This window comes from Chloroflexota bacterium (assembly GCA_013152435.1).
Classification (GTDB): Bacteria; Chloroflexota; Anaerolineae; order DUEN01; family DUEN01; genus DUEN01.
Genome location: JAADGJ010000046.1, coordinates 1 through 53,355 on the forward strand (window position 1 = coordinate 1; position 53,355 = coordinate 53,355).

A 53,355-nucleotide genomic window follows, 5' to 3' on the forward strand; every position below is an offset into this window, starting at 1 on the left:
GGATGAGGGCCGTTTTCCCTCGGTCGATGATCAGGGGAATGTCTTGCGTCGGGCGACACGTGGGGTGTTCCTACCACCCCGATTTCCATCATTGACTTTGAAAAAGCCCTGGCTCCTACGAACAGCCGATCTTTCCGATCTTCCTCGTCGCGGGCACGGCTTGGCACAGCGCGACAGGGCTGATTCGCATCTGATGATGCGGCGTGACCTATAATGGGCGAGTTTGGATCGTAATGTGATTTTTAGAGTCCCGGTTTGCTTGTGTTCTTGATTTATGGTATGCTTAACTGACTTCACCAGGGTCAATGCCGACCGGTACTGGTTCGAATGTCCTCTCTCCTGCCATGGCGAATGGGCCTTTTGTGGCCATGAGACCATTGTCCATCCCAAGAGATTTGTGTGTTGCCCGTTTGATGTTCTTTCATGATTGGCCTGATGCTCCATTGTCAGCGATGCCGGAGCCACGCCATGGCGATCTCTGCTGAAATCCTCGATATTCAGGGATGACGAAGGCCATCTACAACAGGGATATATCCGATCGGACTTAGGTGCATAGCGGGTATTTGCCCCTTTCGGTCCGTCACCGCGTGCACCTGAGAGCGTGTCTGAGAGATGTCATCGCTTCCGCCATGGGGAGGCCCGGAGGGGCCTGCCCCTCCGGAAAAAGCCCTTCCCCCGCCTTTCGCCTGCCGACCTTGGTCCAAACCCCTACGGAGAGGGCCGAGAAGGGCAGGTGCTGGGCAGATTTTCAGACACGCTCGGAACGATGAGCATGGGCACGGTTTCATCCTCCGACGGGTGTGGTCGAGAGGAGATCATTGAGCTGGCTTGACGGTTTTCTGGAGACCTATCAGGAGGAAAAGGAGGTGGCCCGCTTCAAGATCCGATGAATGCTCGACCCATAGCAGCGTCAAGTTGTCCGGTAAAGTGGGGTGCGGCTGACCACCCCGGCCCTTGCGGAGGTGGCTCGGCGGCACCGAGGCGTTCGTCACCCAGCGTTCACACTTTGGAGGGGACGTATGATGACCAAGCGAACTTGGACCATGCTCATCGGAATGATGGTGGCCTTCGGGCTGTTGGTAACCGCCTGTGCCCCCCAGGCTGCACCCGCCCCACCCGCAGAACAGCCAGCTCCTGAAGAGAAAGCACCCGCGGAGGAACCCGCAGCAGCCCCGGAAGCGGCGGAAGAAGATGCCTACATGACGATCTACGGTGAGCGGCTTCCCGAGGATGCTGCGACGTACGATATGCAGATCTACAAGGTGCCCTGCGATATCAAGGGCAACCACATCACCTTCGACTTTCAGGTGGCCGTCTACCAGCGGTTCTGCCTGAGCGACCTGTTCCAGGATCAGCTGGTGAACCTGGACAAGGACTTCAACGTGATCCCCGCGTCGGCTGAGAGCTGGGAGGTCTCCGAGGATGGCTTGACCTGGACCTTCCACATCAAGCCGGGGCTGCAGTGGTCGGATGGTACCCCGCTGACCGCCTATGACTGGGAAGCCACCTACCAGATGATCGCCAACCCCGAGCATGCCTGGGACTTCGCCTGGTTCTACTCCGGCGTGCTCAAGAACTGGGACGAGATCATTGCGGGTGAGCTCCCCCCCAGCGAGCTGGGCGTGAAGGCCGTGGACGATCTGACGCTGCAGATCACCACCGAGACCCCGTGGCCTCCTCTGCCGGCGATGATGCAGTTCTCCTTCGTCATGCAGAAGAAGGCGTTGGAGGAGCATGGCCCGCTGTACAACAGCAACGTGGAGACCTCCGTCTCCGCTGGCCCCTTCATCCTGGACGTGCTGGAGCCGGGCAAGCGGATCGAGCTGGTGGCCAATCCCATGTACAAGGGATATCGCCAGCCTCGCCTCCAGCGGCTGATCGCCGAATACCGGGATATGAGCACCGCCTTCGTGGCCTTCCAGAACTATGAGATCGATCAGGTGGGCTACGAGTGGCTCTCCCCGGCCGACTTCGAGATCATCCTCTCGGATCCGGTGCTGAAGGAGAACTACCTGCGTCACTACGGCGACTTCCGCACGGACTATCTCCTCTTCGACACCTACAACCCGCCCTTCAACGACATCAACGTGCGTAAGGCCTTCGCCCATGCCGTGGACCGGGAGGCCATCGTCAAGAACGTCTACGGCGAGATCAAGGCCATGCCTGCCTACTCCATGCTGATGCCGGGATACCCCGCGTCGGACACGGAGGGCAAGCTGAAGGAGTACCAGAAGTACGACTGTGACCTGGCCAAGGAGTACCTGGCCAAGGCCGGTTATCCCAATGGCGAGGGGTTCCCCAAGCTGGAGATGTGGCTGCGCAATGAGGGCCCGGCCATGCAGGCCGTGTTCCAGGCGGTGGCCGCCTCGATCTCCGAATGTCTGAACATCCAGATCGAGGTGTCCAACAAGGACTTCAAGGTCTACATGGATGCGCTCAACGCGAAGCCGACTCAGCTCCAGTTCGGCGCCGTGTCCTACGGCATGGACTTCCTGGATCCCGCCAATCTGCTGGGTATCTGGCTCTCCACCGGGCGCCACTCCTGGAAGAACGACGAGTTCGACCGGATAGTGCGCGAGGCCAGCAGCCTGGTCGGCGATCCGGAGAAGCGCAAGGCGATGTTCCAGGAGGCGGAGCGGATCCTGGTGGACGACGTGGGTGGCGTCTTCATCGCTCACCGCTGGCAGGGCGACCTGTTCCAGCCGTTCATCCAGGGCGATTGTATCCGCGAGCCGGACTCCCAGGGAATCGCCGCCTGGCACTGGGGGAACGACTGGTGCTGGGGCAATATCTACATCTCCAAGGACGTCTACAACTACGACACGTATCGGGGGAAGTAGCGTCCTTTAGCCTGAGGCAGGAGTCGGGAGCCACTCCCGGCTCCTGCCGCTCTGCTGTGGAGTGATGGATGACTCGCTATATTCTCGGCCGGCTGATATCCTTGATCTTCGTCCTCTGGGTCGTTTCTATCATCACCTTCACGCTCATGCATTCGGTGCCGGGAGGGCCGTTCGATGAGGGGAAGCAGCGGCTCCCTCCGGCGGCGAAGGAGAACCTCCTTCGCAAATACGGGCTGGATCAACCGATCTGGAAGCAGTACCTGAAGTACATGTGGAATGCCCTTCATTTCGACTTCGGTGTCCCCTATCAGGTTCCCACTACCACCGTAACCGCCTTGATCGCCAAAACCTGGATCATCACGGCCCAGGTGGGGGCGATGACCATCGCGCTGGCGTACGGATTCGGCTTGCTGGCGGGCTTGCTGGCGGCTTACTATCAGAATTCCTGGATCGACAACGTCGTCACGTTCACGGCCATGTTGGGGATCACGGTGCCCAACTTCGTCGTCGCTCTGTGGCTCATCCTGATCTTCTCCGTGCGGCTCAAGGTGCTGCCATCCGGCGGATGGAGCGAGCCGGATCACTGGCTGATCCCGGGGGTGTTTTCGAAGGACTGGATCATGCCCGTCGTGGCCTATGCGCTGGCTCCATTCTCTTTGGTGGCCCGGTACACGCGCTCCAGCGTGGTCGATACCATCCGGTCCGACTACGTGCGCACAGCCCGGGCGAAAGGATTGAAGGAGCGCACCATCCTGATCCGCCACGTCCTCAAGAACGCCCTGATCCCCATGGTGACGGCGTTGGGGCCGGAGATTCCCAACCTGTTGACCGGCTCGATCTTCATCGAGGCCACCTTCCGGATTCCCGGGCTGGGTAAGTACTTTGTAACCAGCACTTTTAATCGTGATTATCCGATGATCATGGCGTTGGTCTTGCTCATCGCGACGTTGTGGGGGATCACGTATTTGCTGACGGACATCGTCTATACGTGGATCGATCCACGGGTACGGCTGGGCGGAAGCGAGGGGAGTGTATGATGGCACATAGCACGACCCAACCCGTGGAGATCTCCCTGTCGCTGCAAGAGGCCGCTTTGCAGCATCGCAGCCTGTGGCGCGATGCGGTCCGGCGGTTTTTCAGAAATCGCCTGGCGGTTTTGGGCCTGGTGATCGTCCTGTTCTTCCTGTTCCTGGCGATTTTTGCGGACCTCCTGGCCCCTCATCCCTATGACAAAGTGTATTTCGACAAGGTGTTGCTGTTCCCCTTTGTGGACCCGGCCTTCCCCTTGGGCACCGATGATGTGGGGCGGGACTATCTGAGCCGGCTGATCTACGGAGCTCGGACCTCCATGACGGTGGGGTTGACCGTCCAGCTGATCGCCCTGAGCATTGGGGTGCCCTTGGGGGCCTTGGCCGGCTTCCGGGGCGGCAAGACGGACTTCCTGATCTCCCGTCTGATCGACGTGATGACCGCCTTCCCCGGCCTGCTCTTCGCTATCTTCCTGATCACCGTCTTCGGCGGGGGGCTGTCGAAGGTGATCCTGGTGCTGGGCTTTACGAGCTGGGTGGGGATCGCCCGCCTAGTCCGTGGTCAGCTGCTCTCCTTGCGGGAGAAGGAGTACGTGGAGGCGGCGCGTTGTATTGGCGCCTCGGAATGGCATATCATCTTTCGTCATTTGCTGCCCAACTCCCTGACGCCGTTGTTGGTCGCCGTTAGCTTCGGCATTCCGGCGGCTATCTTTGGCGAGGCGGGGTTGAGCTTCCTGGGGATCGGCATCAACGATCCTCTTCCCAGCTGGGGCAAGATGGTGGGGATTAGCAGCGCTTACGTGCGGGTGTACTGGCACCTCGCGCTCTTCCCCACGTTGCTGATCGCGCTCACCATGTTGGGGTTCACCTTCGTGGGCGATGGTCTGCGCGACGCGCTAGACCCCCGGCTGCTGGAGTAGGAGAATGCGATCGGAGTCCCCCAGGCTCAGATCATCGTGAGAGAGGCGGGATATGAGAGAAAGATATCGCAGGCGGTGGATGCTTGTTCTTGTCTTGATTGCTGCAGGCTTGGTCCTGCTGGCTTGTGGCGCGCGTGAGCGGGCGACCGAGCAAGCAGGGGAGAAGGCTGCCCAGCTGGCGGGCGTCACGCCGTTGCCGACCCATGTATTCGAGCAGCCTACGACGATCATCACGGTGGCTGCCACGCCTACCGAAGAGATAGACCTGGAGCGGGGCAAGCGGCTCTACGAGAATCGGGGCTGTGCGGATTGCCATGGCGCTCAGGGCGAGGGCGTGGAGGGCAAGGCGAAGGGCCTGGCCGGGACCCAGCTGACGGAGGAGGAGTTTACGGATATCCTCCGCACCGGTGGAGACGGTGAGCTCGGGAACGAGCATCTTTATGGCCTCTACGGTCCGCAGGCCATCAGCATTTCTGGGATGAAGGCGCTCTATGCCTACGTCAAGTCGTTCCCGACGCAATAAGCGCCGCAGGAGGACCACGCGATCGCCCTGGATCGGCCGTGGGCTGATCCTGATGCTGGCTGTGGGGCTGATCGTCATCTTGTGGATGAGCCTGTACGTGCCCGGGCGGTCGCTCTTCACGATGCCCACGCCCGGCACACCCCTGGCGGGGGGGACGCCATACCCCGGCGTGGCGGCCACCGTAACCGCAGTGCGCCGGCTGCCCACGCTATCCGCCGAACAGGCGCGCCCTTATAATGAGATCAGCGCGCTGGTCCGCCAATGCGGCGAATTCCACCCCAATCGGCAGCGTGCGATCCTCCAGCACATGGCCTGGCTCACCCATCCCTCTGATGTGCCGGTGGAGCTCATCTCGATCTATGGTGATCAGTGGCCTACCCGACTGGTGTTCGGCGCCGCGTATCTGACGGCGGTCGAGTGGAAGGAGTCGGGGAGGAAGCAGGAGTCCTGTTTGATCCCGGTGGGAACCCGGCTGAATGCGTTGCTGGTCGAGATGGGCGAAGAGCCGCTCAGCGACTTTCAGGAGTTTTGATCGCCCCTACGGACGAGTGACGGATCTCCCTCTTCGGCAGGAAGGCTCTGCGAGCGTGATATCCCCTCGCAGAGCCTTTTTCTTTGCATGACCTGCCGGTGGCGTGCCTTTTTTCGGTGGAAGTCGGGGGAGGTGTGGTGGGGGCCTCTCCTCCACGGAAATCTCTCTGCTACCGGGCCGGTAGGCAGGAAGGCGTATTGATGGTATAATGTATGTAGAGACGATCACATACTTGTCGTGTATTTGTTGGGTCTATCACACACGGCCTTCTTGCGCTTCCCTGCTGTCCGCATCACCGGCGCCCGTCATGCTTTCCACCCAATTCTCCGCATCTCATAGCGCTTCATCGCCTGTGGCGTCAGTTTGAAGGGCGTGCTGGGTGGGGGAGGAAAAGGTGGCGGGCATGCAGATGGGCTCCCTTTGCCTGATCTGTGGCTTCGCCCTGTTCATCACTGGGTTGGCGACCTTCGTGATGGGACAGGCGATCCTCCTTTCCTTGCCTCGTAGTCACCGTCTCCCATTGGCCCGACAGCTTCGTTACCTAGGGGCCTTCGCCCTGGTGCAGAGCCTGGCGACCTGGGTAAGCGTGGCGTTGCTTTGGGGACTGGTGAGTGGGGCGGCGGTTTGCTATATCCAGATCGGCCTCTCTGCGATCGCCGCCACGCTGCTGGCGCGGTTCGGCTGCGAGATCCTCTCGCGGCGCACCCGTCGCTATACTCTGTGCGTGCGGAGCATACCGTTCGCGCTGGGCGTGATCTGCCTGGTCATTGTGCTGGCAGAGGCGCTTGTGTGGACTCGGGACGGGATCGCTCAACTTCTGACGATGGGAGGGCTGTACCTGCCCGGCGTGGCGTTGGCCGCGTTGGCTTTCTCCACCCTGCGGGCGGAGCTGCGGGCGATGGGCCTGGATAGCTCCGATCGAGATGCCCGATTCGTCTCTGCCTCGTTCGTTTTGCACGCCGTGGTCGTCGGGTCGATGGTCCTGCCGGCCGATTCACTGGTCGCGTGGCGAGGCTTTTCATCTCACCACTATATGGCGACGCTGGCGAATGTGATGTTGCCGCTGACTGTCTTGCTCCTGTCCGTCGGTGTTTTGCGCTTCCTGCGCTTCTTTGATCTGGAGACGCAGCGATATATCGAATCGCTGGAACAGGAGCGTCTGGATGCGCTCAGGAGGGCTGAGGAGACGCAGGCACGGCTGATGCAGGAGATCGCCTACCTGGGGACGCAGTTGGAGTCGGTAGCCCGGCGACGCGCTCGACGAGCGCTGTCGGATGATCAGGACCTTGCCCGATGGCGGGAGGGCCTCCAGGCTGTGGCCATCGCCCAGGAGCGCGAGCGCATTAGCCAGGAATTGCATGATGGGATCGCCCAACTGGTGGGCTATATCGATCTTCGGATCCAGTTGGCCCGTCGCTCCCTGCTGGCGGGGAGGATGTCGGAGGTGGCTGTCGCCCTGCAGGAGGTGGAGATCATGACTCAAAGGATGCAGGGTGAGATCCGTGAGGCCATTTTGGGGTTGCGTTGCGGGGGAGCGTCAAGTGACATGGTGGTGTGTCTCAGCGAGTACCTGAAGGACTTTCAGGAGCGTTGGGGGATCGTGGTGGAGCTGTCGATTGAGGATGCGGATGCGTTGGTGTTGTCGTCTTTGGCGGAGCTTCAGCTCCTGCGCGTGATCCAGGAGGCGTTGAGGAATGTGCGCCAGCACGCCGCGGCGCGACATGTCTGGATCACGTTTCGGGTGGATGGCGGCATGGTAGTGGTGGCGATCGAGGATGATGGGAAGGGATTCAGACCTGATGAGGTACAGAGTGGGCACTTTGGCCTGCGGTTGATGCAGGAGCGGTGTGAAAGTGTCGGGGGAACGCTGCGCGTGGAGAGCGTCCTTGGTAGGGGGACCAGGGTGGAGGCGCGATTGCCTTTGCACACGTGTGGCGAGGAGGAGGGACTCCATGAAACCGATCTCTGTCCTGATCGTGGACGATCACGCCCTCTTTCGTCAGGGATTGATCAACCTGCTGGCTGGATTCGATGAGGTTCGTGTGGTGGGCGAGGCGTCCTCGGCGTTAGAGGCGCTTGTTGCGGTTCGGCGGCTGCATCCCGACGTGATACTGATGGATATCCGTATGCCTGGGGCATCCGCTTTTCCGGTGATCCGGCGGATCAAGCAAGAACTGCCCGAGGTGCGGGTGGTCATCCTGACGATGTCAGAGGCCGCCGAGGACCTCTTCGAGTCGATCCGGGCCGGTGCCGAGGGGTACATCCTGAAGGACACTCGGGTGGAGGATCTCGTGCGCATGCTCATGGGACTCTTCCGGGGCGAGACTCCGATCTCGGGCGTCATGGCGACCAAGATGTTGAAAAAACTCGCCTGCCAGGCCGAGCGGGAGGGCCGATCTTCAGGCTCTGATGAGTTGACCGAGCGTGAGCGGGAGGTGCTGGCCCTGGTAGCGAGGGGGGCGTCGAACCCGGAGATCGCTTGTCAGTTGCATATCAGCGAGAACACCGTCAAGAAGCACTTGCGGAACATCCTGAGCAAGCTCCATCTCCGGAATCGGGTGGAGGCTGCGATCTACGCGTTGAGAGAGGATCTGATCACCGGGACGCATTTGGAGTGAGGCGTGCGAGGGGTGGACAGGCAGAGGGGGCCCTGCTGGGATGCCTTGCGTAAACTTGGCGGCTGACGAATACGCCTTTTTGAGCCACCCTGTGGTATACTTTTGGGTACCTGATCTGGTTGCGAAGGGGAATAGCCATATCAGGGGAGAGGGGCTAAAATGGGGTGGGGCAATCATGAGCTCTTTCGGCCCGGCAGGGTCTATCCTTTGCATCTGAAAAGTCCAATGCATCGAGGAAGGAGGATATCATGAAATTGGTCCGGGATATCTTACAAACGAAGGGGTATGATGTCTGGTCTGTCTCGCCGGACGCCATGGTCTATGAAGCCCTTCAGGTGATGGCGGATAAGAATATCGGCGCCGTCCTCGTACTGGAAGATGGGGAGGTGGTCGGGATCTTTTCGGAGCGGGACTACGCCCGGAAGGTGATCCTGGAAGGCCGGTCTTCGTTGAACACACCGGTGCGGGAGATCATGACGTCCAAGGTGTACTATGTGCATCCTGGGCAATCCCTGGAGGAGTGCATGGCGCTGATGACGGAGAAGCACATCCGGCATCTTCCCGTGCTCGAGAATGGTCGGCTGATCGGCATTATCTCCATCGGTGATGTGGTCAAGGCGATTATCTCGGATCAGAAGGTCACCATTCAGCAGCTTGAAAATTATATTTTGGGGCGCGGGTATGGACAGTAACGGGAGTCGTGTGATCCCAAACCCGTGGGGCCTCCCCTGAGGCGATGGCGATGGATCCTTCATTTGCGTCGCCATTTCGCATATACGAGTATCCTTTTGGGCCATCGCAAGATGGCCTTTTTTGATACCCCGGAATGGTCATCATGGGGCTGGCGGCAGGGCCGGTTGAGTCATAAATTAGGATGAGAGGATGAGCTTGGCGCTGGATCGCTCGTTATGATGGCCAGATCGCTTATGGGAAAGGAGTGGGCCAATGGTGTCGCCAGAGATCTTCCGCAAGTCCCTTTTCTTCGCCCCGATGAGCGAGGAGCAACTCGCTCGGCTGGCTGGGATCTCTGAAGAAGAGGAGTATCCACAAGGAGACATCATTTTCAAGGAGGGTGATCCCGCCGACAAGCTCTACCTGATCTTGAGTGGTGCCATTGAGCTGCAGATGTGCATTGATGTGCTGGAGCGCGTGATCCCCGTGGATGTTTTGGGGCCGGGGGAGGTCGTGGGGTGGTCCACTTTAGTGGCGCCCTATCAGTATACGGCCAGCGGGGAGGCGCGCACGACAACCCGGGTGGTGGCCATCGATAGCACGGCATTGCGACGATTGGCCGAGGAAGATCCCTCGTTGGGGTATCACCTGTATCGCCAGGTGGCCAGCGTGATTGCTCAGCGTCTGCGTGACACGCGACTTCGGTTGGCCAGCTTGTTGCCTGCGCCCGATTAGGAAGGATGTCGGGCTGGTTGCTTCTCTGATCTGTGGATAGTCACCCGCGCGGGGCTTCTCCCAAGAAGCCCTTTTTCCCTGCCTCGAACTGGCTATCCCGGTTTCGCGCAGGGATTTGCTCCCCGCTTTTCTCCCTTCTCGAGGCCGGGAGGGGGCCTCGCCCTCCGGAGAAAGCCTTTCCCTTATCCGCGAATTTGCTATTGCGCTGTGAGCCAAAATCGTGTATGATTATGATAGTGTGTTCATGTCAGTTCGTCTTCTCATCGGGAGATTTGGGGCTCTCGTCTTTATTGTGACTATCCTCGCTTCAGGTTGCGCTTCCTTTGTCGTGATCGGTTATTCTTCATTCATCTAGCTGGCTGTGCGGATGCTGATGTATCCGGAAGAAGTCCTTACAACTCTATAAAAGAAAGGAGGGGATCTGAGGTTATCTTGCATCTGACAACCGAATAGCATCCAAGGGAGGTAGTTCCGGGATGAGCGCAAGGCTCTTCGTTCGAATCATCGGACTTATCGTTTTTGGCCTCATCGGCTGGCAGATCGGCGTCGTCATCACGGGGTCTTCTTCTTGGACGGCGGAATCTGCTCGCTGGTTTATCCCTCTGACGACGATTGGGGCTCTGATCGGGGCGCTCATCGCTCCCTGGCTGACGCTTGAGCCAGCGGCTTTCATGAAGCGTACGATCCGTCAGCTCCCCCCGCAGCAGATCCTGGCCAGCACCATCGGCCTGGCTGTGGGGTTGATCATCGCGGCTCTGCTGGCGTGGCCCCTATCCCTGCTCCCTTCTCCATTTGGCAAGACTTTGCCCATGATTGGGGCGATTGTCTTTGGCTATCTGGGCATCACGGTGATGACTTTGCGCCAGAAGGAGATCTTCGCTTTGCTGGGTGGAGGCCGCTGGAGTGGGTTGAAGGAGGAGGAGGGCGTAGCGTCGGGTGAATCGCCGGTATTGTTGGATACCAGCGTGATCATCGATGGACGTATCGCGGACATCAGCCACACCGGCTTTATTCCGGGGCCGATGATCGTGCCTCGTTTCGTGCTGAACGAGTTGCAATACATTGCGGATTCTCCCGATCCGCTGCGCCGCAATCGAGGACGCCGTGGTCTGGACATGCTCAATCGCATGCAGAGGGAGTCGGTTGTGCCGATCCGCATCGTGGATATGGACGTGGAGGATGCCCATCAGGTAGATGAAAAGCTGATCCGGCTGGCGCAGAAATTGCATTGCCCGATCGTCACCAACGACTTCAACCTGAATCGGGTAGCTGGCCTGCAAGGGGTCTCCGTCCTCAACGTCAACGAGCTGGCGAACGCTGTCAAAGTGGTCGTTTTGCCCGGGGAGACGATGCGGGTGCACATCATCCAGGAGGGGAAAGAGGCCGGGCAGGGCGTCGGCTATCTGGACGATGGGACCATGGTGGTCGTGGAGAACGGCCGCCAGTTCATGAACCAGGAGATTGAGGTGTTGGTCACCAAGGTGCTACAGACCAACGCCGGTCGGATGATCTTCGCCCAGCCGAATGGGCGAGGTTCGTGATAGTGACGCGTTTGTGGAGTGCCTGTCGTGTCGATGGAGTGCACGACAGGCACTCCGTGTGTGGTGTCATGTGCGAGTGCGGATAGTGATATGACGGTTATTACGCTTTCTCGCCAGCTGGGAAGCGGCGGCGACGAGATCGCCAGCCGGGTTGCAGGGGCGTTGGGGTTGGATCTGGTCGATCACGTCCGGCTGCGCCGGGCGGCTGTGGCCGCAGGCGTCTCCGAATTGGCCTGGGAGGAGCTGGAGTTGATCGGGCGGGGTGATTTCGTGGAGCAGCTCACCAAGGCGCTGCGCAGCGTCCCGCCCACGTCCACCAGCGAGCGCGAGCTATATCCCGTGCTGACGACCCGGGCGGGGCCGTTGGACGGCATCTTCGCTCCGCCTCTGCCCCCCGCCTCCATCGCCCTGGCCGAGTCCGTGCGTATTCTCGAGCAGGTGGTGAGGCGCCTGGCGGAGATCGACAATGTACTGATCATCGGAGGGGGCGGCCAGGCGATTCTGGCCGACTCCCCAGGCGTGTTGCATGTGTCCATCATCGCCCCGTTTGAGCAGCGGGTGGCCACCGTGCAACAACGGGAGGGGATCACCCGCTCGCAGGCGCGGCGCAAGGTTCGGGCCAGTGACCGCAATCGGGCGGAGTTCCTGCGTCGCTTCTATCACGTGCGGTGGGACGACCCGATGTTGTACCATCTTGTGCTGAATACCGGTCGTCTGAAGCGCTCGGAGGCCGTCATGACCATTGTGGCGGCTGCTCGTGCCATGAGGACGGCGGGATAGGCTGGTGATTTTCCAAGCGGATATGAGATGTGCTAGAATGAATGCCGTTTCGGTATGGGATGGGCCGCACTCGCGGCCCATCGATCTCTGTGGAGGAGCTGAGGGACGATGACGTTGAAGATCTATAACACGCTTACCCGTCGGAAAGAGGAGTTCAAGCCGCTGGAGGATAAAGTCGTCCGCATGTACGTGTGCGGACCTACCGTGTACGACAAGGCCCACGTGGGACATGCCATGTCGGCCATCGTCTTCGATGTGATCCGCCGGTACCTCGAATACAAGGGGTATCGTGTGATCCATGTCATGAACTTCACCGACGTGGATGACAAGATCATCGATCGGGCTCGGGAGCTGGGGGAGGACCCCATCCGCCTGGCCGAGCGTTACATCCAGGAGTTCATGGATCACATCCAGGCGTTGAATCTCCTCCCGGCCACGATATATCCCCGCGCCACCCATGAGATCCCTTATATCATTCAAGTGATCCAGGGGCTGATTGAGAAGGGATATGCCTATCAGGCCAATGGTGACGTGTACTTCCGGGTGCGGAAGGACGAAGACTACGGCAAGCTGTCCCACCGCAAGATTGATGAGCTCCGCAGCGGCGCCCGTGTGGCCCCAGGGGAGCACAAGGAGGATCCCCTGGACTTCGCCTTGTGGAAGGCGGCGAAGCCCGGAGAGCCGGCCTGGGATAGTCCGTGGGGGCCGGGGCGTCCCGGCTGGCATATCGAGTGCTCGGCCATGAACCTGCATCATCTTGGGCCTCAGATCGATATCCACGGCGGTGGCAATGACCTGATCTTTCCGCATCACGAGAACGAGATCGCTCAAAGCGAGAGCTATACCGATCGCCCCTTCGCCCGCTACTGGGTGCATAATGGGATGCTCCAATTCGGCGGGGAGAAGATGTCCAAGTCCCTGGGGAATCTGGTCACCATCGAGGATTTCCTGGCCGAGCATGATGCGGATGTGTTGCGCCTGATCGTGCTGGGATCGCATTATCGCAGCCCGCTGACCTTCAACGAGGAAGTGATCCAGCAGGGCGAGCGGGCCCTGTCCCGGTTGCGATCGGCGCTGCGTCCCAGCGTGGGGCAGATCACGGAGGGAGAGCAGGCGGATGCGCTGAGGGCACAGGCTGCGCGCGCCCGGGAGCGCTTCGAGGCGGCCATGGACGACGATTTCAATACCGCCGGCGCCCTGGCCGCCCTGTTCGATCTGGTGCGGGCCATCAACGCCGCCCGGGATGCGGGCATCGGCGGAGAGCCTTTCGCTGAGGCGCAGCGGACGCTGCGGGAGTTGGCAGGCGTGTTGGGGTTGCGCCTGACGGAGTCGGCGGGGAAGGCGGCTGCGAAGGAGGTCACCCCCTTCATCGATCTCCTGGTAGATGTGCGGACCCGCCTACGGCAGGCTAAGCAGTGGGAATTGGCTGATCTGATTCGGGATCGCCTGGGCGAACTTGGCGTGATCCTGGAGGACACCCCACAGGGGACTCATTGGCGGTTCAAGTGACCGAGATGTTGTATGGCCGTCAGGCCGTGTTAGAGGCTTTGCGCGCCGGGCGTCGACGTGCCCGGCGCGTGTTCTTGGCCGATGGCGTGCGCGAGCAGGGCATCATCGCCGAGATCATCGAAGCGGCTCGCCGGCGGGGGGTGCCCGTGCAGCGGGTGCGCCGATCCGAGTTAGATCGGCTGGGCCTGACACACCATCAGGGTGTGGCGTTGGAGGCGGCTCCGTACCCCTTCGCCGCCCTGGAGGATGTGTTGGCCCAGGCCGGGCGGCGGGGCGAGCCTCCCTTCCTGTTGCTCCTGGACCATCTGCAAGATCCTCAGAACCTCGGCTCGCTGTTTCGCACGGCCGAGGCAGTTGGGGTGCACGGCGTGATCATCCCAAAGCGCCGGGCGGCCGGGGTCACCCCAGCCGTGAGCCATACCTCTGCGGGCGCAGTGGAGCACCTTGCCGTGGTGCAGGTGGCCAATCTCCCACAGACGATCTCGAAGTTGCAGCAGGAGGGTGTGTGGGTGGTCGGGTTGGAACGGACGCCGGAGGCCCGCCCTCTGGATGAGGCCGACCTGACCGGGCCGCTGGCGCTGGTCGTGGGGAGCGAGGGGAAAGGGCTCAGCCGGCTGGTGCGTGAGCGATGTGACTGGCTGGTGATGCTGCCCATGCGAGGCCGGGTGACCTCGCTGAACGCTGCTGTGGCGGGGTCGATCGTGCTATACACCGCCTGGCGGGCCCGGGAGCGGGGCGCGTAGCGTTTGCCTGGTCGGATGGTGGTGTAAGACAACCCGAATCCCGGGGTTTTCAATGCCCCGGGATTCTCTATGAAGCTCGTATGTCTACCTTGGTCAGGAGGTAGTCAACGAGAGCGGCTCCAGGTCGTACCAGTTGGGACCGACCTCCACGTCGACCTTCAGCGGCGCGTCCAGTTCGAAGGCGCCCTCCATCTTCTCCTTCACCAGGGCGGCCGCATCTGCGACCTCATCCCGTGGACACTCCAGCACCAGCTCATCGTGCACCTGCAGGATCATGCGGCTGCGCATTCCGGCCGCTTTCAGCGCCTGGTGCAGGCGGATCATCGCGATCTTGATGATGTCGGCGGCCGTCCCCTGGATGGGGGCGTTGATGGCGGCTCGCTCGGCCGCCATCCGCACGTTATGGGAGACGTGCGGCCGCTGTAGCTCCGGGAAGTAGCGCCTGCGCCCCAGGAGCGTCTCCACGTATCCACGCTCCGCCGCCTCCCGCCGCGTGCGGTCCAGGTATTCCTTCACCTTGGGGTACGTCTTGAAGTACGCCTCGATAAACCGGGCGGCCTGGTCCTGATCCATGCCGGTTTGTTGCGCCAGTCCGTATGCGCTCTGGCCGTACATCAGCCCGAAGTTCACCGCCTTGGCCACACGGCGTTGTTCTGACGTGACCTCCTCGATGGGGATGCCGTATACCTTCGCGGCCGTGCTGGCGTGGATGTCCTCCCCCCGCCGGAACGCCTCCAGCATGGTGGGATCCTGCGAGACGTGGGCCAGGATACGCAGCTCCACCTGTGAGTAGTCGGCAGCCAGGAGGAGCCATCCGGGCTCCGCGATGAACGCCTTGCGAATGCGACGGCCCTCCTCGGTGCGGATGGGGATGTTCTGCAGGTTGGGGTTGGAGCTGCTGATCCGGCCGGTCTCCGTACCGGTCTGGTTATAGTCGGTGTGCAGACGCCCGGTCTCCGGATTGACCATCTGCGGCAGGGCGTCGACGTAGGTGGATCGGAGCTTCTCCAGCGCCCGGTGCTCCAGGATCAGCTCGATGACGGGATGTTGCCCGCGGAGGGACTCCAGAACGCCCGCGGCGGTCGAGTAATGTCCGCTGGACGTCTTCCGCAGCCCGGCCGTGGGCAGCGCCAGCTTGCCGAAGAGCGCCTCGGAGAGCTGCTGAGTGGAGTTCAGGTTGAAGGAGTAGCCGACCCACTCAAAGATCTGCTCCCGCAGGGCGGATAGGCGTTGCCCGAGCTCCCGAGACATCTCACGCAGCAGATCGACGTCCAGTGCCACGCCCGTCATCTCCATGTCGACCAGGACGGGCACCAGGGGCATCTCCACCTCTCGGAACAGCCGGATAAGCCCCTTCTCCTCCAGTTCGGGCGCCTGCAGATCGACCAGCCGGAGCGTGACATCCACATCGGCGGCTGCGTAGGGCGCTACTTGCGCCACCGGCACCGCATCCATCGTGATCTGCGACTTGCCCTTGCCGATCAGCTCCGTGATCTCCGTCATGGTGACCCCCAGCCGGGTGAAGGCCAGGGCCTTGAGCCCGAGGTTCCGGCTGCCAGGGTTGAGCAGCCACTCGGCGATCATCGTGTCCCAATCCACGCCCTCGATAGACAAGCCGTGCCTTCGCAGGACGGTGATGTCGTAGTTGGCGTTGTGGGCCACCTTCGTCCGGTTTGCATCGGCGAAAATGGCGCTCAGGGCGCCTCGGACCTTCTCCCAAGGCAGCTGGCCTTCCGGCCCTGCCTGATCTGGGAGGTGGCCGATGGGGATGTACGCAGCCTCTCCTTTGGCCCAGGCGATAGCCAGCCCGACCAGGTTGGCCCTCATGGCGTCAGTGGATGTGGTCTCCACATCGAAGGCGATCATGGGGGCGTCCTGCAGTTCTCGGACGATCGCTTGCAGGGATGCTTCCGTCGTAATGACCCTGCCGGATTCCTCCGGGGAGGGCGGGCGATCCGGCGTGCTGGCGCCGAATAGCGGGAGTTGCATCCCCTTGGTGGGAGGCTGGGGGCGGGTGCTGTGCGGGAGCCGGTTGACCAGGCTGTGGAACTCCAGCTCCTGGAAAAGGGCCAGGACCTGATCCCGGTCGAAGTCGCTGGTGCGGCACCGCTCCAGGTCGAGCTCTACCGGCAGGTCGGTGATGATGGTGGCCAGTTGCTTACTGAGGAAAGCCTGGTCCCGATATTGGAGGAGCGCCTCCCGAACCCGCTTGCGGCTGATCTCGTCCAGGTGCTCGTAGATCCCTTCCAGCGATCCGTATTGTTGCAACAGGGTCGTCGCCGTCTTCTGCCCGATGCCCGGGATGCCCGGGATGTTATCCGATTTATCTCCCGTCAGGGCCTTGAGATCGACCAGTTGAGGTGGGTCCAGATGATAGCGCTTGCGGACCGCTTCGATATCGTAGATGACGGTCTTGGGGCGTGGCCCTCCGGGCGTGTACCGGACGACGATATGCTCATCGATCACCTGGAACAGATCTCGATCGCCGGAGCAGATGGTGGCATCCGTCTCCTTCCGCTCAGCCTGACGGGCCAGCGTCCCCAACAGATCGTCCGCCTCGTAGCCCTCGATCTCGAAGATGGGGATATTGAACGCCTCGATGATCTGTCGAATGCGAGGGATCTGCGCGTGTAGGTCATCCGGCATGCGCGCCCGGGTCCCCTTGTACTCCGGCGCGATCTCCTGCCGGAATGAGGGGCCTACGTCGAAGGCCACCGCGATGTAATCGGGGTTCTCCTCCTGCAGGATGCTGAGCAGCATGGAGGTGAACCCGTATACGGCGTTGGTCACCTCTCCCTTAGAGGTGGCCATATCCGCCGGGAGCGCATGATAGGCTCGAAACGCCAGGCTATGGCCGTCGAGCAGAACCAGTTTCGGCATGAAAGGATCCCTTCCGCTGTTGATGTAATCCGCTAGCGCCCGTTTCTCATCGGCTTCCATGTGAGCTTGCCCGCCTCGACCAGGTCCTTGACCGCGGGCAGCTCCAGGATCTTCGCGCTCACCATCCGGCTTCGACCGACCTCCAGGCGCATGCGGCCGGTGGGCAGCTTGAGCGCCAGGTTCTCGTCAGACGCGTTGGTGAGGATGATGACGTCCTTCGGATTCGGCTTCCATGTGGGACCGATGGGCTTGCGATCGGGCATCTTCCTGCTCCTTCGGACAGACGAGATGGGTGTTCCACTCTCATTCTACTCTTGGGCTCGCGGATGGTCAAGGGACGCTTCGGATGTGCATGCTAAGAGAAAGGGGTAGCTGGCGGTATGGACCTCAGCTACCCCTTTGCCCCTGTGGAGATAGGGTGGGCTCACGGCCAGAGCAGCGATTTCTCCGTTTGGGGATCGAATAGCTGGAGCTTCTCCATATCGAATCGCAGGGTGACCTGATCGCCGATATCGCCCTCAAAGGAGGATGGGGCCAACACTTGCAGCCTGGAGCCTCCCACCCGGCAGTCCAGGAGATCGTCTCGCCCCAGTGGCTCGATCATGTAGATCTCCGCCTGCACGCCGCCTTGGGGGTCCAGATACACGTCCTCCGGTCGGATCCCCAGGAGCACTTGCTGGGGCGCGTTGCGCTCTCGCAATAGGGCCGCGGTGGCATCCGGCAGGCGCAAGGAGAACCCATCTCCGGCAACGATGAGTCCGTCGCCGTCGGACTGAAGGGTGGCGTTCAGGAAATTCATGGGCGGATTGCCGATGAACTCGGCCACGAACAGGTTGGGGGGATGGTTATAGATGTCGTCGGGCGTCATGAAGGCCTGCAGGTGTCCCTGCTTCATCACGGCGATGCGGTCGGCCATCGTCATGGCTTCCACCTGGTCGTGGGTGACGTAGATGGCCGTGATGCCCAGGTCCTTTTGGAGGCGCTTGATCTCCCCCCGCATGCTGACTCGTAACTTCGCGTCCAGGTTGGAGAGGGGCTCATCGAACAGCAGGATGTCGGGCTCCTTGGCCAGGGCCCGGCATAGGGCCACGCGTTGTTGCTGCCCGCCGGACAGTTGGGCCGGCTTTCGGTCCATCAGGTCGCTGATCTGCATCATCTCCGCCACCTTGCGAGCCCGCTCCATCCGCTCGTTTCGAGGGAGCTTTTTCAGCTCGAGTGGGAAGGTGATGTTCTGCAACACGGTCATGTGCGGGTATAGCGCGTAGCTCTGGAACACCATGCCGATGTTGCGGTCCTTGGGAGGCAGATCGTTCACAATTCGGTCGCCGAAGTAGATGTATCCGGAGGTCGGCTTGTAGATACCGGCTACCATCAGCAGGGTGGTCGTCTTGCCACAGCCGCTTGGCCCGAGTAGCGAGACGAACTCCCCGTGCTCGATCTCCAGGTCGAGGTCGTTGACGGCCACAACGGAGCCGAATTCCTTGCGTAGGTCTTTCAGAAGTACCCGCATTTTCCTCTCCTCATCCCTTGACGCCGCCGAAGGAGACCCTCAGCAGTGATTTCTGTGTGAATAGGAAGAACAGCAAGGGTGGGATCATATAGAACAGGGCGGCTGCGGACAGCAGCCCGTAGTCCACGAATTTGAAATCGCCGATCAGTTGCTTGACATAAAGAGATAGCGTGTAATTCTTTTGCTCGAAGATGAAGGTGAACAGATACAGGAACTCCGACCATCCGGCCAGGAAGGCGAAGATGGCCACGGAGGCGATGCCCGGCTGGATCACGGGCAGGATCACCCGTCGCCATGCCTGCAGCCGGCTGCACCCGTCCACGTAAGCAGCCCACTCGATGTCCCACGGGATGTCATCGAAGAAGCCCTTTACGATCCAGGCCGCCATGGGGATCTCCAGGGCGGATTTGACGAACACCACCCCCCAGATGCTGTTCAGGCCGAAGATGGGGCCGATGACCGGGATCTTCCAGATGGTGTAGAGGATGTAGTAGATGGCGATCAGAAGCGTCACGCCGGGGAAGGCGTGCAGGAGGATCGTCAGCCGTGTGAGCTGGGTGCGGCCCCGGAATTGGAGCCGGGAGAGGGCGAAGCCGGACAGCGTGCTCACCAGGACGACCAGGAAAGTGACCCCCCCGGCGAAGAGTACGGTGTTGATCACCACGGGCCAGATGCTGGAGTACGTCCTCGCCCCGATGGTGACCTCGCTCCATAGGAACCGCCAGTTTTCCAGGGTGATGTGTTCCGGGATGAATCCCAGGAGCACCCGGGTGCTGATGGATTGCATGAAGAGCCAGATGTACATCACCACGATGGGGACCGAGACGCCAACGATCAGAGCATATGCCAGGATGCGGCCCGCCCGGGTTCGTATGCGCTCGCGCAGCGGCACTTTCGCCACGATCCCCACGGGGGCAGCGGATGCGATCGTCTCTTGTGCGCCCATGTATCTTCCTCCGCTTTCAGGTGCCCACCTTCGTGGGCTCCATCATTCGCTCGAAGCCGAACAGCCGGAGCATGATCAGCGTCAGGGTCACGCCCACGATCACCAGGATCAGGGCGATGGAGGCCCCGTAACCGAATTGCAGGCTGGAAAAGGCCCGGTGGTACGCGTTCAATGCCCAGACCTCGCTCTTGTAGAAGGGGCCACCGTCGGTGAGCAGCAGGATGTAGTCATAGGAGGCCAGCAGCGAGAGCGTCTGCCAGATGGTCAGGAACATGATCGGCCATTTAAGCAGTGGGATGATCAATCGGCGTACGATGGCCAGATCCGATGCGCCGTCCACCCGGGCCGCCCGGATCAGGTCGATCGGGATGGATTTGATGGCGGCGGAGAAGACGATCATCCCAAAGGAGGCGCCGATGACCCCGTTCACCAGGATCACAATGGGCATGGGGTGTCTCGCCAGCCATGCCTGAGGCGGATAGCCGAGCAGGCTCCGTATCTGGTTGATCAGCCCCACGTCGGTGGGGGACACGAACCATTGCCACATGAGCACATAGATGACGGGAGGCGTCATGCGTGGCAGGAGCCAGATGGAGCGGAAGACCAGCCCGACGTTCTCGCGTTCCACAAAGTAGGTGGTCAATAAGGCCAGGAAGAACCCGAATAGGACGTTGAAGAGACAGGTGGAGACCACGTAAATGAGGGTATTGCGGGCGATCTTAGGGATGATCGGGTCTGCGAACAGACGCCGGAAGTTCTCCAATCCGACGAACTCCCATTGCATCTTGCTGTCCATGCCCGTAAAGGACAGGGCCGTGGTGAGGACCACGGGCAGAAAGAAGTACGTGGTGACGAGGAACAGAAAGGGGCCCAGGAACACCGTGTACACGGCCAGGCCTCGCAATCGCGCCAGGAGCGATCGTGGCCGCTCCTCAAAGGTCTCTATCGTCATGACTTCGCTGGTCAATCTATGCCTCCTTGTGTCTCCCCGCGTCTCCCGTGAGCCGGTAAGCGGATTGGGAGGGGATCGCCCAGGATGTGATCCTGAGTGGCACGGCACGGAGTGGTGACATGGACCCTGTTAGAGGAGAGGTGGCGATCTCACGCACAAATTCCCCTCGCGTGCTCGGGTCACATGATAACGGGATGGATTGTCGATGGAGCGAATGAGATCTGCTGAGGACAAGATGCGCCTGTTCCCCCGGATCGGGGAACTGGGCTGCGGGGGAACAGGCGCGAGAGATATCCGTCAACACGGCTGGCCTATTCTACGATGATCAGCTCGTCGCCCAGGGCGGCCTGCAGCTCGCTCTTCAGGAACTCCAACGCCTCTTCCGGCGTGAGCTCGCCCAGCTCCACACCCTGGATCGTGTTGTACCAGATCGTCAGGTAGTCATTCCACTGCGGATGCGCGGGCATGAAGCTGGTGTACTCCAGGTACGGCGTGACGCTGCTGGTGAACTCATCCGCTTTGTACGCCTCGACCTCGAGGGCCGCCTTGCGCCAGGCCAGATGCCCGCTCTCCAGCGCGTGCTTGACCACCAGGTCGGGGCTGGACGCCTCGGCGATCACCTGGAAGGCGACGTCGGGGTACTGGCAGGACGAGGAGATCATGTAGACGTAGGGGTTCGAGCTGGTGACGGGCTTGCCGCCCTTCTCGGCCGCCGGATAGAGCATGACCCCGAAGATCTTCTTCATATCCTCGGAGGTCCACTTGCCCTGGCCGTAGTCCACACGCTGGTACTCGGCCCAGTGCCAGGTGCCGCCGAACCAGAAGAGGGTCTCGCCCTTGACGACTGCCGGATGGATGCCGTCACGCCAGCCGTAGCTGGTGATCTCGGGCGGGGTGACCTTGGCCACCTGGGCGATGTTGTAATGGAACTCCAGGTTGCCCAGCGCTGCCGACTCGTCCAGCACCAGCTTCCCGGTGTCCGGATCCTGGAGGATGCCGCCGTATGCCAGATATGGATGGAGGAACGTGTTCCCCTTGCTGGGCCGGTGGTAGATGCCCCACTTGGTGACGCCCTTGTCCACCGACTCCTTGGCTACGGCGATCAGGTCGTCCAGCGTGAACTCGCCGTCCATGACCTTCTGCGGCAGGGCCTCGATCTCCTCATCGCTCCAGCCCAGCTCTTTGAGCTTGTCCTTGCGATAGAATACGACCCGAACCTCCGTGTCCTGGAGCACGCCGTATCGCTTGCCCTTCCACGTCACGGCCTTCCAGAGGGCCTCGAAGGTGTCCCCGAAGACGTCCGGGTACTGCTCGATGTACTCGTCAACCGGGATGATGTAGCCAGCTTCCGCCCACTCCGGGATCTCGGTGTATGCGGAGGCCCGGATGCAGGGCGCCGTTCCAGCCTGGGAGGCCAGGACGAACCGCTGGCGGAATCCATCCATATCCCCGGCCGTCTCGAACTCGGAGACCTCGAGGATGATCCGCTCATCCTTCCCCTCCGCCTTGAACTTCTTGTTCAGGCGGCCGGCCGCCTCCTGCAGATTGGTCACTCGCGTGATGTCAGACGGGCCACCGTAGCCCATGGCCTTGATCACGATGTCTCCAGGGCGGACGGCAGGGGTCGGAGTAACCACGACCTCCACTGGCTTCTCTACCACCTTCTCGACGACCTTGGTGACCACGACCGTCTCTTTGACCACCTTCTCCACGACTTCCGGGGTGGGCGTGGCACAGGCCGTCACGAGGCTCAGGGTAACAACCAGCGCGACCGTGAGCCACAACCATGTGCGCTTGGACATGATGAATCACCTCCTTTTCCTTCTGCATGGAATGGCCGAAATGCTTTCCGTGGCTCACAACGGATTAGGATGTGATCGCCACGGGCGCGTGTAAGCCCGGTGAGCCCTGGCTTTCTTTTGCGGTATCACCCCCCTTCATCGTGTGATGTTCATCCATCACGATGTCCATGGGGACCCTCCGTGATTGGGGGACCGGTTCATTCAGTTATGGGATGGTTTTGGATAACTCGGGAAGCGAATCACCCGATGTGTCTCGGCTATCGCTTCAAGAGGTAGCACATACGTGAATGGTTGGCGTGAAGACTTGATCCTCTTTAGGCGTGAATACGCCCCTCTCACATCACGTGAATCAGGTTGCGCTACCCTTCAAGATGATGCTGTGGATACGGGTGGTAAAACGCGATCGCATCGGAGTCATGCGATTTGTACGTCTATTTTACCAGAATTGTCCCGGTTGTGCAAACGTTTGCTCACTTTTTGATCCCTCAAACGGAGCGTCCGATCCGTTTGTATCTTAAAAATCCTGCTTCTTTTATCGTCCGGCTTGGGAGGCCAGAATGGGCTGTGGTATAATCGTGGTGACGGGCGAGCGAACGCCTGTTCTGTATCTCTTGTCTGCTATGGGCCCTTCTCCGTCGGATGGCATCGCGTTACGCCGTCCGTAAAGGGAAGAGCGCTCACACCGGAAACCACGTGCGGGATTGTCCCTGTAGATCTGTGACGATATCGTGACATGGAGCGGCTGATGGCTTCTGACTTCGTTCATCTCCACGTGCACAGCGAGTTCTCCCTTCTGGATGGGCTGAGTCGAATCCCGGAGTTGGTGCAGCGGGCCAAAGAGCTGGACATGCCGGCCCTGGCTCTGACCGATCACGGCACCATGTATGCGACGATCCAGTTCTATCGCGCCTGTAAGGGCGCCGGTATCCGGCCGCTGATCGGCGTGGAGGCGTATCTGGCCGAGCGGCGCATGGAGGATCGTGATCCGCAGATCGACAGCAAGCGCTACCATCTGCTGCTGTTGGCCCAGAACCAGACGGGTTATCAGAATCTGCTCAAGATCTGTTCGGCGGCTCAGCTCAGGGGATTCTACTATAAGCCCCGTATCGATCGGGAGTTCCTGGCGGAGCATTCGGAGGGGCTGATCTGCACGTCCGGTTGTGCCGCCGGCGAGATCCCCCGGCTGCTGGAGGAGGGGCGGGAGGAGGAGGCGATCCGAAGGCTCTCCTGGTACCGGGATGTGTTCGGCCCGGACCGCTTCTTCCTGGAGCTGCAGGACCATGATATCCCGTGGCTGCACGAGTTGAACGGCAAGCTGTTGGAGTTCAGCCGCAAATTCGATCTCAAGCTGGTGGCCACGAACGACGTGCATTACGTGTATGCCGACCAGTGGCAGGCGCATGATGTCCTCCTCTGCATCCAGACGGGCTCTCTGGTCAACGACCAGGAGCGCATGCGCATGAGCGACAACAGCTACTACCTGCGCTCGGCGGAGGAGATGGCGCAGATCTTCCGGCATGTGCCGGAGGCACTGAAGAACACCCGGCTCATCGCCGAGATGTGTGAGGTGGATCTGGACCCCAAAGGCTATCACCTGCCGATCTTCGATGTCCCGGAGGGGTTCACGGCCGAAAGTTATCTTCGTCATCTGGTGGAGGAGGGGATCCGCCGTCGCTATGGGGAGCGGGCGGATGACCCGGAGGTGCAGGCCCGCAAGGAACACGAGCTGAAGATCATCCACCAGATGGGATTTGATACCTACTTCCTCATCGTGTGGGACCTGTGCCGGGCCGCCCGGGAGCGAGGGATCTGGTGGAATGTCCGAGGCTCGGGTGCCGGGTCCATTGTGGCGTATGCCATCGGCATCACCAACCTGGATCCGCTGGCGCACAATCTGATCTTCGAGCGCTTCCTGAACCCTGGCCGTGTTTCCATGCCGGATATCGACCTGGACTTCCCGGACGATCGCCGGGCAGAGATGCTGGAGTACACCGTGCAGAAGTACGGCCAGGAGAACGTCGCCCAGATCATCACCTTCGGGACCATGGGGGCCCGTGCGGCGGTGCGGGATGTCGGCCGGGCGCTGGATATCCCGTTGCCAGAGGTGGATAACGTCGCCAAGCTCATCCCCTCCATCCCCGGCAAGCCGATCACCATCAAGGAGGCGCTGGAGCAGGTGCCGGACCTCCGGCAGATCTATGAGGAGGTCGACTATCTGCGTGAGCTCCTGGACACGGCGATGCAGTTGGAGGGGGTGGCCCGCCATGCCTCCACCCATGCGGCGGGAGTGATCATCTCGGATCGGCCGTTGGTGGAGTATTGCCCGCTGCATCGTCCCACCAAGGGAGACGACGAGGGAGGCATCGGCGTCGTGACCCAGTGGGATATGGGCATCTGTGAGTCCATGGGGCTGCTCAAGGTGGATTTCCTGGGGCTTTCGACGCTGACCATCATGCGCAAGGCGTGTGAGCTCATCAAGGAACGGCATGGCGTGGAGTTCGATCTGACCAATATCCCCGTGGAGGACGAGGAGGCTTACAAGCTGCTGGCACGGGGGGAGGTGGCCGGGATCTTCCAGGTGGAAGGTGCGGGCATGCGTCGGGTGCTCATGTCCATGCAGCCCAAGAAGTTTGAGCATATCGTGGCCACTATCTCCCTGTATCGCCCGGGGCCCATGGAGTACATCGATACGTACATCCGCCGTATGCATGGCGAGGAAGAGGTGACGTATCGGCATCCGAAGCTGGAGCCGATTCTGGCGGAGACGTATGGCATCATCGTGTATCAGGAGCAGATCATCCGGATCGCCTCGGAGCTGGCAGGGTACAGCCCGGGCGAGGCGGACATGATCCGCAAGGCCGTGGGCAAGAAGATCAAGGCGAAGATCCTGGAGCACCGGGAGAAGTTCGTCAAGGGCGCCGTCGAGCGCGGCATTCCCCAGGACGTCGCAGAAGGCATCTACGACGATATCGAATACTTCGCCCGGTACGGGTTCAACAAGGCCCACGCGGCTGATTATGCGGTCATCACCTGTCAGACGGCCTATCTGAAGGCCCATTATCCGGTGGAGTACATGACCGCTCTGCTCACCGTTGAGCGGCATAACACGGACAAGATCGGCTTCCTGGTGGCTGAATGTCGTCGCATGGGTATCGAGGTGCTGCCGCCCGATGTGAACCATAGCGATCTGGACTTCGTCATCGAGGATCGGGTGGATGACCAGGGGCGGCCGAATCCCGCCATCCGCTTTGGCCTGGGGGCGATCAAGAATGTGGGCGAGGGCCCCGTGCAGGTCATTCTGGAGGCGCGCCGGGCCGGTGGCCCGTTCACCTCGCTGGATGACTTCTGCCAGCGAGTCGATCTGCGGCAGGTGAACCGCCGGGCCTTGGAGAGCCTGATCAAGGCGGGGGCTTTGAACTGCTTCGGCAAGCGCTCTCAGCTTTTGGCCGTGATCGACCGCATGATCGGCGTGAGCGTTCAGGCGCATCAGGCCCGAGACGTGGGGCAGCTGACCCTATTTGATCTGGGGGAGGCCGGGTTCAGCGACGCCTCGGTGCTGTACCCTCTCCCGGAGGTCGAGGAGGTCAGCCGACGAGATCTGCTGAATTGGGAGAAGGAGTTGGTGGGCGTGTACGTCTCCGCCCATCCGTTGCAGCAGCTGACGGTTGATCTCAGCGATGTGATCACGGCTTTCTGTGGGCAGGTCGGCGAGGAACTGAACGGACAGCGGGTGGTGCTGGCCGGGATGTGTGCGGATGTGCGGCGCATCACCACCAAAAAGGGCGATCCCATGGCGTTCGTGCAGCTCGAGGACCTGCACGGCTCGTGTGAGGTGGTGGTGTTCCCCCGGGTGTATGAGGAAGCCCAGGATCTGTTGGTGGAGGACAGGCTGATCCTGGTGCGGGGCCGGGTGGAGGTGCGGGACACCAAGACCAACGTGATCGCCGATGAGATCACGAACTACATCGAGCGGGCGCGTCCGGTGTCGGAGGAAGAGGAAGGGACGGGCGATGTGGCGCCTCGCGGCGTCACTCACATGGCTCGCGAGGGGAACGGCAACGGGATGTGGTCGCCTGCGGACGCGTTCATCGACGCCCCGCCGGACGAGGAGGGGCCTATGCCCTGGTTGGAGGAGCCGCCCGCCTGGCTGCATGCGGTGGAACCCACGTCGCCGCCCGCACAGGATGCTCCCAAGGCCATCTACATCACCCTGCAGCGGACTCAGGATCTGGAGGAGGATAAGCGCCGGTTGCATCGGGTGGTGCAGTGCCTGCGGGATCATCCTGGCACGGATCGGTTCTTCATCGAGGTGGAGGGACGTGAGGGGCGGTATCGGCTCTCCTTCCCTAACGATACCACCCGCCACTGTCCGGAGTTGATCCGGGCGTTGGAGGAGCTGGTGGGGGCAGACCGGGTGCGTGTGGAGCCGTTGTCCCTGGGGATGGAGCGCCCGGTGCGCTCGGCCGCTTAGAGCGTATCTGAGAATTTAACCGGTCCCGGCCCTTTCCGCAGGGATCTGGGCTGAGGTTGGGCAGGTCGAAGTCTGAGAGATCCGTGGGGCTGGCTTTCGTGCCGGCCCTTTTCATTATCCTGGGGATGGCCGTCGTCGGTAGGACAACCAGAGCTGTAACCCGTTGGCCACATAGTGTGCCGTCAGCGGGGCCAGCAGGCTGCCTCGAGCCCGGAAAAGCCACGCGAAGAGCAGCCCGGCCAGCGTGGTGACGATCACGGCCAGTTTCCCCTGTGGCAGGTGGACGACGCCAAAGCAGAGGGCCAGGACGATCGCCAGCGGCCAGAAGGGGAGCGGTGGGGATAATCCTCCCAGGAGCAGTGACCGGAAGAGGATCTCCTCGGTGGCCACGGCCAGGAAGAGGGCCAACAGCACTGCCGGCCATTCGCCCGGGGTGCGGGGGGTGATGTTCCGCATGATGAATGCGTCGTACAGGCGGTTGCCCCAGCGTTGGATCACCCATTGGGTGCCCCAGTAGATGGCGAGGGCCAAGACCCCGCCGACGCACACTCCCCACACGAGATCGTTCAGGGGGGCATTCGGAGCCCATCCCAGGCGCTCATACGGCAACCCGCTGAACGCTCCCAGGGCCAAGGCCACGATCAACAGGACGCCACGCAGCAAGTTCTCCGCAGGCAGCAGGAGCAGGTTGCGGTCAGGGCGCCATTGCCGGAGGAGCCGGGCGGTGCGCAGCGCGCCGAAGATGACCAGCGCCAGCAGCCCCAGAGAGCCCAGCAGGAACAGTGCGTATCCCGGAGTCACGCCTGCCCCTGTTTATCGTGGTTCGATGGTGTACCGGTATGGGGCGACCTCTGTGGTGACGGGCGCCATGGCGCTGATGACCAGCACGGCCGACTTGCCGTTGCGCCCGAGCCCGTCGATGGCGACGGCTCCCGTCCCGTCCGGGCCGATCTCCATGCGTCGCACTTCCACGCCGCGGCGTCCCCCCTCGATGATCTGGATCAGCCAGCGCTGATAGAGCAGATTGTCCGTGCGGATCCAGCCCTCGCTGACCCAGCCGCCGTCGTCCGTCTCGAAGTCCGCGCTGTACCCGATCTCGGGAATGGACACATCGTCGATGAAGAGGCCGGGATAGTTGACCGCGTCATCGGTGATGTACTCCAGGCGCACCAGCACCTTCTGACCCGTGTATGGGGTGAGATCGATCTCCTCCAGCACCCATTTGGGAGTGTCCCCGCCTCCGCTCTTCCCCGTGTAACCGTGTCCGAAGGAGTTGCCGGTGGGGTTCTCGTCCGTGGTGTACTTGCCCTTCAGGATCGTCCACGTCTTGCCGCCGTCTGTGGAGACCTCCACGTACGCAAAGTCGTACTTGTCCTCCAGGTCGTACCACATCCACATCTTCAGCGTCGCCTGATCCACCCCGGACAGGTCGAACTCTCGGGTGAGCCGGGTGTCGCTGTCATCCGCCCGATTCGCCCACCAGGTGAAGCGTCCGCTGTGGGCCTCCATATCGGCCAGGCGCACCGTCGACGCGCCCTGGAAGCGCACCACGACGTCTCCCCGTCCCTGGAGGAGGATATAATCGGCCGCGTACTGATGAACCTCGCTCTCTCGCTCTACGGGATAAGATCGGTGACGTCGGTCGATGGCCACCGTCTGTGGGCGGTAGAGCTTATATCCATAGCGGCCGTCGGCGATATCCGGGTTGTTCAGGAAATTGGCGATCAGCCAGTCGGCGAAGATGTCCTCGAAGCGCTCGGAGCGGCCGGCTGCTGCCAGCGCCTCGTTGAAGCCGGCGACGCCATTGGCCGGGGAGGCGACCACGGCCTTGGTCAGCTCCTCGCCAAACCGTTCCAGGAAGTAGGCCATGAACAGGAAGGAGCCGCCGTAATGCGGCCCGTTGCCGCCCGGGTCGTCGGTCCATGTGTTGAGCTGGGTATCGGGCAGCTCGGTGAAGAGTTGATCCGCCCGGCCGATGTTGAACCCGTTCAACACGGCGGCCAGCTCGGAGAACCCCTCGTTGACCCAGGTCTCCTCGTTGCGATCGTTGTACCAGTGGATCATGTGCTGAAATTCGTGGGCCAGCACACTGTCGTAGAACTCCGTTCCGGGACGAACGTTGTCGAGGTTGATGTAGAACATCTCGCGTTCGTTGGAGTACGGCTGGGCCAGGCGGGAGACCTCGTCGGCCGAGGAATAGTATCCGGCGATGTGATCGCCCAATCGGCGGGCATGCAGGATGGTCAGGTGCGGGTCGTTGTCCACGCCCGGCGTCCACTCCGTGCCGAAGAACTCCCGGTTGGTCGGGTAGATCTCGTTCTCGAAGCGGTTGGCCGAGCGTTCCAGGTCCTCTTGATCGACTTTGGCTCCGACCTCCACCCACATGTACACGTGGGGGGTGATGTAGCGGAGCTCTGCTTCGATCTGAAAGTGCTCGTCGGTGTCCGTGTCGCCGACCCAGAAGGTCTCCCGGTCCCCCACCTGGTAAGTGGGCGGGGTGGGGTTCACGGTCGGTGGGATCTCGCCTACCCCGGGGCGCAGCCGTTGCGCCAGATCCCGCAGGTCTCTGGTCGGTATGACCACCTCCTCAAGCTGACGTTCCGTCTCGCTCGTCGGCCGAGGCGCCGTGGGGACCGGAGTGGGCGTGGGTTGTTGCGGGAGGGTGGGGAGAGGCGCCGGCTCGGTGACCCGAAACTCCGGCTCGGATGGCATGGGCCACGGAGCGGAGGACGGGCTGTCGGAGCGGTCGATCAAGTAGATCAGACCGCCGGCGGTGAGGAGCGCCAGACAGCAACAACATAGGGCGATGAAGGCGGTGCCCAGAATGGCGATAAGGGTCCGGTTGGTTTTGCTCTTCGTGCTCTCTTGAAGCTCGTTCACAGACTCGACTCCTGTCCTGGTATCTGCCGGGGCCGCCTATGGCCGGCAGCCTACGATCGGTTGATCCATGATGGGAAACCGGGTGCGGGCGTCTACGCCGTGCACCCACACATTCGAGCGGGTAACGTATCCATCCACCTCCACCCAGAAGGCCCAGCGAGAGCGGCCATCCCGGGCGGCGCTTACGTCGATATTGTCGAAATCCCAGACCGGGTAGGAGAACCCGTTTGTGGCGATGCGCATGTGTCCGATGCCGACGGTCCGACCGATCCCGTTATCCAGGGCGCCGATCAGCCTCACGACCAGGTCCCGCTCAGGGGGGATGGAGGTGAAGGTGCCCGGCAGGTAGAGCCCGACACGTACATTGGCCAGATCCGCCTCCTCGACGGAACGAGGTCGCCCCCGGGTATCGTGGGGCCAGACCACCAGAATCCGGGCATCGATCTCCTTTTCCGGCATGGCGGTCGCCACGGCGCTGGGCCATGTGGGCTGGGGATAATAGGTTCGCGGGTCGGCGGCATGGGCCCACATGCTGGTGCGTGTGATCGCATCGGGCACACGCACCAGATAGTACAGCTTGGCGTCCGGCCGCTGGGCATAGCTGACATCCATGTCGTTGAGATCCCACATGGTGCTGAGGGCATCCCCGATAGGTCGCCGCCGGGCCTGCGCCAGAAAGCGGGCGGGCTCGCTGTCCCGGGCCTCCCATATTTCCACCCGTGGTTCCCATCCACACGGCACGGGCTCCAGGCTATCGGGATAAAACAGGCGCAGGCTCATATTCGCCCGTGTGGCCTCGGCGACGGGGGCCCAGCCGTGCGGCCACACGATCTCGATTCGGGCGTCGACCGCCTCTGGCGAGGGGCTCTCGCTTCCGGGCTGCCCGCTGGCCCATATCCCGGCATGGGATGTGCCGACGACCACATCCTCGGGTGATCGATAGTCGGCTGCGATGGCCGTGACCTTGTTATCCCCCAATGTGTGTCCGATGGAGAGCCACGTATGCCCTCCATCTTCGCTGATCCACAGCCCGGCATCCTGTCGGGCGGCGAGGATGCGCTCTGGCGATCGGGGGTCCGTCCACACCACGTCGAACGTGACGTCCGTGGGGAGGCCCGGCGCCTGGCGCCAACTCCGCCCCCCGTCTTCGCTGATCCATAGCCCCTGTTCAGCCACAGTGGCGATCAACAGCTGATCATTCCCGACGAGTTGGGCCATGTCCGCCCCGGAGGCGACTGGCCATGGGAGCTTCTGCCAGCTTGCCCCGCCGTCCGTCGATCGATACAGTCCTGGCTCACCGTCCTGGGCGGTGACATACAGGCCATCGGAGCGGATGAGTATCGAGCCGATCCTTGCGTCGGCAAAGCCGATCTGTGTCCAGGTGTCGCCTCCGTCGTCTGATCGGTAGAGCCCGGCTCCATAGGTCCCCGCGTATAGCGTGCCGTGCGGGTCCACCTGTATGTCTCGGATGATTGTATCCTGCAATGCGCATTTCGTCCAGGTACGCCCGTTGTCCAGGCTCTGACAAATGCCATCATATGTCGCCGCATAGACACGCTCGGGCTGATCGGGGAGGCTGACCAGGGCGTTGACCCTGGTCTCTCCCAGCCCTCGCGTCACATGCCAGCTGCGGCCGCCATCCTCGCTGCGCAGAAGGGCCGGAGGAGCCAGGTAACCGCCTCCCCAGGCCATGGCGGCCAACCACGTCTGCGGGCGATCGGGGAAGCTGTACAGCGCTCGGATCGAGCCGTTGGGGGGCAGACCCTGGTTGTGCGCCACCCATATCGCCCGGTCCTGGTTCCAGCGATAGACGCCGAGCGGAGTAGCGGCCCATAGCGTGCCCTTTTCCCTCTGGTCCAGGAGGAGCTGGTTGGCACCCATCGCCCCCAGATCGCCCTCCATGGCCTCCCAGATGTTATCCTCCCACGAGCCCAGGAAGACGCCCGTCCGGGTGGCGAGGACGAGCCGATGATCCGGGAGGGCGATGAGATCGAGGGGCGGAGAGCCCGGGATGGGCAGGATGGCCTCCGACCAGCTCCGCCCGCGATCCTGGCTACGCGCCAGCGCCAGATGGAAGCCCCGATCATCTTGGATCAGGCGGGCGGCGAACAGAGTGGGGGGATCGTCGGCGGTCAGGGCAAGGACGGTCATTCCCTGGGTGAGGGAGGGGTCGAGGCCGCCCGGAATCCATGTGTTCCCCCCGTCCTGGCTGATCAGGATCCCTCCTCGGGTGGCCGCGTAGAGTCGATCGATGTCGGTGGGATCGACCAGTACACGCCCCAGCCCGCTGCCCGGGTTGGTGTCGAACTCCTGGACCAGCAGGCGCTCGAAGGTCTGTCCTCCATCTCGGCTCCGGAAGAGCCAGTGCTTGGCGTATTTGTGGTTTTCCGCGGCGATCACGTAGATGCGGGTGGGGTCTGTGGCGGGCAGAAGGACCTGCCGGATGGTCATGCCGCGCTCCGGCCAGTAGCCCGGCTCCGTGTCGCCCATCGCGTTCTCCAACGGCACTCGGATCCAGATCGGGTCCCCGGCGGCGCGCCGAAATAGCCCGTTGCTGGTGCCCAGGTACAGGGTTCCCGTGGGGGATATGGCGATCGTCATCAGGGTGAGCCAGCTCAGATCATTGCCAGCCGGCTTCCAACTTTCCCCACCGTCTTGAGTCCGATAGAGCGCGGTCACCGAACGACCGGCGGTCGTAGCTGAGGCGATAGCCCACATGTCATTCGGTTGGATCGGGTGCTGTGCCAGCGAGACGACGGCGCCATAGGGCGTGTTCAACGGATATAAGTTGGGCTCTCCGGCTGCTGTCGCAGGGAGCGGCCACGCCCCGGCGACGGACATGATGATGATCAGGGCGCCGAGCAGCCGGATCCGTAGGGCTGGAAGCATAATATGGGTCTCTGGGATAAGGGAGCGTCGATTGATTCGCACGCGATATCATAGCCTGCCCGGGTGGTTCGCGCAAATCGAGCGCGGACTACCCTGGTGGTCATGGGCCCTGGACGCGGGCATCGCCGCCCCTCGGCGGCGAGACGCGGCGCACCCGCCCGCGGGGTGGGACCGGCGGGCGGGTGCTTTTCAGGGAAGGAGAAGTCATTTGATGGCGAACACCACCTGTAGCTGAGCCTGGAAGGTCAGTTCGCCGGGGGCGATGGGTCCGGCGCCGCCAAAGGCCGCTCGAGCCGCTTCCGCGATGCCCATGACCGGGAAGGCTGGAGAGCCGATGACCTCGCTTACGCTGACCACCTCTCCCAGCTCCACGCCGGCCAGCTCCGCCAGCTCTGCCGCCTTGTCTCGTGCGTTCTCCATAGCCTTCGCCCGGGCCTCTGATTCGGCCTCACTGGCGTCCTCGATGTCGAAGCTCACCCCCCAGATGGTGTTGGCGCCGGCCTCCACCGCCGCATCCAGCACGGCGGCGACGGTGTCCAGGTCCCGGATCGTCACCTGAACCATGTTGGATACCCGGTAGCGGCCCTGTGGCTCGGCCATGGGGAGCGTTTCCTTGCCGGGCATCATCGGAGCGGCCATGTAGGGCTCTCGCTCAAAGTTGATGCTGTAGTTGGATGTCTGAATGTCCTTCTCCTCGATCCCGGCCTTTTGTAGCGCCTCCAGGATGGCCGTCATCTGCTCTCGGTTTTTGGCCGTGGCCTCTTTGACCGTTGGGGCGAACACTTCCACCCCGATCTGTGCTCGCGCTACGTCCGGCTCCACGCGTACTTTGCCATGGCCTACCACGGTGATCGTTCGGGTGGCCCCGCTGGCGGGCGTGGTCTGTGGTTGGGTGAACGCCAGTCCGCCCAGGGCGGCACCTAGCAATGAGATGATCAGGATCGCGATCAGGCTTTTCCTGCGTGACATGGGGACCTCCTCTTGGGGTATAGGTTGGCGCGACGTCAGGTCTGCCTGACGTTCATCTCTTAGACGTCAACGTGTGGGTGAGTGTTCCGATGGGAGGCAAACGGCCGGGTCAGGATCGTTGAAACGGCGAAGCCTCTCGGCTGTGTTGGGCCTTTTCCCTATGGGCTCAATGCACGACGTTGATCGTGACTTCACATGGTGGAGGGTAGTTGCCTGTGTTGTCCACCACGACCAGGCGCAATGTGTAGGCGCCGTCAGGCAGGGGAGAGGTATCCCACATGCCCAGGACGCCATCGGCGGGGCGGTCTTGGCCGGTGATGTAGGCGAACTCCATGGAAGTTCCTGCCGGTCGGAACTCCAGTTTGTAGTATTGCATGTTGGGTGTGTTCGCCGTCCCTACGACCTGGACCACGCCGCTCACCGTCTGGTTTTGTCCCGGAGAGACCAGACGGGCCAGGGGATTGGGGCAGTCAGGGGCCGTCACCGGCGGTTCCGTGGGCTCAGGTGGAGGGGGCAGCGGGCGCAACGTCGGGCGTGGGCGCGGCGTCGGCGGTGGTTGGGTTGGCGTCGGCGATGGAGTGGGCGTGGGCTCTTGCGCATCCAGCGCGGGCAGGACGATCGCCGGCGTGGGGGAGGCGGTTCCCTCCATGAAGGGTTGGACCGCCTCCAATAGCACGTTGCTGATGAAGTAGGTGACGCCCATGACGGTCAGGAGCGCTACGGCGACCCCGAACGCGTTATAGACGCGTTGAAGCGCCGCCTCGCGCTCCAGGGCGAAGACGGCTCGTTTTCGCTCCCTGCGCGCCCGGATCACCACGCGCAGGTACCAGAGCGCGATGAACGCACATGTGACGTATACCCAGGACGCGTTGTCGGCGATGAATTGGAGTAAGACGGTCATGCTGGTCCCGAGCCTTCCGCGGGGATATCCCGTGCTGATGCGTGCGTGCCCGCGGCCTTATGAGGTGGGCAGGCTGTCTAGGCGCGATAGGACGCCCATGATCAGTCGGGTGAGACGAGGCGTAATCGTCTTCCCGGCCTCCAGGACCTCCTCGTGGCTGGCTCCCACCTCGGCGTCAGGATCGTCGATGGCGATGTTGCTGATACCGGAAATACCGAGAACGCGCATGCCTCCATGCCGGGCCACGATCACCTCGGGGACCGTCGACATCCCTACGGCGTCGGCGCCCACCATGCGCAAGAAGCGGATGTCGGCTGGGGTCTCGAACGTGGGGCCGGCCAGCCCTGCGTAGACGCCCTCCTTCAATTCGATATCCAGGTCGGCTGCGACCTGACGGGCGAGCTCTCTCAGCGTCCGATTGTAGGCTTGCGACATATCCAGGAAACGGGGGCCAAGCGATGGGTCGTTCGGGCCGCGCAACGGGCTTAACCCTGCCATCCCGATCAGGTTCAGGTGATCCTTGATCAACATGAGATCACCCGCCCGGAACGTGGTGTTGATGCCCCCAGCGGCGTTGGTCACGATCAGCGTCTGAATCCCCATGATCTGCATCACGCGTATGGGGAATGTGACCTGCTGGAGCGAGTAGCCCTCGTAGTAATGAGCCCTCCCCTGCATGACCATGACGGTCTGGCCTGCCAGCCGGCCGATGACCAGTTGCCCACGATGTCCTTCCACAGTGGACACCGGAAAATGCGGAATCTCCGGATAGGGGATGGTTTGCGCGTCTTCTACGTGATCGGCCAGGCTGCTGAGCCCGGACCCCAACACGATCCCCACTGCTGGTTGGTGTCGTGTCCGAGAGCGGATCACCTGAATGGCTGTCTGGAAGTCTTCGACGGTAAATGTGTGCTCCACTTTTTGCATCCTTGTCCGTGTGATGTGGGTTGAATGGGTATGACTCTCAAGAGGATGGATGGTCGGGTCGCTCTTGGAGAAGGGCGGTATATGCCTGCGTGGTCGAGGGGCTGGCATGCCCCAGCAGTTGCTGGACCTCGCGTATATCGGCGCCCTGATTGAGCATGTGAAGCGCAAAGGAGTGGCGCAGCGTATGCGGTGTCACCTCATCGCTGATGCCGGCCGCACGCACGTAGCGTTTGATGATGAGCCAGAGCCCTTGGCGGGTGAGGCGCTTCCCCCGGTGGTTGACGAACAGCGCTCTCTCCTCGCTGCTCGCGCCGAGGCGTGGACGACCGTTGTGCAGGTATTCCCGCAGGGCCTGCACGGCCATCGCGTTTAATTGGACCACGCGCTCCTGATCTCCCCGGCTTGCGCATCGCACGGTGCCCACCGTCAGGTTCACATCCGTCAGGTCGAGCGAGACCAACTCGGTGACCCGCATCCCCGTGGCGTACAGGAGGACCATCAACGCCCGATCCCGTAGCCCTTTGGCGCTGCGATCCTTGGCTGATTCCGCCAGCAGATGTTCGATCTGTTGGCGGGATAGCGCCTTGGGAGGCTGTTTCTTGACCTTGGGAGAGTCGATCGAGGCCGTGGGATCTTCCGCGATCACGCCGGTTTGCTGGATGAATCGAAAGAAGGACTTGACGGCGGCGACTTTTCGGGCCACGGTCGACGTGGCATACTCTCGATCCTTGAGATGCAGGATGTAATCGATGATGTGAGCCTGGTTTACATCGGACCATCCCGGGTTGGTGGGCAAGCGGCCGGAATTGCTGATGTAGGTGAGGAATTGGGTCAGATCATTGCGGTAGGCGGCGATGGTGTTCGCGGAATAGTTCTTCTCGACGATCAGGTAGTCCAAAAAGGCCTGGACCTGTTGTTCCATGATGATTCTCCTCTGAACTTGCCACCGCGCGAGGCTTGGGGCTTTGTGGGCTGAGATGGTAGGGCTGACATGGACATTCTACCACAGCTTTGCATAAAGCGAAAACACCCTGATACGCAGAGTGGCGCGCCTTTTGTGGGGTGAAAATGAGGGGCAGGGAGAGGAGCATGGCTCATCCGTGGTCGAGGCGAAGGATGGACCAGCGATATCGAGCGGCAGCCATCCACCGCCGCTCGCAGGGCGGGTATGGGGGTCGGCCATCAGGGCCTGGGCTGTGGCCGGGCAGGTCAGAGGCAGTGGATCAACTCGCTCATAGAGCGTGTGTGAGAAATGCCGTTGCTCTTGCTATGAGGACGTCGTCGTCACGCGGGTATCCACGCGGTGCCGCGGCGGAGGGCATATCGCCGTGCGTAGGGCATGGCTTGAGGCACGCGAGAGGCGACCAACGCGTCCCTGACGGCGGCCCGGGCGCGGGACAGCCGGGATTTCACCGTGCCTACCGGGATGTTCAACACCTGTGCGATCTCCGGATAGGAGAGCCCCTCCACATCGGAGAGCACCAGGACTGTGCGCAGCGTGGTGGGGAGCCGATCTATCGCCTGGGCGATGCGCTCGCCCAGCTCTTTGCGAATCACCGCGTGCTCCGGCCCCTCGGTGTGGGTGGGCAGTGAGAGGTCACCATCCAGCGTGGTCGCCATCTCCTCCAGCGAGAGCGCCTGGCGCACCTTTTGCCGGCGCAGGTGGTCATAGCAGGCGTTCGTCACGATGCGGAGCAACCACGCTCGGAAGGAGCCACCGTGGAAGGTGTGTAGGTGGCGGAACGCTTTGAGGAAAGCCTCCTGCGTGATATCGGCAGCGGCCTCGCGATCTCTCACGATGCGCCAGGCCACGTGGTATGCCTGATCCTGATACTTTTCCACGAGCGGGTTGAACGCCGTCACATTGCCTTGTTGCGCGGCTCTCACGAGCATCTCCTCGTCCATCGGTCCTCCTCCTTCGGGGAAGTGGGCGTTTACCCACTCCTATCGTAGCACCACATGGTTCGGAGGGTCGGATCGAAATCGGACCGAATTCGGACGAGATTTGGGCGGAAACGGGTTTATTCCGTCTCCAGTCGGAAGCCGAAGCCGCGCACGGTGTGGATGAAGCGAGGGTGTCGTCCTTCGTCCCCCAGGCGGGCGCGCAGCCGGCTGATCATGCGGTCGATGGAGCCATCGCATACGGCTCCGCCGGTGTGGGCCCATACCTGCTGGGCGATCTCATCCTTGCTCACCGCACGGCCCTTGGCCCGCCAGAGGAGCAGGAGGAGGGTGAACTGGGTGGGCGACAGGACAGGGGGGGATCCAGGAGGCGGCCATCCACCCATACCTCTCGCCGCTCCGGATCCACCCAAAGGCCGTGTTGGGGAGATGCAGGGGCGGCGACCTGGGTTCTTGTCGCCGCCGGATCGTGGAAGCGGAGCTGTATGTCGGCCAGCTGCAGTACGCAGCCGTCGTCCAGCCAGGCCTCCTGCACTCGCTGGCCATCCAGGAAGACGCCATTCTTGCTGCCCAGATCACGGACCCGGTAACGCCCATCCTCCCAGAGGATCTCCGCGTGTCGCCGTGAGGCGAATGGATCCTGCAGGACGATGTCGTTATCGGGCGCCCGGCCGATTCGAGTACATTCCCGGTCCAGCGTGTAGGTTGTGCCCGCGTCAGGGCCGCTCAGGACGACCAGCCGTCCTCGTCCCGTAAAGCTCATGATCTTCACCCCCAGGCCGCTGGTCGGTGAAGCTTAGCCAAAAGCCTGGCCTTATGTTAGAATCCATCGCTGCTATTAAGAGTGTGTCTGAGAAATGCCGTTGCTTCTGCTATGGGGAGGCCCGGAGGGACTTCGCCCCTTCGGAAAAAGCCCTTCTTACGCCTTCGACCTGCCTCGCCTCGGCTTAGATCCCTGCGGAAGGGGCCGAGAAAGGCAGGTGCAGGCCGGAAAAGTGGGATTTCTGTGGAGGGGACCTCCCCTCCACACCTCCCCCTGTGGAGCTGATAGCTGAGGGAGCCCCTCAGACGTCTTATCGGTTAAACTCTCAGACACGCTCTAAGATTGTATCCGGATCGTTGCCATGTGCCAAGCGGCTCTCTGTGGTGTTACAGGCTGTGGCCGATCCCGGAATCAGCCTCTTTGAGGGGCATCGTGCGGGCAGATGAACTGATCGGGCGCACCGTAGGCCGCTATCGGATCGAGAAGACGTTGGGTGTGGGCGGCGTTGCTGTGGTTTACGTCGCCTGGGACATGGCCCTCCACCGCCCGGTTGCCCTCAAGGTGTTGCTGCCCCATCCTTCTCTACCTCCCTCCGTTGTGGAGCGATTCCGCCTGGAGGCCATAACCGCTGCCCGGTTGGATCACCCTGGCATCGTGCCCATCTACGATGTGGGCGAGGACCAGGGGCTGGTTTACATCGCGATGAAGTGGATCCAGGGCGAGACGCTGGCCGACGTGCTGGCTCGAGCCGGACGGTTATATGAGGGGGACGCGATACGGTTGGTGGCGCAGGTGGCCGAGGCGCTGGACTATGCCCACCGACAAGGCGTGATCCATCGAGATGTGAAGCCGGCGAACATCCTGTTGGCCCGGGAAGAGGACAGCGCCACCGACGCGGGCGTGTGTGCTTATCTCACCGATTTTGGGGTCGCCCGGGCGCTGGATGCACCTGACCTGACCCAGGCAGGCTTTACTGTGGGCACGCCCGCGTACATGTCACCGGAGCAGGCGGCGGGGAAGCGTGCCCTGGATGGGCGTAGCGACTTATACAGCCTGGGAGCTGTGCTCTATCACTGCCTGGCCGGGCGCCCCCCCTTCACCGGCGGGACACCTCATATCCTCTACGCGCACGTGTATGAGGCCCCGCCTCCGCTCCCCGCCGATGTGTCGCCGGAGATCGCTGCCATCGTCGATCGGGCGCTGGCGAAGGATCCGGACCAGCGGTTCCAGACCGGGGAGCAGATGGCGGCCGCCCTGCGATCCCTGCCAGCCCCACCTTCCCGGCAGGGACTCTCCCCTGTTTCCTGGCCTGCGGGCCCGCCGGGTGATGCGGCGGCGGGGGCGGAACGAAAGGGGCGGTGGCGAGGAGTGCGCCGGCTTGCCTTGGTTGGCGTTCTGCTGTTGATGCTCTCGGCACTGGTCGTTGGCGGTTGGGCGGCGGTTTCCCGCGCGCGTCGAGAGGGCTCGACGCCGACGCCGACGGCGACCTCGCCCGTGGCGGCGATGGGGTACGCCCGCCGATTCACTCCTCCCCCCACGCCGACCCCCTTGCCGACGCCCACGGCTACATCGACGCCGACGGCCACACCCCAGCCGACTCCAACCCCTTCGCCCACACCGGTGCCGACGCCACGTCCCGTGGTGGTGCCTCCTTCGCCCACGCCTACGCCGATGCCCACCCCCGTCAACGTCTGCCCCATTGCGCCGCATATCGCTTTTATGGAGTGGTTATCCGTTCCCGAGCAGGCGGAGCAGATCGGATGTCCGACAACGGGGGCTGTGATCACCTCGGCTGTCTTTCAGCGCTTTGAGTATGGGCAGATGATCTGGCGAGAAGATCGCCGCCTGATCTACGTGCGCTACGATGATGGCGGCTGGGAGGTGGTGGAAGATACATGGCAGGAGGGAGACGCTCCTGTTGATCCGAACCTCACCCCTCCTCCCGGGCTTCGGCAGCCGGAACGACGTCTGGGAAAGGCATGGCGAACGTATCCCTATATCCGAGAGCGCTTGGGATGGGCCACCTCCGAGGAGATCTCCTTTGAGGGGGTATTCCAGTCCTTCGAACACGGCGAGTTGATCGCGCAGCCGCCGGATCGCGTGTACGTCTTTCTGGAGGATTTGCGTCTGCGCCTCCTCTCATCGGAGGAGGGTACATCGCCGTAATCGGGCTTGAAAGAGAAGGCCCCGATCATGGCGACCTTCGATTGCGATGAGAGGCTTGGGAGGGTGGGGCTCCATCTGCCAGGCAGCGATGTAGGGCCATGCACTCGGGGCTGTAATTCATGTTGATGGGGGCAACTCACAATGCACTCACAGCAAGCCCCCCGTTTCCTCCGCCTCGTTTGACCGGGGCGCCTTTTGTGGTTATAATCCCCGCAAATCGCATAATGAGGAAAGAGAAGCACCTTCGGGGCAGGGTGAGCCTCGTTTCGGCGGGGCAATTCCCGACCGGCGGTATGGCCTGGACTATCAGGCCGAGCCCGCGACCCGCGTGAGCGGTGGATCCGGTGAGAGGCCGGAGCCGACGGTATAGTCCGGATGGGAGAAGGTGACGGATCGCTTTGTGATCACGCGCGGTTGGTCCGCAAGTCCCGGAGGTCTTTATGGCTTCCGGGCTTTTTTTGTGGCTTGAAGATGGGGAGGGGATCGGTGGCTGTAGGAACGAGAAGACAGACGTGGGGACGACGGCTCGCTGCGGCGGGGCGGCCGGATCTCCGGCGATGGATCATACGCAACGCGGAGACGCTGCTGGTTCCTGTCGTGTTGATCGTCTTCCTGGTCGTGTGGGACCTGATCGTCCGGGTGCGGGGGTATCCGGCGTTTATCCTGCCCTCGCCGGCCAGGGTGTGGGCCAAGTTCCTGATCGTGGCCTCAGACGGCACGCTGTGGCGACATGCCCAGATCACGTTGCTGGAGATCGCAGGCGGTCTGGGCATCGGCGTGCCGCTGGCCTTGCTCATCGGATATGGGCTGGCCAAGTCCTCCTTCCTCGAGCGGTTGCTCGCCCCTTATATCGTCGCCTCACAGGCGGTTCCGGTGGTCACCATCGCCCCTTTGGTGTTGATCTGGTTTGGCTTTGGCGCGCTGTCCAAGGTGTTGATCTGTGCTCTGACCGTCTTCTTCCCCATGCTGGTGAATACGATCATCGGCATCCGGTCCGTTGACCCGGATCTGGTGGCGCTGATGCGGTCACTGCGGGCAACGCGCTGGCAGACCTTCGTGCTGTTGGAGGTTCCGGCGGCCTTGCCCGTTCTGTTCGGGGGGCTGAAGGTCTCCGTGACCCTGGCTGTGATCGGCGCCGTCGTCGGCGAGTTCGTGGGAGCGGATCGGGGCCTGGGATTCCTGTTGAACCTGGCCCGGGGGATATTGGACACCCCATTGCTCTTCGTCGCCCTGTTCACGTTGGTTCTGATCGCCCTGGCCTTGTATCTGGCGGTGAGCTTGCTGGAGGCACGGTTGCTGCGGTGGCGGCAGGAGGAGTGATGGGCGCCGATGGGATAGGCTGAGAGACCAAACATCAGGAGGTTGTGGATGTCCTTTCGTAGGTTGCTTTTATGGATGGCGGTGCTATTGACCCTCGCCGGGTGTGTCCCACCGATGATGTCGACGCCTCAGCTGGCGGAGACGGGTGTCGGCGCATCGCCTCCGCCTCTGGAGAAGCTGACGCTCGGATTGGGATATATCCCCAGCGTGCAGTTCGCTCCCTTCTACGTGGCCCAGGCAAAGGGCTACTTCCGGGAGGAGGGATTGGATGTCACATTCCGGCACGGTTTTGAGACCGATTTCATCAAGTTGGTGGGGACCGATGAGTTGCACTTCGCCGTCGCCAGCGGGGAGGAGGTGATCCTGGCGCGAGCGCAGGGGTTGCCGGTGGTGTACGTCATGACCTGGTACAACCAATTCCCAGTGGTCGTATTCGCGTTGAAGGAAGCGGGGATCGACTCGCCGAAGGCGTTGGAGGGACGCCGGGTGGGGATCCCAGGGTTGTTCGGGGCCAGCTTTGTGGCGTGGAAGGCCTTGGTTTACGCGGGCGGCATCGACGAATCGAAGGTGACGCTGGAGAGCATCGGCTTTACCCAGGCGGAGGCGGTGAGTCAGGGCCGGGTGGATGCGGCGATCGATTACGCCGTCAACGGGCCGGTGCAATTACGCCTGGCCGGGCGAGAGGTCAGCGTGATTCAGGTGTCGGATTACGTCGATCTGCCGTCCAATGGCCTGGTGACCAATGAGAGGACGATCGCCGAGCGGCCGGATTTGGTTCAGCGGGTGGTGCGGGCGACATTGCGAGGCCTTCAGTACACGCTATCCCATCCCGATGAGGCGTTCGCCATCTCCGTTGAGGCCGTGCCGGAGGCGGGCGGCGAGAACGAGCAAGTCAATCGGGCGATCTTCGACACCGTTTTGGAGGAGTGGCGCCCTCCTGAGGGGACCCCGTTGGGATGGACGGATCCTGAGCGATGGGAACAGGCGGCTCGGTTCATGCGGGAGATGGGGTTGATCGATGTGGATGTGGACACGAGCGTCCTGTTCACCAACCGGTTTGTGGAGTCACCGTAGATCGTGAGTGAGCGAACTGCTGTGGTCGAGGGTGTGCGCCCGACGACGCCGCACGATCACGTGTTGTCGGCGGAGGGGGTGACCAAAGTCTTTCATAGCGCCCAGGGGCGTGTGCTGGCGCTGGACGACGTCTCCCTGCGGGTGGGGGCGGGGGAGTTCGTGTGCGTCGTCGGGGCATCGGGATGCGGCAAGTCGACGCTCTTGCGCGTGCTGGGGGGGCTGATCCCCCCCACGCGAGGGCGCGTCCTGTTGGGGGGAGAGCCGGTGATCGCCCCTCGCCGTCGCATCGGCTTCGTCTTCCAGCGAACCAACCTCATGCCGTGGCGCACGGTGCTGCGCAATGTGATGCTGCCGTTGGAGATCGCCGGCGTCTCCCGGGAGGAGGCGGTGGCTCGGGCCCGGGCGTTGATCGGGCTGGTCGGGCTGGAGGGGTACGAGCAGGTGTATCCGCATCAGCTCTCCGGCGGCATGCAGCAGCGGGTGGTCCTGGCGCGGGCGTTGATCCACAATCCGGCGCTGCTGCTGCTGGATGAGCCGTTTGGGGCGTTGGACGCGCTCACTCGAGAGCGTATGAACCTGGAGCTGTTGCGCATCTGGGATCTACGACGTCCGACGGTGATCCTGGTGACGCACAGCATCGCGGAGGCTGTCTTCCTGGCCGATCGTGTGTTGGTCATGCAGGGCCCACCGGGGCATATCTCCCATGAGATCACGGTCGATCTCGGGCGGCCTCGCACACTGCAGATGATGTACGGAGAGCGGTTCGCCGCTCTGGCGAGGCAGGTGCGGCAGGCGATCGGCCCGCTGGCGGATAATGGCGGGTGGGGGGAGGACATCCACCGTGGAGGTGCGGAATAGGCGACGGAATGGATGATGGGTTTATGCGCCGGGCCCTGCGCCTGGCTGAGCGTGGCCGGGGACGCACCAGTCCCAACCCCATGGTGGGGGCTGTCCTGGTCCGGAATGGCCGGGTCGTGGGAGAGGGGTTTCATCCCCGTGCAGGCGAGCCGCATGCCGAGATCATGGCTTTGCGACAGGCTGGGGAGGCTGCTCGGGGGGCGACGCTTTACGTTACCCTGGAGCCGTGCTGTCACTTCGGCCGGACGCCCCCCTGCACCCAGGCGATCATCGCCGCTGGGGTGGCTGAGGTGCATATGGCGATGTTGGACCCCAATCCCCGGGTGGCCGGGCAGGGGCGCGCCGAGTTGGAGGCGGCCGGCATTCGCACCTTCGTCGGCGAGTTGGAGGCGGAGGCGCGTGCTCTCAACGAGGTGTTCATCCATTGGATCACGACGGGGCGTCCTTTCGTCCTCGTTAAGTTCGCCATGAGCCTGGATGGCAAGATCGCCACGCGCACGGGTGACTCGCGCTGGATTACCGGACCGGAGGCCAGGAGACGAGGACATCAGTTCCGTGATCAGGCTGATGCGATCCTGGTGGGGGTGAACACCGTCATCGCGGACAATCCACAACTGACGACGCGGTTGGACGGAGCCGACGTTCATCATCCCCTGCGGGTGATCCTGGATAGCCGCGGGCGCATCCCTTTGATCGCTCGGGTGTTGGATCCGGCCTTGCCCGGCCGGACTATGGTGGCGACGACCGAGGCGATGTCTCTGGAGCGGCATCGGGCTCTCGCCTCTCGAGGAGCCCGGGTATCGGTCTTGCCTTCACGAAATGGACGCGTGAGCTTGCCGGACCTGTTGGAGCGGTTGGGGCAGGAGGAGATCACCAGCGTGCTGGTGGAGGGGGGTGAGACGGTCATAGGGGCCTTCTTTGCTCATCGGCTGGTCGACAAAGTGGCGGCCTTCATCGCCCCCATGATCATCGGCGGGCGGGAGGCGCCTACGCCGGTCGGCGATCTAGGTGTGGAGCGGATCTCCCAGGCTCTTCGCCTGGAGCGGGTGCAGGTGGAGCGAGTTGGCTCTGATCTGCTCATCACCGGCTACCCGTCCTGGCAGGAGGCGTAGATGTTTAGCGGTATCGTAGAGGAGATGGGGACGGTGCGTCGCATGAGGCGGCGTGGGAGGTCGGCGACGCTGGAGGTGGCTGCCCGGCAGGTGTTGCAGGGGACGCGGGTGGGCGATAGCATCGCCATCAACGGCGTCTGCCTGACGGTCACGATCCTGGAGCCGGGATGGTTCGCTGTGGATCTGACGCCGGAGACCTTACGACGCACCAACCTGGGGGCGCTGCGCCCGGGGAGTCCCGTCAACCTGGAGCGCAGCCTGTGCGTGGGAGATCGCATTGGGGGGCATTTCGTGCAGGGGCATGTGGATGGCGTTGGTCGGGTGGTAGCTCTTGTGCCGGAGGGGGAAGCGGTCCTCGTGCGCTTCCACGCGCCGTCCTCGGTGACACGGTACCTCGTCCCCAAGGGGTTTATCGCCGTGGACGGGGTCAGCCTGACGGTGGTGGAGCGGTGGGCCGAGGGCTTTACGGTTTCCCTGATCCCTCATACGATGGCCCATACCCTGGCGGGGCGTTACCAGATCGGCGATGAGGTGAATCTGGAGGTGGATGTTTTGGGCAAATATGTGGAGCGATTCCTGTTGGAGCGAGAGGGGGAAGGGGTGGGTTACGAGTTCTTGGTTCGGTATGGATTTGCGCGTTAGAGGTTATTAGAGGGCGATAGCCTCGGGGAAGCCCCTCCGCACCTCCCCTACAAAGCGGACTGTTGTCCGCTTCGAGCACGTATGGGCAGGTGCAAAGACTCGAGATATAGCCCTTCAAAGGGACTGCCTCTATGGAGAGGCCCGGAGGGGCGAAGCCCCTCCGGAAAAAGCCTGTCTCCCGCCTTTGACCTGCCCGGCCTCGGCCTGGGTCCTTCGGAAAGGGCCGAGAGGGGCAGGTGCAGGCCGGGAAAGGGGGAGGTGGTGGCTGAGGGAGACCCTCAGCCACCTTACCGGTGAATGTTCAGAACGTTCTAAGGGGGGATATGGCGCTGGCGACGATCGAGCAGGCGTTAGAGGAGCTGCGGGCGGGACGGATGATCATCGTCGTGGATGACGAAGGCCGGGAGAACGAGGGCGATCTGGTGATGGCGGCGGAGAAGGTCTCGCCCGAGGCCGTCAATTTCATGGCCGCTCACGGGCGTGGATTGATCTGTGTGGCGTTGACGGGGGATCGCCTGGACGCTTTGCGAATCCCCATGATGGTCCCGTCGGATGGGAACACCTCACGCTTCCAGACGGCCTTTACCGTCTCTGTGGACGCCAGACATGGCATCACGACGGGGATCTCCGCACCTGATCGGGCGATTACGATTCGCGCCCTGGTCGACCCGGCGACCCGGCCGGAGGATCTGGTGATGCCCGGACATGTCTTCCCTCTGCGGGCGCGAGAGGGAGGCGTGTTGGAGCGGGCCGGGCACACCGAGGCGGCGGTGGACTTGGCGCGGCTGGCGGGATTGCGGCCGGCCGGCGTGATCTGCGAGATCCTGGCGGAGGATGGGAGCATGGCCCGGATGCCGGATCTGGAGGCCTTCGCCGCTGCTCATCGCTTGAAGATCGTTCGTGTCGCCGATTTGATCGCTTATCGTCGCCAGCACGAGAGGTGGGTTCGGCGTGTGGCCCAGGCGCATTTGCCCACCCGGCATGGGACGTTCGCCATCCTGGCCTACGAGGAGGCCGCCACCGGCGCGTGTCACCTTGCTCTGGTGATGGGGGAGGTGGATGACGACCGCCCCGTGTTGGTGCGAGTGCACTCCGAGTGTCTCACGGGGGAGGTCTTCGGCTCCCAACGGTGCGACTGCGGTCCCCAGCTCGACCTGGCGATGCAGCGGATCGGCGCGGAGGGACGCGGGGTTGTGCTTTACCTGCGCCAGGAAGGGCGTGGGATCGGCTTGTGCAACAAGCTCCACGCGTATGCCCTGCAGGAACAGGGGATGGACACCGTGGAGGCGAACGAGCAGTTGGGCTTCCCTCCTGACTTGCGGGACTATAGCGTCGGCGCTCAGATCCTGCTCGATCTCGGGGTGCGAGAGCTTCGGCTGCTGACGAACAATCCTCGCAAGGTGGCGGGGCTGGCGGAGTACGGACTGCATGTGGTGGAGCGGATTCCATTGGTGGTGCAGCCGACGCCGGAGAATCGATTTTATCTGCGGACTAAGCGGGAGAAGCTGGGGCATCTCCTGGAAACATTCTGAAAGTTCCGATGGGAGGAATCGATATGGGGCAGGTCTGTGAGGGGACGCTGCTTGGGCAGGGATTGCGGTTCGCCCTGGTCGTGGCTCGTTTCAACGAGTTCATCACCGGCAAGCTATTGGAAGGCGCGCGGGATGCGCTGCGGCGACATGGTGTGGCGGATGAACATGTGGATGTTGCCTGGGCGCCGGGAGCTTTCGAGATCCCGCTGGTGGCCAGGTGGTTGGCGGAGAGCGGCCGCTATGATGCGGTGATCTGCCTGGGGGCGGTGATTCGGGGGGCGACTCCCCACTTCGATTTCGTGGCGGCCGAGGCGGCCAAGGGAGTAGCCTCCGTGGGGCTGAGCACCGGCGTGCCCGTCATTTTGGGTATCCTGACCACGGACACGATCGAACAGGCCATCGAGCGCGCCGGCACCAAGGCCGGGAACAAGGGGTTCCACGCGGCCATGGCCGCTATCGAGATGGCGAACTTACGGCGGGAGATCGCGGCGTGAGAGGGGCGTTGGGGGATTACACGAGGCCGTGGCGCCCTTGATGCCCGTTGCTACGGGGGCAGAAATGTCCGGTCGGATCGATGGGTTCGCCGCACAACGGGCAGATGGGGCGTCCGGCGGCGACCACCTCGGCGGCATGCCGGCTCAGCGCCCGCGCCTGGGCCTTGCTCATCCAGAAGCGAGCGGTCATGGGCGATCGTATCTCGGCCTCCTCCTCGGGAAGCAGTTCCTCCACGATGACGACCACCTGCTCGTGGTTCTCCTCGTATCCCAGTCCCATTTGCCCGATGCGGAACTCGGGATCGACGGGCTCGTGTAGCGTCAGATCAATCTGTTCCTCGGGCTCGTCCGCTTCTTTCTCCCCGAGCTGCTCTAGCAGCTGGTCGATGGCGCTTGCCAGGGCGGCTGCCTGCTCCTTCTCCATGATCATCGTTAACAGCGTCAGCCCCTGGCTGGCCTGCAGGAAGAACGTGCGCTGCCCGGGCGGGCCTATGGTCTCCACGGTGATGTGGCTCACGGGATTGAAATCATATGTCAGCTCAGCCATACGTCCCCTTGCCTCAAATCGCCCTCTGCTTTCCTCTTGACTCACTTGCTCGTTCTGACTCGCCAGCGTCCTCTTCCACCATCTCACGTTTCCGTGCGGTGCTATCTCCGATCCCATTGTACTCGAAAAGCCGGGTGGGGACAAAGCGGCGCCCGAAAGCCTGATCCACCGTTCAATCGTTGCCTGTGCGGGACGCCGCACGATGTGGGGCTACCCCCGGACGTGTGGAGCCCCCAGCCTGCTGTACGCCAGCGCCCCTACGGCGGCCAGCAGGGCGGGGATGGCGAGCGAGGAGAGCGCCAGGGTCAGCCCCCAGTGATCGGCCAGGTAGCCGGTGACCCATGCCCCGATGCCGCCCACCAGCCATCCAGTGCCCAGCACCAGCCCGGAGGCCACGGCGGGCATGTGGGGCCAGGATTCATTGCCCATGACCAGGTTGATAGGGAAGGGCATGCCGCTGAGGATGCCGAAGATGGCCACCAGGGGCAGCGTCATCCAGGGAGGCACGTGCAGAAGCAGCAGGAGCACAGGGGGCATGGCCAGGAAGGCGATCATCTCCGTCTGCCAGCGGCCGATGCGATCGGCCAGCATCCCCCCGACGATAGATCCTCCGCCCAGGCTGAACAGCATCACGGAGAGCGACGCGCTGCCGACGAAGATCGCCTCGCCGCGGCTCTGATACAGGAGGGGGAGGTAGGTGGTGAAGCTGCGGTGCAGATACGCGTGCATCATGGCGATGATCATGGCCAGGATCAGTCCTCCCAGGCGCCCGTTGCGGGCGACGGCGCGCCGACGTGCGGATTCCTCGGCATCGACCCCGCCGCGGGGCAGCCAGCGGAACAGGAGGATCCCCATACCCACGCCGATGGGGATCAGGATCGCCGTGCCGCGCAGCCCTGCGCTGGCGATGACGGCCGTGATGAGGAGCGGGGAGAACGCAGCCCCCAGGTTGCCGCCAACGGAGAAGAGGGACATGGCGGTACCGCGCCGGGTGTGGCTGGCTGCGGAGGTGGCGGCTGCGCCCACCGGATGGAAGATGGCCGAGCCTAAGGAGCCCAGGGTGACCATCACAGCCAGCGCTGCGTAGCCTTTCGTGAACCCCACCAGCCCCATGATGATGCCGATCCAGATCAGGCTGAGCGCTCCCCAGAATCGGTTGTCATGTCGATCTGCCAGGTAGCCCATCAGCGGCTGTGGGATCGTGCCGCTGGCCCCGGACAGGAGAGAGAGAAGCCCGATTTGTGAATAGGTCAATCCCAGGGTGGAGACCAGGATCGGGTAGATGGCCGGCAGATAGTTGTTGCATAGCTCTAACGTGAAGTGTCCCAGGGCGGCCGCGCTTAAAGCCGGGTTGATGGCCGGCCGGGAGAACCGGAAGGGAAGGATACGAGGGAGATGCATGGGATGACACCGTTACCTCTGCGTTGGATTTCGGCTATTGTAACCTCGCCTCGCACTCTTGTAAAATAGCCATCTCGTTATGGTGGTGTATCTTTTCCTGCTTTTGGCCTGCTGTTTTTGGGGGGCTATCCCGCTTTGACAGCGGCCATGCCCTCTTTTATACTCTGCACTGCAGTGCACTTCCACCGCCTACCTGTAGGCAGGGACGATTCATGAATCGCCCCTGCCCCGGCAACACCCATGAGGGAGACTGCCGGGCTTGGCGCCTCTGTGGTTCTTATGATCTTTTCAGATGCACTCTGATATGCCCAATATGTGGGATATGTTTTTGTGTAGAACACAAGATGTGGGTTGAAAGACCTACACACCCCCACGGTTCGACGCAGGGCTTCCGCTGATGACGAAGGCTCTCCCAAGCGATGATGGCAAGGAGGAAACGATGGCGATCAAGGTTACCTGGTACAGTCATGCTGCCTTCCTGATCGAAACCAACGGCGTCAAACTGCTCATAGACCCCTTCTTCACGGGAAACCCGCTGGCACCGGTGAGCGCTGACGAGGTGGAGGCCGATTACATCCTCGTCTCCCATGGTCATGGTGATCATGTGGGGGATACTGTGGCGATCGCCAAGCGGACCGGGGCGACGGTGATCTCCAATTTCGAAATTCAGAACTGGCTAGTCGCCCAGGGAGTGCAGAATGCTCACCCACAGCACATCGGGGGAGGATATGACTACCCGTGGGGGCGGGTCAAACTAACCATCGCTCAACATGGCTCTGCGCTCCCCGATGGATCTTACGGCGGCAACCCGGCCGGGTTCCTGCTCTACATCGAGGGCAAGAAGATCTACCACGCCTGCGATACCGGCCTGTTCTACGACATGAAGCTCATCGGCGAGGAGGGGATCGATCTGGCGATCCTGCCCATCGGAGACAACTTCACCATGGGGCCCGACGATGCGCTGCGGGCGGTGAAGCTCATCGAGCCCGGGCTGGTCGTTCCGATCCATTACGACACCTTCGATGTCATCCGCCAGGATCCGTATGCCTGGGCGAAGCGCGTGGAGGAGGAGACTTCGGCCCGGGTGCGGGTGATGAAGCCGGGGGAGACGCTGGAGCTGTAGGAGCGGGAAATCGATAGGCGGATATGCCCGGGCGGGTTCATCCTCAGTGATGATGCCCGCCCGGCTTTCTCCGTGGGGCTCTGCGCTTGATGGATCTCACCCGGGTTTGTGGGCCAGCATCACCAATCGTCGGGCGGTGTGGTCATATGGGCCACCCTCCAGGCTCCCGTATGCCTGGATCTTGACGAACCCGACATCGTTTAGCAGCTTGCCCAGCTCGGCCGCTGAATACAGCCGAAGGCCCAGCCGGAATTCCTCTCGCCGGCTTCCACGGATGGCGATCCAACGATTCTCGAGCCAGCTCCAGTCCCGGGTGATGGTGCGTTCCTCCAGGAAGAGCGTGCCATCTTCTTCCTCATGCCAGTCCCGCTCTCGGAAGACGCGCGCGAGTACCTCTTTCCCCATCATGTCCATGAGCAGCCGCCCGCCGGGCTTGAGGGAGGCGAAGAAGTTCTCGGCCACCCGGCGATCCTCGGCAGGATCCTCGAAGTAGCCGAAGGAGGTGAACAGGTTGATGATGGCGTCAAACGCCCCTGGCCGACGGAAATCTCGCATGTCCGCCTCGATCCACTCGACCTGCACGTTGGCCTCCTGTGAGCGTCGGCGGGCCTCGTCCAGGTAGGCGGCCGTGCGGTCGACGCCGGTGACCTGGAATCCACGGCGGGCTAACTCCAGGGCATGTCGCCCGGGACCGCAGGGGAGGTCCAGGATGGATGCCCCCTCTGGGACCCCCAGCAATCTCAAGGCGGCCTCCACCTCGGCCGGGGCTGTCTCCCAGCGTCGCCGGTGGAACATCCGATCTCGCGTCTTCTCCCAGAATCGGTCGTCATCATGCCATCGGGTCATGGGGGTGCCTCCTGGATCGTCTTCACGCCTGGAGCGGGACGGTCGTAGCTGAGTGATGGGATGCTTTGCATGGCAGAATACCACAAATATCACGCTTTAGGTAACGACTATCTGGTGATCGATCCGGTGACCTGTGATGTGCTCCTGACACCTGATGCCGTGCGGACGATTTGCGATCGCCACCGTGGAATCGGGGCTGATGGTGTGTTGTATGGGCCTGTGCCTGGTGAGCGGGAGTGGACTCTACGGATCTACAACGCCGATGGCAGCGAGGCGGAGAAGAGCGGTAACGGGGTGCGGATCTTCGCTCGGTACCTGTTGGAGGCAGGCTACGTCGCCACGGAGCGGTTCACGATCGCCACGTCGGGGGGAGAGGTGGAGGTGCATCTGGAGGCCGCCGATGGGAGCGTGAGCACGGTGGACATGGGGCGGCTGACGTTCTGGAGCGAGGAGATCCCCGTGTCCGGGCCGCCTCGTGAGGTGCTGCGGGAGCGGGTCACCGTGGCCGACCGGGAGCTCGAGTTCTCCGCCGTTTCCATCGGCAACCCGCACTGCGTCATCATCCTGGACGAAGTGGACTGGCGGGTGGCTCGTACGTACGGCCCTTTGTTGGAGGCGCATCCCCTGTTCCCGAATCGGACGAACGTCCAGTTCGTGCGCGTGCTGGATCGGAGGAACATCCGCATCGAGATCTGGGAACGGGGGTCGGGATACACGCTGGCCTCGGGCAGCAGCAGTTGTGCGGCGGCGGGCGTGGTCCATCGGTTGGGTAGCTGTGATCATGAGGTTACCGTGCATATGCCTGGTGGGGCGCTGGATGTTCGCATAGCCAATGACGGCCGGGTATGGCTGCGCGGCCCGGTGAACAGCATTGGCCGAGGGGAATTCTCGCAGGAGTTTAAACGTATCCTTCGCCTACCTGTGGGCCGGGGCGATTCATGAATCACCTCTGCCCCGGCAACGCCCATGAGGGAGACTACCTCCCTCGGTATAGCTTCCTGTTTCTTCTTTCGATAATGGAATCTATCGTTGTCTGGGGGAGCAACTCAAGAAGAGCGGCGAAGCCAGACATGTACCCCACCTGATATCTCCTTTTCGGCTTTGGGCTGGTAAGCGCCTTATAAACGACTTTGGCCACCTCTGAGGGCTCGGTTCGCTTTTTATCGAACTCTCTCAGATCCCTTTGGGTTTTTTCCAACGCCCTCGCGTACAGCTCATATCTTTCCCTGGGCCAATTTTGTACATCCTCGGCTAGGGTGCGATATGTCCTTTGGGGAGAGTCGGTTTTTATGCCCCCGCAGCGGATTAGGATGCTTGGGATGTTCCAGGGCATGAGCTCGATTTGGAGGGTTCTGGCGATGAAGTTGACCGCAAAATCGCAGGCATGGATGTCCGTTAAGTAGGGGCTTGGCAGTAGTGCCGGTGTGGCTATCCAGAGCACGCGTCCCTTGGCCTCGCGAAGCAGCGGTAGGAAGGATTGTAACAAGGCGACCGGTCCGAGGACGCGAGCTTGTAGTTCCGTGTGGAATCTGTCCAAATCCAGTAGTTCGATGGGGGCGATGCTTCCACCCCCGGCGTTATTGATCAACCCGTACAATCCCTCAAGCTCTCGATGTCTCAACTCCTCTTCGACAAACGCCCGGACTTTCTGGATATGGTCCAAGTTTGTCAAATCGAGAGGATAGGTTGGGATCAGGTTGGGTCTTCGCAGCTCTTCTCCACATCTTCGCTCTTTCTGACGGTTGCAAATACCGTGAAATCGTTTGCCGACAGATGGGTTGCGATGGCGCGGCCTATGCCCGAAGAGCAGCCGGTGACCAATACAGCCTTTTGGGCGTAGCTGTTTCGTTGGGTTTTCCTTGCAAAGTGCAATGGGTTTACCTCCTTCTTTTTGATCCTCACTCGTACGCCAGAGCCTCTCGCACGCTGACCTGCGCCGCGCGCAGGGCTGGCCAAAGGCTTGCCAGCGCCGAAAGCGTGGTCACGATCAGCAGCCAAAGCGTTACT

43 protein-coding genes and 1 riboswitch are annotated in these 53,355 nt (G+C 62.3%); of the genes, 24 read left to right on the forward strand and 19 right to left on the reverse strand.

The window, feature by feature from the left end; all coding sequences use genetic code 11:
• Positions 1–1,019: 1,019 nt before the first annotated feature.
• From GXP39_05650 to rlmB, 13 genes are all read left to right on the forward strand, one after another.
• Positions 1,020–2,840 (forward strand): peptide ABC transporter substrate-binding protein, encoded by a 1,821-nt coding sequence (locus GXP39_05650; protein ID NOZ27523.1) that lies wholly within the window; start codon positions 1,020–1,022, stop codon positions 2,838–2,840.
• 68 nt (positions 2,841–2,908) lie between these two features.
• Complete coding sequence (locus GXP39_05655) at positions 2,909–3,877, forward strand: ABC transporter permease (GenBank protein ID NOZ27524.1); 969 nt, start codon at positions 2,909–2,911, stop codon at positions 3,875–3,877.
• Positions 3,877–4,788: an ABC transporter permease gene (locus GXP39_05660; GenBank protein ID NOZ27525.1), complete on the forward strand. Its 912-nt coding sequence runs from the start codon at positions 3,877–3,879 to the stop codon at positions 4,786–4,788. Before GXP39_05655 ends, GXP39_05660 begins: the two co-directional genes overlap by 1 nt.
• 94 nt (positions 4,789–4,882) lie before the next feature.
• Positions 4,883–5,311, forward strand: coding sequence for a cytochrome c (locus GXP39_05665; protein ID NOZ27526.1), 429 nt, complete (start codon positions 4,883–4,885; stop codon positions 5,309–5,311).
• A complete protein-coding gene (locus tag GXP39_05670) occupies positions 5,280–5,843 on the forward strand; it encodes a hypothetical protein (GenBank protein NOZ27527.1) in 564 nt (187 codons plus the stop codon). The genes GXP39_05665 and GXP39_05670 overlap by 32 nt, the downstream gene beginning before the upstream one ends.
• 394 nt (positions 5,844–6,237) lie before the next feature.
• Positions 6,238–7,878 (forward strand): hypothetical protein, encoded by a 1,641-nt coding sequence (locus tag GXP39_05675; protein NOZ27528.1) that lies wholly within the window; start codon positions 6,238–6,240, stop codon positions 7,876–7,878.
• Positions 7,796–8,461 (forward strand): response regulator transcription factor, encoded by a 666-nt coding sequence (locus GXP39_05680; protein ID NOZ27529.1) that lies wholly within the window; start codon positions 7,796–7,798, stop codon positions 8,459–8,461. The genes GXP39_05675 and GXP39_05680 overlap by 83 nt, the downstream gene beginning before the upstream one ends.
• 248 nt (positions 8,462–8,709) lie before the next feature.
• On the forward strand, positions 8,710–9,153 hold the full coding sequence (locus GXP39_05685) for a CBS domain-containing protein (GenBank protein ID NOZ27530.1): 444 nt from the start codon (positions 8,710–8,712) through the stop codon (positions 9,151–9,153).
• A gap of 253 nt (positions 9,154–9,406) precedes the next feature.
• On the forward strand, positions 9,407–9,868 hold the full coding sequence (locus GXP39_05690) for a cyclic nucleotide-binding domain-containing protein (protein NOZ27531.1): 462 nt from the start codon (positions 9,407–9,409) through the stop codon (positions 9,866–9,868).
• A gap of 476 nt (positions 9,869–10,344) precedes the next feature.
• Entirely contained in the window at positions 10,345–11,409 is a 1,065-nt protein-coding gene (locus tag GXP39_05695; GenBank protein ID NOZ27532.1) for a TRAM domain-containing protein, read from the forward strand.
• 90 nt (positions 11,410–11,499) lie between these two features.
• On the forward strand, positions 11,500–12,189 hold the full coding sequence (locus GXP39_05700) for a cytidylate kinase-like family protein (GenBank protein ID NOZ27533.1): 690 nt from the start codon (positions 11,500–11,502) through the stop codon (positions 12,187–12,189).
• A 108-nt stretch (positions 12,190–12,297) separates the two neighbouring features.
• Positions 12,298–13,698 carry a cysteine--tRNA ligase gene (locus GXP39_05705; GenBank protein ID NOZ27534.1) on the forward strand — a complete coding sequence of 467 codons (1,401 nt, stop codon included), beginning with the start codon at positions 12,298–12,300 and terminating at the stop codon, positions 13,696–13,698.
• Between the two features lie 5 nt (positions 13,699–13,703).
• Entirely contained in the window at positions 13,704–14,441 is a 738-nt protein-coding gene (gene rlmB, locus GXP39_05710) for a 23S rRNA (guanosine(2251)-2'-O)-methyltransferase RlmB (protein NOZ27535.1), read from the forward strand.
• Positions 14,442–14,534: 93 nt separating this feature from the next.
• Here the strand turns inward: rlmB and polA are convergent, their stop codons facing one another.
• From polA to GXP39_05740, 6 genes are all read right to left on the reverse strand, one after another.
• The gene (polA, locus tag GXP39_05715) at positions 14,535–17,321 is read right to left on the reverse strand and encodes a DNA polymerase I (protein ID NOZ27536.1); all 2,787 of its coding nucleotides are present in this window, start codon (positions 17,319–17,321) and stop codon (positions 14,535–14,537) included.
• A gap of 32 nt (positions 17,322–17,353) precedes the next feature.
• Complete coding sequence (locus GXP39_05720; protein ID NOZ27537.1) at positions 17,354–17,584, reverse strand: hypothetical protein; 231 nt, start codon at positions 17,582–17,584, stop codon at positions 17,354–17,356.
• A 161-nt stretch (positions 17,585–17,745) separates the two neighbouring features.
• Positions 17,746–18,831 (reverse strand): ABC transporter ATP-binding protein, encoded by a 1,086-nt coding sequence (locus tag GXP39_05725; GenBank protein NOZ27538.1) that lies wholly within the window; start codon positions 18,829–18,831, stop codon positions 17,746–17,748.
• 10 nt (positions 18,832–18,841) lie between these two features.
• Positions 18,842–19,777, reverse strand: coding sequence for a carbohydrate ABC transporter permease (locus GXP39_05730; GenBank protein NOZ27539.1), 936 nt, complete (start codon positions 19,775–19,777; stop codon positions 18,842–18,844).
• Between the two features lie 16 nt (positions 19,778–19,793).
• Complete coding sequence (locus tag GXP39_05735; protein ID NOZ27540.1) at positions 19,794–20,729, reverse strand: sugar ABC transporter permease; 936 nt, start codon at positions 20,727–20,729, stop codon at positions 19,794–19,796.
• A gap of 311 nt (positions 20,730–21,040) precedes the next feature.
• Complete coding sequence (locus GXP39_05740) at positions 21,041–22,531, reverse strand: extracellular solute-binding protein (protein NOZ27541.1); 1,491 nt, start codon at positions 22,529–22,531, stop codon at positions 21,041–21,043.
• Between the two features lie 745 nt (positions 22,532–23,276).
• Here GXP39_05740 and GXP39_05745 point away from each other — a divergent pair.
• Positions 23,277–27,002 (forward strand): DNA polymerase III subunit alpha, encoded by a 3,726-nt coding sequence (locus tag GXP39_05745; protein ID NOZ27542.1) that lies wholly within the window; start codon positions 23,277–23,279, stop codon positions 27,000–27,002.
• A gap of 114 nt (positions 27,003–27,116) precedes the next feature.
• Here GXP39_05745 and GXP39_05750 read toward each other — a convergent pair whose 3' ends face one another.
• From GXP39_05750 to GXP39_05790, 9 genes are all read right to left on the reverse strand, one after another.
• Complete coding sequence (locus GXP39_05750) at positions 27,117–27,803, reverse strand: CPBP family intramembrane metalloprotease (protein NOZ27543.1); 687 nt, start codon at positions 27,801–27,803, stop codon at positions 27,117–27,119.
• 12 nt (positions 27,804–27,815) lie between these two features.
• Positions 27,816–29,882 carry a hypothetical protein gene (locus GXP39_05755; GenBank protein ID NOZ27544.1) on the reverse strand — a complete coding sequence of 689 codons (2,067 nt, stop codon included), beginning with the start codon at positions 29,880–29,882 and terminating at the stop codon, positions 27,816–27,818.
• A 36-nt stretch (positions 29,883–29,918) separates the two neighbouring features.
• Positions 29,919–32,771, reverse strand: coding sequence for a hypothetical protein (locus GXP39_05760; GenBank protein ID NOZ27545.1), 2,853 nt, complete (start codon positions 32,769–32,771; stop codon positions 29,919–29,921).
• A 204-nt stretch (positions 32,772–32,975) separates the two neighbouring features.
• Positions 32,976–33,740: an SIMPL domain-containing protein gene (locus tag GXP39_05765; protein ID NOZ27546.1), complete on the reverse strand. Its 765-nt coding sequence runs from the start codon at positions 33,738–33,740 to the stop codon at positions 32,976–32,978.
• Between the two features lie 958 nt (positions 33,741–34,698).
• Entirely contained in the window at positions 34,699–35,568 is an 870-nt protein-coding gene (locus tag GXP39_05770; GenBank protein ID NOZ27547.1) for a purine-nucleoside phosphorylase, read from the reverse strand.
• A gap of 37 nt (positions 35,569–35,605) precedes the next feature.
• Positions 35,606–36,490 (reverse strand): tyrosine recombinase, encoded by an 885-nt coding sequence (locus tag GXP39_05775; protein ID NOZ27548.1) that lies wholly within the window; start codon positions 36,488–36,490, stop codon positions 35,606–35,608.
• 362 nt (positions 36,491–36,852) lie between these two features.
• Positions 36,853–37,473, reverse strand: coding sequence for a sigma-70 family RNA polymerase sigma factor (locus tag GXP39_05780; GenBank protein ID NOZ27549.1), 621 nt, complete (start codon positions 37,471–37,473; stop codon positions 36,853–36,855).
• A 116-nt stretch (positions 37,474–37,589) separates the two neighbouring features.
• Positions 37,590–37,856, reverse strand: a complete 267-nt coding sequence (locus GXP39_05785) for a winged helix-turn-helix domain-containing protein (GenBank protein ID NOZ27550.1) — start codon at positions 37,854–37,856, stop codon at positions 37,590–37,592.
• Positions 37,760–38,233, reverse strand: coding sequence for an FHA domain-containing protein (locus tag GXP39_05790; protein ID NOZ27551.1), 474 nt, complete (start codon positions 38,231–38,233; stop codon positions 37,760–37,762). The genes GXP39_05785 and GXP39_05790 overlap by 97 nt, the downstream gene beginning before the upstream one ends.
• 432 nt (positions 38,234–38,665) lie before the next feature.
• Here GXP39_05790 and GXP39_05795 point away from each other — a divergent pair, with 432 nt between their 5' ends.
• From GXP39_05795 to GXP39_05830, 8 genes are all read left to right on the forward strand, one after another.
• The gene (locus GXP39_05795; protein NOZ27552.1) at positions 38,666–40,399 is read left to right on the forward strand and encodes a serine/threonine protein kinase; all 1,734 of its coding nucleotides are present in this window, start codon (positions 38,666–38,668) and stop codon (positions 40,397–40,399) included.
• Between the two features lie 236 nt (positions 40,400–40,635).
• A riboswitch (FMN riboswitch) is annotated at positions 40,636–40,790 on the forward strand.
• Positions 40,791–40,870: 80 nt separating this feature from the next.
• Positions 40,871–41,719: an ABC transporter permease gene (locus GXP39_05800; protein NOZ27553.1), complete on the forward strand. Its 849-nt coding sequence runs from the start codon at positions 40,871–40,873 to the stop codon at positions 41,717–41,719.
• 48 nt (positions 41,720–41,767) lie between these two features.
• Positions 41,768–42,793, forward strand: coding sequence for an ABC transporter substrate-binding protein (locus GXP39_05805; protein ID NOZ27554.1), 1,026 nt, complete (start codon positions 41,768–41,770; stop codon positions 42,791–42,793).
• Positions 42,794–42,826: 33 nt separating this feature from the next.
• Positions 42,827–43,651: an ABC transporter ATP-binding protein gene (locus tag GXP39_05810; protein NOZ27555.1), complete on the forward strand. Its 825-nt coding sequence runs from the start codon at positions 42,827–42,829 to the stop codon at positions 43,649–43,651.
• Positions 43,652–43,659: 8 nt separating this feature from the next.
• Complete coding sequence (ribD, locus tag GXP39_05815) at positions 43,660–44,763, forward strand: bifunctional diaminohydroxyphosphoribosylaminopyrimidine deaminase/5-amino-6-(5-phosphoribosylamino)uracil reductase RibD (GenBank protein NOZ27556.1); 1,104 nt, start codon at positions 43,660–43,662, stop codon at positions 44,761–44,763.
• On the forward strand, positions 44,764–45,405 hold the full coding sequence (locus tag GXP39_05820; protein ID NOZ27557.1) for a riboflavin synthase: 642 nt from the start codon (positions 44,764–44,766) through the stop codon (positions 45,403–45,405). It begins immediately after the preceding gene.
• Between the two features lie 323 nt (positions 45,406–45,728).
• Positions 45,729–46,937, forward strand: coding sequence for a bifunctional 3,4-dihydroxy-2-butanone-4-phosphate synthase/GTP cyclohydrolase II (locus GXP39_05825; GenBank protein NOZ27558.1), 1,209 nt, complete (start codon positions 45,729–45,731; stop codon positions 46,935–46,937).
• Positions 46,938–46,960: 23 nt separating this feature from the next.
• Positions 46,961–47,431, forward strand: a complete 471-nt coding sequence (locus tag GXP39_05830; GenBank protein ID NOZ27559.1) for a 6,7-dimethyl-8-ribityllumazine synthase — start codon at positions 46,961–46,963, stop codon at positions 47,429–47,431.
• 16 nt (positions 47,432–47,447) lie between these two features.
• Here the strand turns inward: GXP39_05830 and GXP39_05835 are convergent, their stop codons facing one another.
• Both GXP39_05835 and GXP39_05840 read right to left on the reverse strand, forming a co-directional pair.
• Positions 47,448–47,978, reverse strand: a complete 531-nt coding sequence (locus tag GXP39_05835; GenBank protein NOZ27560.1) for a DUF3090 family protein — start codon at positions 47,976–47,978, stop codon at positions 47,448–47,450.
• A gap of 210 nt (positions 47,979–48,188) precedes the next feature.
• Positions 48,189–49,379, reverse strand: coding sequence for an MFS transporter (locus GXP39_05840; GenBank protein NOZ27561.1), 1,191 nt, complete (start codon positions 49,377–49,379; stop codon positions 48,189–48,191).
• Between the two features lie 439 nt (positions 49,380–49,818).
• On the opposite strand from GXP39_05840, the gene GXP39_05845 reads away from it, so the two are divergent.
• On the forward strand, positions 49,819–50,502 hold the full coding sequence (locus tag GXP39_05845) for a metal-dependent hydrolase (GenBank protein NOZ27562.1): 684 nt from the start codon (positions 49,819–49,821) through the stop codon (positions 50,500–50,502).
• 96 nt (positions 50,503–50,598) lie between these two features.
• Here GXP39_05845 and GXP39_05850 read toward each other — a convergent pair whose 3' ends face one another.
• Positions 50,599–51,348, reverse strand: coding sequence for a class I SAM-dependent methyltransferase (locus GXP39_05850; GenBank protein NOZ27563.1), 750 nt, complete (start codon positions 51,346–51,348; stop codon positions 50,599–50,601).
• 69 nt (positions 51,349–51,417) lie between these two features.
• Between GXP39_05850 and GXP39_05855 the strand changes: the two genes are divergently transcribed.
• Positions 51,418–52,290, forward strand: coding sequence for a diaminopimelate epimerase (locus GXP39_05855; protein NOZ27564.1), 873 nt, complete (start codon positions 51,418–51,420; stop codon positions 52,288–52,290).
• A gap of 34 nt (positions 52,291–52,324) precedes the next feature.
• Here GXP39_05855 and GXP39_05860 read toward each other — a convergent pair whose 3' ends face one another.
• On the reverse strand, positions 52,325–53,011 hold the full coding sequence (locus GXP39_05860; GenBank protein NOZ27565.1) for an SDR family NAD(P)-dependent oxidoreductase: 687 nt from the start codon (positions 53,009–53,011) through the stop codon (positions 52,325–52,327).
• Positions 53,012–53,355 lie beyond the last annotated feature (344 nt).

Coding starts and splice junctions, on each gene's coding strand:
- GXP39_05805 (NOZ27554.1), top strand. CDS start 41,768: ATGTCCTTTCGTAGGTTGCTTTTATGGATGGCGGTGCTATTGACCCTC.
- GXP39_05820 (NOZ27557.1), top strand. CDS start 44,764: ATGTTTAGCGGTATCGTAGAGGAGATGGGGACGGTGCGTCGCATGAGG.
- GXP39_05680 (NOZ27529.1), top strand. CDS start 7,796: ATGAAACCGATCTCTGTCCTGATCGTGGACGATCACGCCCTCTTTCGT.
- GXP39_05775 (NOZ27548.1), bottom strand. CDS start 36,490: ATGGAACAACAGGTCCAGGCCTTTTTGGACTACCTGATCGTCGAGAAG.
- GXP39_05670 (NOZ27527.1), top strand. CDS start 5,280: ATGCCTACGTCAAGTCGTTCCCGACGCAATAAGCGCCGCAGGAGGACC.
- rlmB (NOZ27535.1), top strand. CDS start 13,704: ATGTTGTATGGCCGTCAGGCCGTGTTAGAGGCTTTGCGCGCCGGGCGT.
- GXP39_05825 (NOZ27558.1), top strand. CDS start 45,729: ATGGCGCTGGCGACGATCGAGCAGGCGTTAGAGGAGCTGCGGGCGGGA.
- GXP39_05690 (NOZ27531.1), top strand. CDS start 9,407: ATGGTGTCGCCAGAGATCTTCCGCAAGTCCCTTTTCTTCGCCCCGATG.
- GXP39_05705 (NOZ27534.1), top strand. CDS start 12,298: ATGACGTTGAAGATCTATAACACGCTTACCCGTCGGAAAGAGGAGTTC.
- GXP39_05765 (NOZ27546.1), bottom strand. CDS start 33,740: ATGTCACGCAGGAAAAGCCTGATCGCGATCCTGATCATCTCATTGCTA.
- GXP39_05790 (NOZ27551.1), bottom strand. CDS start 38,233: ATGAGCTTTACGGGACGAGGACGGCTGGTCGTCCTGAGCGGCCCTGAC.
- GXP39_05695 (NOZ27532.1), top strand. CDS start 10,345: ATGAGCGCAAGGCTCTTCGTTCGAATCATCGGACTTATCGTTTTTGGC.
- GXP39_05740 (NOZ27541.1), bottom strand. CDS start 22,531: ATGTCCAAGCGCACATGGTTGTGGCTCACGGTCGCGCTGGTTGTTACC.
- GXP39_05800 (NOZ27553.1), top strand. CDS start 40,871: ATGGGGAGGGGATCGGTGGCTGTAGGAACGAGAAGACAGACGTGGGGA.
- GXP39_05655 (NOZ27524.1), top strand. CDS start 2,909: ATGACTCGCTATATTCTCGGCCGGCTGATATCCTTGATCTTCGTCCTC.
- GXP39_05840 (NOZ27561.1), bottom strand. CDS start 49,379: ATGCATCTCCCTCGTATCCTTCCCTTCCGGTTCTCCCGGCCGGCCATC.
- GXP39_05850 (NOZ27563.1), bottom strand. CDS start 51,348: ATGACCCGATGGCATGATGACGACCGATTCTGGGAGAAGACGCGAGAT.
- ribD (NOZ27556.1), top strand. CDS start 43,660: ATGGATGATGGGTTTATGCGCCGGGCCCTGCGCCTGGCTGAGCGTGGC.
- GXP39_05700 (NOZ27533.1), top strand. CDS start 11,500: ATGACGGTTATTACGCTTTCTCGCCAGCTGGGAAGCGGCGGCGACGAG.
- GXP39_05720 (NOZ27537.1), bottom strand. CDS start 17,584: ATGCCCGATCGCAAGCCCATCGGTCCCACATGGAAGCCGAATCCGAAG.
- GXP39_05830 (NOZ27559.1), top strand. CDS start 46,961: ATGGGGCAGGTCTGTGAGGGGACGCTGCTTGGGCAGGGATTGCGGTTC.
- GXP39_05770 (NOZ27547.1), bottom strand. CDS start 35,568: ATGCAAAAAGTGGAGCACACATTTACCGTCGAAGACTTCCAGACAGCC.
- GXP39_05760 (NOZ27545.1), bottom strand. CDS start 32,771: ATGCTTCCAGCCCTACGGATCCGGCTGCTCGGCGCCCTGATCATCATC.
- polA (NOZ27536.1), bottom strand. CDS start 17,321: ATGCCGAAACTGGTTCTGCTCGACGGCCATAGCCTGGCGTTTCGAGCC.
- GXP39_05685 (NOZ27530.1), top strand. CDS start 8,710: ATGAAATTGGTCCGGGATATCTTACAAACGAAGGGGTATGATGTCTGG.
- GXP39_05650 (NOZ27523.1), top strand. CDS start 1,020: ATGATGACCAAGCGAACTTGGACCATGCTCATCGGAATGATGGTGGCC.
- GXP39_05780 (NOZ27549.1), bottom strand. CDS start 37,473: ATGGACGAGGAGATGCTCGTGAGAGCCGCGCAACAAGGCAATGTGACG.
- GXP39_05845 (NOZ27562.1), top strand. CDS start 49,819: ATGGCGATCAAGGTTACCTGGTACAGTCATGCTGCCTTCCTGATCGAA.
- GXP39_05855 (NOZ27564.1), top strand. CDS start 51,418: ATGGCAGAATACCACAAATATCACGCTTTAGGTAACGACTATCTGGTG.
- GXP39_05660 (NOZ27525.1), top strand. CDS start 3,877: ATGGCACATAGCACGACCCAACCCGTGGAGATCTCCCTGTCGCTGCAA.
- GXP39_05835 (NOZ27560.1), bottom strand. CDS start 47,978: ATGGCTGAGCTGACATATGATTTCAATCCCGTGAGCCACATCACCGTG.
- GXP39_05735 (NOZ27540.1), bottom strand. CDS start 20,729: ATGACGATAGAGACCTTTGAGGAGCGGCCACGATCGCTCCTGGCGCGA.
- GXP39_05745 (NOZ27542.1), top strand. CDS start 23,277: ATGGCTTCTGACTTCGTTCATCTCCACGTGCACAGCGAGTTCTCCCTT.
- GXP39_05730 (NOZ27539.1), bottom strand. CDS start 19,777: ATGGGCGCACAAGAGACGATCGCATCCGCTGCCCCCGTGGGGATCGTG.
- GXP39_05725 (NOZ27538.1), bottom strand. CDS start 18,831: ATGCGGGTACTTCTGAAAGACCTACGCAAGGAATTCGGCTCCGTTGTG.
- GXP39_05785 (NOZ27550.1), bottom strand. CDS start 37,856: ATGGGTGGATGGCCGCCTCCTGGATCCCCCCCTGTCCTGTCGCCCACC.